The organism is Kitasatospora sp. cg17-2, from assembly GCF_054031055.1.
Window position 1 is genome coordinate 8,756,127 of record NZ_CM132923.1, and the last position, 56,188, is coordinate 8,812,314.

Consider the following 56,188-nt stretch of genomic DNA (forward strand, 5'->3'; position numbering starts at 1 on the left):
TAGGCGAGGCCGGCGAGGTCGCCGTCCGTCCTCGCCGGGGCGGCCCCGACGATCCGCAGGCCCTCGGAGCCGTCCTCGTCCGTGAGCAGCGCGACGGCCCCCGACTCGCGGAGCATCAGCCGCCGCCGCTCCTCCGGGTGGGCCGGGTCGAGCGGCAGGTAGCCCGCGCCGGCCTTCCAGATCGCCAGCAGGGCCGTCACCAGTTCGAAGGAGGGGGCCAGCCGCACGGCGACCAGCTGTCCCTGCACCGGTCCCAGTCGTGCGGCCAACTCGTCGGAGCGCCGGTCCAGTTCGGCATAGGACAGGGTGCGGCCCGCGCACTCCAGGGCGGGGGCGTCCGGGGCAGCGGCGACCCGTTCGGCGAACCGGGCGAGCACCGCGCGGGGCGCGGAACCGCGGATCGGGCCGGTGCCGAGGGCCAGCAGTTCGGCCCGCTCGTCCGGCCCGATCAGCCAGTCGCCGTGCAGCGGCACCGTCACGTCCGCGACGGCGGCGGTGAGCAGCGCGTGGCAGCGGGAGCCGAGCGCGGCCACCGTCTCGGTCTGGAGCACCTCCCGGTCGAAGCAGAAGGAGAGCGTCAGCCCGCCGTCCGGCGTGCGCCAACTGTCCAGCAGCAGATCGGTCTTGGCGCGCTCGAAGCCGGAGTCCATGGAGGCGGTGCGGACCCCGGCGGGCAGCGGGGTGCCGCCGTCCTCGCCGGCCAGGTCGTACTGGCTCTGGTGCACGAACACCGCCTGGTAGAGCGGCGCCGCCCCGGCCTCGGCGGGCAGGCCCAGGTGGGTGGCGAGCCGCTCCAGCGGCACGTCCTGGTGGCTCAGCGCGCCCAGGGTGGCGGTGCGGACGCGGTGCAGGACGGTGCGGAAGTCGGGCTCGCCGGTGAGGTCGGCGCGGAGCACGCCGGTGCGGGCGAAGTAGCCGACCAGCCCCTCGTGGGCGGCCTCGGTGCGGCCCGCGAGCGGGGTGCCGACCACGAAGTCGGTGCTGCCGGTCCAGCGGGCCAGCACGCACTGGTAGGCGGCGAGCAGCACCATGAACGGGGTGCAGCGCTCCCGGCGGGCGAGGGCGTCCAGGGCCGAGGTGAGCTCCGGGCCGAGGGCGGTGGTGGCGAAGCCGGCCGGGTGCCGGGGGTCCGCCGGGCGGGGGCGGTCCAGCGGCAGCCGCAGCCGGCCGGTGCCGGCCAGCTTCTCCGCCCAGTAGCGGAACGCGGCCTCGCCGCCGCCCCCCTCGGCGCGCTGCTGCTCGGCGCGGGCGACGTCGCCGTAGCGCAGGGCGAGCGGCGCCAGCCCGGCCGGTTCCGCGCCGAGGGCCTCCCGGTAGAGCGCGAGCAGTTCGCGCCAGAGGATCCGGAACGACCAGCCGTCCGAGACGATGTGGTGGACGACCAGCGCGAGCGCGTGCTCCTCGGGCCCGGCCGAAACCAGGACGACGCGCAGCGGCGGGCGCCCGCCGAGGTCGAACGGCGCGTTGACGGTGGGTCGGCACGCCTCGGTGAAGTCGGCCTCGCCGGCGCCCGGGGCCAGCGCGACGAGGTCGAGCGGGACGGGCGCGGCGGGCTCGACCAGTTGCACGGGCGCCTCGCCGTCCAGGGCGAAGCGGGTGCGCAGCGGCTCGTGCCGGGCGGTCAGCCGGTCGAGCGCGGTGCGCAGCGCGGTGACGTCGAGCGGGCCGCTCCACCGGCGGCACAGGTACATGTTGAAGCCGGCGTCGGCGGGGTGGAGCTGCTGGAGGAACCAGAGCCGGCGCTGCTCCTCGGTGAGCGGGTGGACGGCCTCGACGGGGCGGGCGGGGCCGGCGGTCCGGTCGGTGGTGGTCATCGGGCGGCGGCCTCGGTTCCGGTGCGGGATGCGGGTGCGGAGGGGGGTTCGGGCGAAACGGCGGGTGCGGCGCGCGCCGCGAGGGTGGCCAGGCCGACCAGGTCGTCGGGCTCGGCGTCGGGGACGTCGCGGTCGAAGTGCCGCAGCGCGGGGACGGCGAGGCAGACCAGCACCAGCAGGGCCATGGCGAGCCCGAACAGCAGGTACAGCAGGCCGATGCCGCGCCCGTCGCCGGTGCCGATCAGCCGGCCGACGCTGCCCGCCAGCGGGCCGTCCGCGTCCACCCAGGGCTGGACCAGGCGCGGTCCGAGCGGTGCGACCAGGGCGAAACCGACCGGCAGGGTGGACCAGGCGACCATGGTGTTGACGGCGATCACCCGGCCGTGGAAGCGCAGCGGCACCTTGGTCTGCACGATCGTCGCGTAGACGCCGTTGACCAGGGCCAGCCCGTACGCCATGCCGAAGGCGCCGAGCGCGACCGGCAGGATGCTCGGCCGCAGGCCGGTCACCAGGCAGGCGGCCGCCAGGCCGAGGGTGGCGAGCAGCACGCCGCGCAGCCGCAGCCGGCGCGGACCGCCCCACACCAGCAGGGTCAGACCGCCGAGGACGGCGCCCAGCCCGGCCGCGACCGAGACCCAGCCGGCGGCGGCCAGCGGGGCGAAGGACAGCACCAGCGGGGTGGTGAGTAGGAACAGCGGCGACAGGAAGATGTTGAGCACGGCGAAGAACAGCAGCATCGCCCGGAAGTTGCGGCTGCCGAGCGCCCGCCGGAAGCCGGCCCGGATCTCGGCGCCGACGCTCTCCCGGCGCCGCGCGGCCATCACGTCGGGGAAGCGCACGGCCATCGTCACGCCGGTGGCGACCACGTAGCTGGCCACGTCCATCGCGAGGATGCCGCCGAGCCCGAGCGCCGACAGCAGGCCGACCGCGAACAGCGGCACCAGGAACTGGGCGAGGCCGAAGGCCATCTGGACGACGCCGTTGGCGCGGCCGAGGAAACGTTTCGGGACGAGCTGCGGCACGGCCGAGTTCCACGCCAGCCGTTGGAAGGTCAGCGCCGTCGACAGCACCGCGATCAGCACGTACGCGTGCCAGACCGCCAGCGAGTCGGTGAGGTACAGCAGCAGCATCACCGCCTGGGTGAGGCCCGCCGCGACATCGCCGTACAGCATGATCCGGCGCCGGTCGCCCCGGTCCACCAGTGCCCCGGCCAGCGGCGCCGAGAGGATGCCGGGGACGAGCCCGCAGGCGGCCAGCAGGCCGAACTGCGCCAGCGAGCCGGTGGTCAGGTAGATCCAGACCGGCAGGGCGAACTCGGTGAGCGCCGAGCCGATCATCGAGATCTGCTGGCCGGCGGCGACGCCGAGGAAGCGGCGCATGGTGGGCCGCACCGCGGCGGTCGCGGCCGCCGGCGCGGGCTCGGCGGCGTCCCGGGAGAGCCCGGCCAGCCACCAGGTGGCGCCCTCGGTGCGCGCGTGCCGCCGCTCCTCGCCCTCGACCACCGAGCGGTGCACGGTGGTGAGGATCTCGGCGAGCTCGGCGGCCCGGTACTTGAGGTAGAAGTGCCCGGCCTCGTCGAGCACCACGACGCCGGTGGTGTCGCTGAGCCGGTGCCACTCCCGGTACCGCTCCTCGTAGAACTCGGTGGCCGGGTCCCGGTCGCCGCAGACCGCGTACACCGGGGCGGCGATCCGGCCGTCCTCGCTCTCGAACAGCCGGGTGAAGTACTGCTCGGCCTCCCGGGTGCCGGTCCGGCGGTTGGCGACCATCAGCCGCAGCTGCTCGGTGCCGACCTCGTCGGTGTCCAGGCCGGCCGCCGCCAGCGCGTTGATCATGCCCTGGTCGCTGCGCATCCGGTCGGCGGTGTGGGCCCACCACTCGCCGACAGCGGCGCCGCGTCCGCGCGGCCGGGCGAACGGGAAGATGCCGCCGAGGTGGACGGCCTCGACCTCGCGGCCGGCCGCCTCCACCCGCCGGGCGATCTCCACGGCCAGCCGGACGCCGACGCCGCAGTGGCCGTACAGCACGATCCGGCCCTCGACGGTGTCCAGGATCTCCTGGGCGCAGCCGGCCGCGACCTCGTCGATGTCCATGGCCTCCTCGCCCAGTTCGTGCCCGGGGACGGCGAGCGAGTGCAGCGCCCAGTCGGCGGGCAGGGCGTCGGCGAGCGGCTTGTAGATGAGCGCGCTGCCGCCGCCGTACGGGGTGCAGACCAGGCTGGCGGTGGTCCGGCGGCCGGCCGGGGTGAGCAGGTGCAGCAGGCTGCGCGGGCCCCGGTCGGCGTGCGGGTCGCTGACCAGCGCGGCCAGCCGGCGCACCGTGGGGTACTTGAAGAGGTCCATCACCCCGACCGGGGTGGGGAGTTCGGGGAAGGCGCGGCGCAGCTTGGCGACCACCTGGGTGGCCAGCAGCGAGTGCCCGCCGAGTTCGAAGAAGTCGTCCAGGGCACCGACCCGGGGCACGCCCAGCAGTTCGGCCCAGAGTGCGGCGAGGAACTCCTCGGCCTCGCCCTCGGGCTGGACGAACTCCCCGCTCGCGGCGGGCTCCTCGGGTTCGGGCAGGTTCCGCCGGTCGACCTTGCCGTGGGCCAGCAGGGGAAGCCGGTCGAGCACCACGAACCGGGCCGGGACCATGTAGTCGGGCAGCGACTCGCCCAGGGTGTCGCGCAGTTCGGCCGGGGTGGGCACGGGGGCGTCGCCGGTCCGCTCCAGGTAGGCGACCAGCATCTGCCGCAGGCCCTCGCCCCGGGCCAGTACGACGGCCTGGCCGATGCCGGGCAGGGCGGTCAGGGCCGCCTCGATCTCGCCGGGCTCCACCCGGTAGCCGCGGACCTTGATCTGGTCGTCGGCCCGCCCCAGGTAGTCGAGGGTGCCGTCGGTGCGCCAGCGGGCCAGGTCGCCGGTGCGGTAGAGCCGGTCGCCGGGGGCGCCGAAGGGGTCGTCGACGAAGCGTTCGGCGGTCAGCTCGGGCCGGCCCAGGTAGCCGCGGGCCAGCCGGTCGCCGCCGAGGTACAGCTCGCCGGTGACGCCCGGCGGCACCGGTTGCCCGGCCTCGTCGAGGACGTGGCAGCGGGCCCCGGCGAGCGGGGTGCCGATCGGGGTGCTGCCCGTTCCGGCGGCGTCGGCGGTGACCTCGTGCACGGTCACGCCGACGGTGGCCTCGGTCGGGCCGTAGTGGTTGAACACCGCGCACCGGCCGAGCGCGGCCAGGCCGGCGGCCCACGGCCACGCCGAGGCCTCGCCGCCGAGCACCAGCGAGCGGCGCGGCAGCAGCCGTTCCATCGGGGCGTCGGCGCTCAGCGCGGCCAGGTGCGAGGGGGTCATCTTGAGGTGGTCGAGCTCCAGCGCCTCGATCCGCTCGGCGAGTTCGGCCCCGGCGATCCGGCGCGGCAGCAGGTGGACCCGGCCGCCGGTGCTCAGGGCGAGGTAGAGCATCGTCATGCTGAAGTCGAAGGCCAGCGACTGCAGCAGCCCGTAGCTCGCGCCCGGCTCGATCCGCAGCCGTTCCCGCACCCCGGCCAGGTAGTTGAGGATCTGCCGGTGCTGGACGGCGACGCCCTTGGGGGTGCCGGTGGAGCCGGAGGTGTAGATGACGTAGGCGAGGTGGTCCGGTCCGGAGAGTTCCGGCAGCGGCTCGGAGTCCCGCGCCGGCGGGTCGGTGTCCAGCAGCAGCGCGGCGACGTCGTGGCCGGGGAACCGGTCGGGGAAGCGGTCGCGCAGCGCCGATTCGGTGAGCAGGACCCGGGCCCCGGAGTCGGCGACCAGGTGGGCGAGCCGGGCGGGCGGCTGCTCCGGGTCCAGCGGCAGATAGGCGCCGCCGGCCTTCAGCACGCCGAGCAGGGCGACCGCCAGCTCGGGCGACTGCTCCAGGCAGACCGCGACCCGGTCGTCCGGGCCGACACCGAGCGCGCGCAGTCGGCGGGCCAGCCCGGTGGCGCGCTCGTCCAGCTCGCGGTAGGTGACGGTGCGGCCCTCGGACTCCAGGGCCGGCCGGTCGGGGTGGGCGCGGGCGGTGTCGGCGAGCAGCGCGGTCAGGGTGGCGGGGGCGCCGTCCGGGTCGGGCAGCGCGGGCCCGACCGCCCAGCGCTCCAGGACGTCCCGGCGCTCGGCGGGGGTGGTCAGGGGCAGCCGGGAGAGCGGCCGGTCCGGGTCGGCGACGGCCGCCGCGAGGAGGAGCTCGAAGCGCTCGACCAGTCGGCGCACGGTCGCGGCGTCGAACAGGTCGGTGCGGTAGGTGAGCAGCCCGTAGAGGCCGCCGTCGGACTTCTCCCGCAGGTAGAACGCGAGGTCGGTGCGGGTGGTGGCGGCCTCGTGCCCGAAGCTCTCGGCGGTCGGCGCGCCGGGCGAGTCCGGGGAGCCGGGGCCCGCCGGGGCGGACGCGGCGCCGCGCTCGCCGTAGTTCTGGTAGGCGAAGCTGACCTGGAACACGGCGGAGCGGCTGACGTCGCGCTCGATGTCCAGATCCGCCACCATCTGCTCGAACGGCACCTCCTGGTGGGTGTACGCGTCGAGGGTGGTGCCGCGCACCCGGCCGAGCAGCTCGGCGAAGGTCGGATCACCCTCCAGCCGGGCCCGGATGGGCAGCATGTTCACGAACAGGCCGACCACGCCTTCGAGTTCGCGGTGCAGTCGGCCGGCCACCGCGGAACCTATCGCGAAGTCCCGCCGCCCGGCGTGCCGGCCGAGCAGGGTCTGCAGCGCCGCCATCAGCACCATGTACCCCGAGGCGCCCGAGGACCGGGCCAACTCGGCCACTCCCCGGCCGAGTTCGCTGCTCCAGTGGAACTCGGTGGCGGCCCCCTCGAAGGTCAGCACCGGCGGTCGGGGGCGGTCGGTCGGCAGCTCCAGGGCCGGGACGTCGCGCAGCTCCTCGCGCCAGTGGGCCCGGGAGCCCGCCAGCGCCTCGCCGGCCAGCCGCTCCCGCTGCCAGCCCGCGTAGTCGCCGAACTGCACCGGCAGTTCGGGCAGCCGGTCCGGGGTGCCGTGCGCGTGCCGGGCGTACAGCGCGTCGAGTTCGCGGTGCAGGATGTCGAGCGACCAGCCGTCGCTGACGATGTGGTGCATGACCAGGGCGAGCACGTGCTCGTCCGGCGCGGTGCGCACCAGCAGGGCGCGCAGCAGCGGGCCCTCGGCCAGGTCGAACGGTCGCGCCACCCGCTCGCCGAGCTCGCGGGCGGCCCGCCCGGCCGGGTCCGGGTCGCCGGTCGCGTCCACGAACTCGGCGGTGAGCGGCGCGGGTTCGGCGATCCGGACCTCGGCGGTGCCCTCGGGGGTGGCGGGGAAGCTCATCCGCAGCGCCTCGTGCCGGGCGAGCAGCCCGGTGAGCGCGGCGTCCAGTGCGGTGCGGTCCAGCGGGCCGCGCAGTCGGCGGGCCGGGGCCAGCGCCCAGGCGGTGGAGCCGGGCGCGAACTGGTCCATGAACCAGAGGCGTTCCTGCCCGCTGGAGAGCGGGACCGCGCTGCCCGGGGGTCGGGCCGGGACGGTGGCGACGGCGATGGCGGGGGCCGCGCTGCCGGGAGTGCCGCCGGGATTACCACCGTCGGGTGCCGGGGCGGTGGCGTCCGGGGCCGTGGTGGTGCCGGCGGCCGCGCGCAGGCGCTGGGCGAGCAGGGCGCGTTTGGTCGCGGACAGCCCGGCGGCGGGGTCCTGGAGGTCGGTCATGGGTTGTTCCATTCGGCGCACGTCGGGCGGCGGCTGCGGTGACCCCGGGCGGGAGCGCCGCGGGGCGGGCCGCCGCAGGGGAGGGGGCGCGGGGCAGGGAGGACGGGGGGAGCGGGTGCGGGTGCGGGGAGGGAACGTCGGGCGGCGCGGGTCCCGTCGCGCCGCCCGACGGTCAGCGGAGTTCGCGGACGGCGGCGGCGATGCCGGCCGGGGTCGGGGTGGCGAAGAATACGTCGAAGTCGAGCTCGACACCCAACAGGTCGCGGATCCTGGCGGTGATCTGAATGATCGTCAGGGAGTGGCCGCCGAGGTCGAAGAGGTCGTCCTCGGGGCCGAGGCCGGGCAGTCGCAGCACCTCGGACCAGATCGCGAGCACGGCGGCGAGCACCTCGTCCTCCGCCTCCGGACCGGGGGCGGCGACGGCCGGGGCCTCGACCGGCACCGGCGGGACGGGCAGTGCGCGGCGGTCCAGCTTGCCGTTCGGCGTCAGCGGCAGCCGGTCGAGCAGCAGGAAGCGCTGCGGGACGGCCGCGCCGGGCAGCAACCGCTGCAGGAAGGAGCGGAGTTCGGCGGGCTCGGGAGCGGTCTGTCCGGCGGCCGGGACGAGGTAACCGGCGACGAACGGCTCGCCGTCGCCCCCGTCCTCCGCGTTGTCGGGCGCGACAACCTCCTCCCGGTGCACCGCGGCGGCGGCCTCCGCGACCGCCGGATGGGTCAGCAGCGCCGCCTCGACCTCCCCCAGCTCGATCCGGTGGCCGCGGATCTTGACCTGGTCGTCGATCCGGCCGAGGAACTCCAGTTCGCCGTCCGGGCTCCAGGCCACCAGGTCGCCGGTGCGGTAGAGCCGGTCGCCGGGGGCGCCGAAGGGGTCGTCGACGAAGCGCTCGGCGGTCAGCTCCGGCCGGCCCAGGTAGCCCTCGGCGAGCCCGTCGCCGCCCAGGTGGAGTTCGCCGGGCACGCCGATCGGCAGCGGCCGACGGCGGCGGTCGAGCACCAGGGCGCGGGTGTTGGCGATCGGCCGGCCGATCCGGACCGCCTCCGGGTCGTCCGGCAGTTCGGCGCAGGTGGACCAGACGGTGGTCTCGGTCGGCCCGTAGACGTTGAACAGGCGGTCGGTGCCGGCCCGCAGCTGCCGGGCCAGCGGCAGCGGCAGGGCCTCCCCGCCGACCAGGCCGGTCAGCCCGGACGGCAGCGGCCCGGCGCCGAGCAGGACCCGCCAGCCGGAGGGCGTCGCCTGGACGTGGGTGACGCCCTCGCGCTCGACCAGCGCGCGCAGCCCCGGGCCGTCGACGGCCAGGCCGTCCGGGGCCAGCACCAGACGGCCGCCGGTGGTCAGCGGCAGCAGCAGCTCCAGGGCCGAGATGTCGAAGGAGAGCGAGGTGAGGCCGAGCCAGACGTCCTCGGGACCGGAGCCGAGCCGAGCGGCGAAGGACGTGAGCAGGTTGACCAGGGCCCGGTGGCCGATCTCGACGCCCTTGGGGCGGCCGGTGGAGCCGGAGGTGTACAGCACGTACGCCAGCCGGCCGGGGTCGGCATCGGTGCCGACGTCCGCCGTGGCGGCCGCCCCGCCCGGCCGGAGCACCGCCGGTGCGGCGGCCGCGACCTCGGGGGCCGGTTCGCGGTCGGCCAGCAGCAGGGCCGCCCCGGAGTCGGCGAGCACGAAGGCGAGGCGCTCGGCCGGGTAGCCGGGGTCGAGCGGCAGGTAACCGGCGCCGACCGCGTGCACGGCGAGCAGCGCCGCCGGCAGGTCGGCGGTGCGGGCGAGGTGCAGGCCGACCAGGTCGTCCCGGCCGATGCCGGCCGAGGTGAGCTCCCCGGCCAGCCGGTCGGCCCGGCGCAGCAGCTCCCGGTAGGTCAGCCGTTCCTCGCCGGTCACCACGGCGAGCGCGTCGGGGGCGGCCGAGGCGTGCTCCCGGACCAGGTCGAGCACGGTCCGGTCGGCGGGGTAGGCGCGGGCGGTGTCGTTCCAGGCGGTGGTGACGAGCTGCCGCTCGGCCGCGTCGAGCAGGGGCAGGTCGCCGAGCGGGGTCGCGGGGTCGGCCACGGCGGCGGCGAGCAGGGTGGCGAGGTGCCCGGCGACCCGCCGGGCGGCGGCGGAGGCGAGTACGGCCGGGTCGTACTGGAGCGAGAGCTCGATCCCGTCGGCGCCGTCGACGGCCTGGAGGTGCAGGGTGTTGCGGGCCGCGTGCGGGAAGACGGTCCAGTCGACCGAGGCGGTGCTGCCGGGGAACACGGGGTCGGCGGTGGTGCGGCGGCGGTAGCCGAAGGAGACCGGCGCCAGTCCGGCCCGGGGGGTGAGGCCGGGGACGGCGCTGCCGAACGGGACGGCGCGGTGCGCGGAGACGGACCGGGCCTCGGCGCGCACGGCGGCGGCGTAGCGCGCGAACGGCGTGTCCCCGTCCTGGCCGGCCGGGGCGTACACGGGCAGCTCGTTGACGTACAGGCCGATCGTGTCGCGCTGCCGGGGTCCGCGGGTGGAGAACGGGACGGCGACGGGGACGGCCTCGCCGCCGTAGCGGTGCAGCAGGCCGTGCAGGGCGGCGAGCAGGAACTCGAAGCGGGTGACCCCGGCGGTCCGGGCGGCGTCCGCGAGGGCGGCCCGGGCCGGGCCGTCGAGCCGCCAGGAGACGGACTCGCCGGGGCCGGCGTCGGTCACGGCGCGGGCGCCGCCGGGGAGCACCGGGGCGGTGGCGGCCCCCCACCGGGGGCCGTGGAAGGCGGCCGCCCGGGTCAGGAGGTCGGGGTCGAGCGGCGCGGAGTCGGCGTCCGTGTTCGCGTCGGTGTCGGCGCCGGGGACGGAGTCGACACCCCCGGGCCGCTCCTCGTCCGTCACCGACGACGCGACCGACGACGCGACCGACGACGCGAGCGCGGCGGCGTACCCGGCGGCGAGGTCCGCGACCAGCACGTCCTTGGAGTGGCCGTCGAACACGGCGTGGTGCGCCACCACCAGCAGTTCGGCGCCGCCGTCCGCCCGCCGGTCCAGGGTGAACCGGACGAGCGGTCCCCGGGCCAGGTCGAACGGCAGGGCGAGTTCCTCGGCGAGCCGCTTGGCGTCGGCGTCGGCGCAGGCGTCGGCACACTCGCGGAGCGGCTCGCCGACCGGTTCCGGGACGGTGAGCGCGGGCGCCCGCCCGGCCGGGACGGGGTGGAGCACGCCGTCCCGTTCCACCAGCGCGGAGGAGAGCGCGGGGTGCCGGGCGACGGTCGTGGCGACGGCGCGGGCCAGCGCGTCGGTGTCGATCCGGTCGAAGCCGATCCGCAGCGCGAGGTGGAAGACCTCGGGGACGTGGGTGAGCCTGCTGGTCAGCCAGATTCCGTGCTGGGCGGGGGAGGCGGGCCGTGCGGCGTCCGTCGCTCTCGCGAGGTCCCCGGCGGCGGAGGAAGGGCCGGGCCGGTTGGGGGAGTCGGACATGCTGTGCTCGATTCGGGAGTCGGAGACGGAGCTGCGGGGCACCCGTCCGAGCGGTGGCCGTGGCGGCGCGCGGGCGCGGTACGGCGCGGTCGGACGGCGCGGCTGCCGAAGGGTGGCCGGCCCGCCCCGCGGACCGGTCGGCAGGCGCCGAGGAACGGCCGCACCCGACTCCCAGGTTTCCCCCCTGATGCGTCAGGCGACGCGATCCCCTACCCCCGTACGAAGATCATTGGCCTGGACCTGCCGCGAGGTTTCCACAGACCACATGCCTCGTCAAGGGTTGTCCACGACCTGGCCGGAGGCTGCCGACGGTTCGTCAACCACCTTCCGGGGCCGGGGGCCTGGCGTGACCGGCGGGGCTGCTGGGACGGCGGGCCCGGAGGTCGCGGCGGGAGGGGGTGACCGTGGACCGTCATTGATGGCAAGTTGTCTGTACAGCTATGGGTTCACTGTCCGTCATCGACGCGCCATCGAACCCCCCGTTCCCGTCCACCTGGGGCCCGTACACATAACGGGTCTGGACCACAGCTCCAGGCACCCCCCGCTTTGTACAAGGAGTCACCCCCGATGAGTCCGCAGCCCGAACTGTCGCGCCGCACCCTGCTCGGCGGCGCGGCCGCCGCCGCCGTGCTGTCCGCCCTCCCCCTCAGCGTGCGCGAGGCCCTCGCCGCGCCGGCCCGCCCCGGCCGACTGGCGGACATCCAGCACGTTGTGGTGTTCATGCAGGAGAACCGCGCCTTCGACCACTACTTCGGCACCCAGGCCGGCGTCCGGGGCTTCGGCGACCGGACGGCGGTGCGGGGCGTCAACGGCCGCTCGGTCTTCCACCAGCCCGACCCGAGCCGCAAGGAGGGTCACCTCCTGCCGTTCCCGATGAACGCCGCCCACACCAACGCGTACCAGCAGGGCGCCCCCGCGTTCGGCTTCGTCGACTCGATGAAGGCCTGGAACGACGGTCTCGCCGACGGCTCGGTCACCCGCCGCTCCGGCGGCTGGCTCGGCCAGGGCTACTACGAGAGCGCCGACATGCCCTTCTACCACGCGCTCGCCTCGGTGTTCACCACCTGCGACGCCTACTACGCGTCGGTGCAGTGCAACACCAACACCAACCGCGAGCACCTGATGACGGGCACCAGCGGCGGTACCGTCCGGGACACCCCGGTCACCGACAACACCGAGATCCCCGGTGGCTACGAGTGGACCACCTATGCCGAGCGCCTGGAGAAGGCCGGCGTCAGCTGGCGGACCTACCAGGCGCTGGACAACTTCGACGACAACGCGCTCGCCTGGTTCGCCCCCTTCGTCAAGGCCAAGCCCGGCGAGCCGCTGTACGAGCGCGGCATGCGCGCGGTCGGCGACCCGGCCAAGAAGAGCGACCCGTTCGCGATGGGCGACGCCCTGGTCGAGGCCTTCGCCGCCGACGTCCAGGCCGACACCCTCCCGCAGGTGTCCTGGATCGTCGCCCCCGCCGCGCTCTCCGAGCACGCCAACTACGCGCCGCCGAACGGCGAGCACCTCACCGCCCGGCTGCTGGCCGCCCTCGCGGCCAAGCCCGAGGTGTGGGAGAAGACCGTCTTCATCCTCAACTACGACGAGCACGGCGGCTTCTTCGACCACCAGCTGCCGCCCGTCCCGCCGCTGGCCACCGGCCGCGGCAAGTCCACCGTGCCCGTGGACGGCGAGGTCGTCGTCCGCGTGACCAAGGGCGGCTCGACCTACCACCGCGTGGTGAGCCAGGACGGCAAGTACCGGGTCCGCGCCGCCGACGGCTCGCTCGCCTGGTCCGACACCCTGCCCGCCGGCGAGCGCGTGGAGTCCGGACCGTACCCGATGGGCCTCGGCGTCCGGGTGCCGATGATCGTCGTCTCCCCGTGGACCCGCGGCGGCGTCGTCGACTCCAGCGTCTACGACCACACCTCGGTGCTGCGCTTCCTGGAGCAGCGGTTCGGCATCCAGGAGCCCAACATCAGCCCCTGGCGTCGCTCGGTCTGCGGCGACCTCACCAATGTCTTCGACTTCTCCGGCCGCGACCCGCGCTGGCCCGCGCTGCCCGACACCAGCGGCAACCGGCAGAAGGTCGTCGACACCGGCAAGCTGCCCGCGCCCACCGTGCCCAACCCGCAGTCCTTCCCGCAGCAGGAGCGCGGCACCCGCGCCGCCCGCCCGGCGCCCTACGACCTCACCGTCAAGCCGCGCCTCAAGGGCGACCAGCTGACCATTGACTTCATCAACCAGGGCAAGCAGGGCGCGGTCTTCGCGGTCTACCCGGCCCCCGGCGCCCTGCCGCGCCACTACACGGTCGGCGCCAAGTCCCGGATCTCCGACGTCTGGACGGTCGGCCAGGACGGCTACGACCTGCGGGTGCACGGCCCCAACGGCGCACTCTGGCACCTGCGCGGCACCGTCGACGCCGCGTACGAGATCTCGCTCTCCGAGGAGCGCAACGGCAAGGTGCTGGAGGTGGACGTGATCAACCGCTCGCGCACCGCCCAGACCTTCCTGGTGGGCGACCTCGCCTACGGCGACGGACTGCGCGAGGTCCGGGTCGCCGCGGGCGACGACAAGACGGTCAACCTCAACGTCGGCCCCGAGGGCTGGTACGACGTCGCCGTGGGCGTGCGCGGCGAACTCGGCTTCCGCCGCCGGATCGCCGGCCGCTTCCCCTGGGACGGCGAGCACCTGCTCACCGACCCGGCGATGGGCCAGGCCGACCCGCTGACCGTGGACGTCGCGCTCAAGGCCGCCTCCACCACCATCGACGAGGCGATCCTGCTGCCCGGCCGCCCGGCCCGGGTCACCGCCCGCTTCACCGCCACCGACGCGCTGACCGTGATCGAGGCGCAGCCGGTCGTCCCGGCCGGCTGGACGGTCGCCGCCGTCACCGCGCCGCCCGCCGCGCTGGCCGCCGGGGCGAGCGCCACCGCCGAGTGGGACGTCACCCCGCCCGCCCAGCTGCCGGACGGCGCCACCCACCGCGTCCTGGTCACCGCCCGCGCGCTGGCCGGCAACCGCTTCGCCGTCGCCGACGGCGAACTCGCTGCCCGCACCGCGCCGGTGATGGCCGGACACCTGCTCGGCGAGGACTTCGAGTCGCTGGCGGGCGCGCTGCAGCCGGTCGCCGGGGTGGTCGGCTGGACGCCGCAGGCCCCGCAGGGCTGGTCCGTGGTCAACGCGCCGGCCATGCCGCAGGGCACCGTCCGGCTCCAGGGCTGGACGTTCCACACCAAGCGCGAGTGGTCCAACCCGGCCGGCCAGGACCGGGGCAACTTCACCCGGGGCCTGGGCATCCTGGCCGTGGCCGACCCGGACGACTGGGACGACACCGGCGCGCCGTCCAAGAAGGGCGTGTTCGACTCGACCCTGGTCTCGCCCGCGGTGCCCGTCCCGGCCGGGGCCACCACGCTGTACCTGGGCTTCGACTCGCACTACCGCCAGGAGGCCCCGCAGAAGGCCTCGGTCACCGCGGTCTTCGACAACGGCACCGAGACCCGGCTGGTCTACTACAGCTCGGACGCCACCGGCAACGACAACGCCGGCAAGGACGTCCAGAACGCCTTCATCGGCAAGCAGTTCGCCGTTCCGGCGGGTGCGCGCAGCGTGACGCTGAAGTTCCGGATGTTCGACGCCGGGAACAACTGGTTCTGGGCCGTCGACCACGTCCGCCTGGATGTGAAGCCGATCACCGGCTGACGCCGACGCGGCCCGTGCGCCCGACGTGACCCGCGCGGCCCGTGCCCGAGGTAGCCCGCGCGGCCCCTGCCCGACGTGACCCGCGCGGCCCGTGAGCCCGAGGTAACCCGCCCGGCCCGTCCGACCCCCGAACTCCGGGGGCCGGATGGGCCGTTCGGTCTTCCGGGAAGTGCGCCGACGGACTGTCAACAGGCGCGAACGCGACGCGCGCCCCGGCGCACCGGACCGGAAAGCGCCTGTTCGCGCGCCCTGGTGCGCCGGTAGGAATGGGCCCGGCACGGAACGTCCGTGCCGCGAGAGGAGCCGCACCGTGTCCCGTCTCCGCGCCACCGCACTGGCCCTCGGCTGTACCGCCGCCGCCCTGACCCTGGCCGCCACCACCGCGACCGTCGCCCAGGCCGCCCCGGGCGACATCGTGAGCATCTGCGCCAACCAGTACACCCCCGCCGGCTGGGTCGACATCGCCTGGGCCAACGACTACAGCTGCGGCGGCGGCACCTTCACCCCGAACCGGAAGACGATGGAGCAGGTCGCCGGTCTGCCGATCGGCACCACCCTGAACGTCTGCGCCTCGGCGTGGCCGCCGGCCGGCTGGACGCAGGTCTCCGAGTTCTACAGCCAGAGCTGCCGCTACTCGGCGGTGCCGAGCCTGAACCACAACTCCTGGAAGATCACCCGCGTCTCCTGACGTCACGTCAATTCCCTTCGGGCCCACCCGGATCACCGCCCAGGCGGGCTGCGGGTGGGCCCGGCGCGCTCCCGGGCGGACCGGCCGGAAACACGCTGTCCGTACTCGTCGTGCCGCCGGTACCAATGGGTGTCCGGCGCGGATCGCCCGCGCCGCGGAGAGGAGCCACCGTGTCCCGCTTCCGTGCCGCCGTCCTGACCGTCGGCTGCGCCGCCGCCGCGCTCGCCCTGACCGCCACCACCGCGCAGGCCGCTCCCGGCGACACCCAGAACGTCTGCGGCAGCCAGCTCACCCCGAGCGGCTGGGTCGACGTCCAGTGGTGGAACGAGTACGCCTGCGGATCCACCTTCAATCCCAACGCCAAGCGGATCCAGCAGGCCGCCGGTCTGCCGATCGGCACCACGCTCACCGTCTGCGCCTCGACGCTCCCGCCGGCCGGCTGGGTGCAGCTCTCCGAGTTCTACAACAGCAGCTGCCGCTACTCGGTCTCGCCGAGCTTCAACAACAACTCCTGGCAGATCAAGCGCGTGTCCTGAGGTCCGTCCGGCGCATATGCCGTGAACACGTGCGTCGACGCACTGTCAACAGGTGCGAACCCGTCGCGGACCGCGGACTCCCGGACCGGAAAGTCACTGTCCGTGCCTGTGGTCCCACCGATAGGAATGAATCCTCGGTGCGGAGTGCCCGCGCCGTCGAGAGGAGCCGCATCGTGTCCCGCTTCCGTGCCTTCGCCGTGGCCGCCGGCTGTGCCGCCGCCGCGCTCACCATGACCACCACCAGTGCGCACGCCGCCCCCGGCGACACCCTGAACGTCTGCAGCAGCCAGCTCACCCCGACCGGCTGGGTCGACGTCCAGTGGTGGAACGACCTGAGCTGCGGCTCGACCTTCAACCCCAACAAGAAGCAGATCAAGCAGCTCACCGGTCTGCCGATCGGCACCACGCTCACGGTCTGCGCCTCGACCTACCAGCCGACGGGCTGGGTGCAGCTCTCCTCGTTCTACAACAGCAGCTGTCGCTACTCCGCCGTGCCGAGCCTCAACAACAACGCCTGGCAGATCAAGCGCGTTTCCTGACCCGCCCTGTCGGCTCCCTGCGGGCAGCGCGCCGACGGCCCACCGGTCCCGTGCCGGTGGGCCGTCGGTGTGCCCGGGGCCGTGCGGTCCGGTCCCTCCCGGCCCGCCCCCGAGTGGACCCGTCCGCCGGGATCTCTCGACAGTCGAGAGATAGGATCCGCCCGTCCGCCAGCCCACCGGGAGGTCACCACCATGCACCAGCCCCTGCTGCGACTCACCGGCGCCGCCACCGCCGTCTACGGCCTCGCCGTCGCCCGCCGACCCGTCCTGCTGGCCCGGCCCTCCGGCCTCACCGCGCCGGACGGCTCGGTGCCCGCGCCGGTCGCCGCCTGCCTGCGCCCGCTGGCCCTGCGCGACGCCGCCTGTGGCCTCGCCATGGCCCTCGCCCCGAACGACAGCGCGCTGCGCACCGCGACCGCCCTCCGGATCGCCTCCGACCTGGGCGACGCCGCGCTGCTCGCCACCGCCCTCCCGGCCCGCCGCCACCGGGTGATGGCCGTCGCCGTCTCGGTCGGCTGGGGCGCGCTCTCGGTCGCCGGACTCCTGGCCCGACCGCGAAACCTCTCCACCCGTCAAGTCTCTTAATGGTCGAGAGATATGATCCGGGCTGTCCACGACCCCGCCCAGGCCCGGAGCGCGCCCCGCCATGCCCGCTGACCGTCCCCACGCCACCCCACCACCCGCCCCGGTACCTCCTGTCCCGGCACCCCCGGCCGGGACCCCGACCGGCCCGTCCGCCCGGCGCCGCCGCGCCCGGCTGCTCGTCCCGCTCGCGCTGCTGATCGTCTGGCTCGGCCTCGGCGGCGCCTTCGGCTCCTACGCGGGCCGGCTCGGCGAGGTCGCGACCAACGACCGGGCCGCCTTCCTGCCCCGGAGCGCCGAGTCCACCGAGGCCGCCCGGCTCGGCGCCGACTTCCGGACCGACAACGCGGTGCCCGTGATCATCGTCTGGGAGAGCCTCGGCGGCCCCCTCGACGGGACCGGGCGCGCCGCCGCCGAACAGGCCCTGCGGTCCGCCGCCGCCCTGCCCGGCGCCACCGGACGGGTCTCGCCCGCCCTGCCCGCCGCCGACGGGCAGGCCCTCCAGGGCGTCGTCCAACTGCGCGCCGACCTCGGCCGGCAGACCGGCGACACCGTGAGCGCCGTCCGCGGACTCGCCGAACAGGTCCCCGGCACCACCGTCGGCCTGGCCGGACCCGCCGCGATCGCGGCCGACCTCGGCGGCGCGTTCGCCGGCATCGACGGACTGCTGCTCGGCGTCGCCCTCGGCGTCGTCCTGCTCATCCTGCTCGCCGTCTACCGCGCCGTCCTGCTGCCGCTGCTGGTGATCCTCGGCGCCGTCTTCGCCCTCGGCATCGCCTGCGCCCTGGTCTACCTGCTCGCCGACCACGGCCTGGTCACCGTGGACGGCCAGGTCCAGGGACTGCTGTCGATCCTCGTCATCGGCGCCGCCACCGACTACGGCCTGCTGCTCTCCGCCCGCTTCCGCGAGGAGCTCCACCTGCACGGCGACCGGTTCGCCGCGATGCGCACCGCCTGGCGGCACTCCGTCGAACCGATCGCCGCCTCCGGTGCCACCGTCGCCCTCGGCCTGCTCGTCCTGCTGCTCTCCGACCTCACCAACAACCGCGCCCTGGGCCCGGTCGGCGCGATCGGGATCGGCTGCGCCGTGCTCTCCGCGCTCACCTTCCTGCCCGCCGCACTGGTGCTGGCCGGCCGGGCCGCCTACTGGCCGGCCCGGCCCGCCGCCGACGGACGGGCCCCCGTGAACGCGGTCTGGGCCCGGGTGGCCGAGCTCGTCGCCCGTCGTCCGCGCGCCCTGTGGGCGGGGAGCCTGGTGGTCCTGGCGGCGCTCGCCGGCCTCGCCCCGACCCTGGACGCCGGCGGCGTCCCGCAGAGCGAGCTCTTCGTCAAGGCCCAGCCCTCGGCGGCCGGCCAGCGGCTGCTCTCCGCGCACTTCCCCGGCGGCAGCGGCAACCCCGCCGTGATCATCGCCGCCGCCGACCGTGCCGCACCCGTCACGGCGGCCGCCGCCGCTGTGCCCGGGGTCGCCGCCGTCCGCGCCACCACCGCCGGGGCGCCGGGCGCCGGGCCGGGCGGCGTGACCGGTGCCGCGCCGGCTGCCGGGTCGGGTTCCGTGCCGGGTGCCGGGCCGGCTGCCGCGCCGCTGGTGGTGGACGGCCGGGTCCGGCTGGAGGCCACGCTCACCGACCCGGCCGACAGCGACGCGGCCATCGCCACCGTCCACCGGCTGCGGGACGCGGTGCATGCCGTGCCCGACGCGCGGGCCCTGGTCGGCGGCTACACCGCCCAGCAGGAGGACACCCGGACCACCGCCGCCCACGACCGGCGCCTGATCACCCCGGTCGTGCTGCTCTGCGTGCTGGCCGTGCTGGTCCTGCTGCTGCGCTCCCTGGTGGCGCCGCTCCTGCTGGCCGCCACCGTCGCGCTCTCCTACCTCGCCACGCTCGGGGTCAGCGCGGTGGTGTTCCCGCACGTGTTCGGGTTCTCCGCAGTGGACCCCTCGGTGCCGCTGTACGGGTACGTGTTCCTGGTGGCCCTCGGGGTGGACTACAACATCTTCCTGATGACCAGGGTCCGGGAGGAGTCGCTGCGCCTCGGCACCCGCGAGGGGGTGCTGCGCGGGCTCACCGCCACCGGCGGAGTGATCACTTCGGCGGGTGTGGTGCTGGCCGCGACCTTCGCCGCGCTCGGGGTGATCCCGCTGGCCTTCCTCGCCCAGATCGCCTTCATCGTGGCGTTCGGGGTGCTGCTGGACACCCTCCTGGTCCGTTCGCTGCTGGTGCCCGCGCTGGTCCGCGACCTCGGGGACCGGGTCTGGTGGCCCGCCGGGGTCGGCCGAGGTGCCCTGCGGGCGGGGCCGGGGACGGGCTCCGGGGTCGATCCGCAGGGTGGATCCGTGGGGTCCGTGGGGTGATCCGCGGGGCGGTGGCCCGGCGCCGTTAGGCTGAACGGGTTGGATCGATGCCGTACGCGACCGGAGAACACGCCTTGTCCGAGCAGGGGGAGCAGCAGGAGCAGCAGGAGCACGACCAGGGGCAGGTTCCGCCCGGCGGGCCGGCGCTCGGCCGGCTGCTCCAGGACCTCGCCTCCGAGATGAACCTGCTCGGCCACGGCTTCGCCGGCGCCAGCGGTCTGCACACCACTGACGTGCAGGCGCTGCTCGCGATCATGCGCGCGGCCCCGGAGTCCCACGGGTCCGGCGGCGGCGGGATCACCCCCGGACGGCTGGGCGAGGAGCTGGGCCTCTCCTCGGGCGCCGTCACCGCGGTGCTGGACCGGCTGGAGCGGGCCGGGCACATCCGCCGCGGCCGGGACGCCGCCGACCGGCGCCTGGTCCTGGTGCACTATCTGCCGGGCGCCGGCCGGATGGCGGCGGAGTGGTTCGCGCCGGTGGCCCGGCGGACCGAGGCGGTGCGCGCCGAGTTCACCCTGGCCGAACTGGCCGCGGTGGCGCGCTTCCTCGGCCGGATCACCGGCGAACTGGCCGACCTGCGCCGGGCCCGCTGAGGGCCGGGCGGCCGCCGGCCCCCGGGACGGCTGCCGCTCGCCGGGGCGGCCGCTCAGGCCGTACCGCCCCCGGGAGGTCCCCCGTCGCCTGAACGTCCCCCGTCGCCGGCACGCCTCCTGTCACCGGCGCGCCTTCCGTCGCCGGTACGTCCCCCGGAGCCGCGCGCGGCCTCCTCGGTGATCCGCCGGGCCATCCCGCCGAACACGGCGGCGTGGAAGGGCGCCACCGACCACCAGTAGGCGTGCCCGGCCAGCCCGCGCGGGTGGAACAGCGCCCGCTGCCGGTACCGGGAGCCGCCCGCGCCGTCCGGGGTGACGGTCAGCTCCAGCCAGGCCGGACCGGGCAGCCGCATCTCGGCGCGCAACCGCAGCAGCCGTCCGGGATCGAGCTCCTCCACCCGCCAGAAGTCGAGCGAGTCGCCGACCCGCAGCCGCGCCGGGTCCCGCCGCCCGCGCCGCAGGCCGACCCCGCCGAGCAGCCGGTCCACCCACCCGCGCACCGCCCAGCCGAGCGGGAAGGAGTACCAGCCGTTGTCGCCGCCGATCGCCTCCACCACCCGCCACAGCGCGGCCGGGTCGACGTCCACCCGGAGCTCCCGGACGTCCTGGTAGAGGCTGCCGCCGGCCCAGTCCGGGTCGGTGGGCAGCGGGTCGCTGGGGGTGCCGGGCAGCGAGGCGGAGGACCACCGGGTGGCGACGTCCGCGTCCCTGATCCGCCGCAGCGCCAGCCGGACGGCCTCGTCGAAGCCGACGGCGCCGCCCGGCGGCTCGGGCAGGAGGCGGTCGAGGTCGTGCTCGGTGCGGACCACCTCGTACCGCAGCGACTCCACCAGCGGCCGGGCGATCGACCCGGGCACGGGGGTGACCAGGGCGACCCACAGGCTGGAGAGCCGGGGTGTGAGCACCGGCACGGCGAGGATCAGCCGGCGCGGAAGTCCGGCCACCGCCGCGTACCGCTCCATCATCCGGCGGTAGGTCAGCACCTCGGGACCGCCGATGTCGAAGGCGCGGTCGAGTTCGGGCGGCAGCGTGGCGGCCCCGACCAGCAGCCGCAGCACGTCGCGGACGGCGATCGGCTGGATCCGGGTGTCCACCCAGCGCGGGGTCACCATCACCGGGAGCCGTTCGGTGAGGTGGCGCAGCATCTCGAAGGAGGCGGAGCCGGACCCGATGATCACCGCGGCCCGCAGTTCCGCGGTCGGCACGCCGCTCGCCCGCAGCACCCGGCCGACCTCGACCCGCGAGCGCAGGTGCGGGGAGAGCCGCCCGGCCGGGACCCCGGCGGGGGCCAGGCCGCCCAGGTAGACGATCCGGCGCACCCCGGCCGACTCCGCCGCCCGCCCGAACGCCTCGGCGGCGGCCCGGTCGGTGGCCTCGAAGTCCGCACCGGTGCCGAGCGAGTGCACCAGGTAGTAGGCGACGTCGATGCCGGTGAAGGCGTCGGTGAGGCTCTCGGGGCGGGTGACGTCCCCGGTGACCACCTCGACCCGGCTCCGCCAGGGGTGGTCCCGCAGCCGGTCCGGGGCGCGGACCAGGCACCGTACGGTGTGGCCGGCGTCGAGCAGCACCGGCACCAGCCGTCCGCCGATGTAGCCGGTGGCCCCGGTGACCAGACAGCGCAGCAGTCCGCCGGGGGGACGGTCGCCGGGCCGGTTGTCGTGCTCGCCGGGCTTGCCGTTCGCGTCGTTCTCGTCGTGTCGGTCGTCGCGGTCGTCGCGGTCGTTCTGGTCGTTCCGGCCGAGTCGGTCGGGTCGGTCGTCGGAGCTGGAGGGTTCGGTCACGGGGGCTCCCGGGGGCGGCGGTGGGCGGTCGCCGGTGGGCGGTCCGGCCGGAAGGCGTACCCGCCCGGCCGGTGTCCTGCGCACCCCCGATCGGCCGGTCCGGCCCGTACGGGGCACCGGGACGGGGGGCAGGATCCGGGCCGGACGCCGGAGCGGTGCGGTGCCGGGCCCGGCGGACGCGCGACGGGGCCCGGTAAACGCGGCGTTCGGGGCCAGAGGCCGATGGTCCCCGCGATTCAGCCCCTTGGCCCCTGGCGGATCGGCCGGTCGGGGGAGATGCTCCTGGTACAGCCGACCGGACGACAGAGGTCCGGCCGGACGGTGCTCGCGGACGAGGTGAACCGGCGTGCGGCATGCCACCGTCGAATCAGTGATGACCAGTCCCGTGGTCCGGGTGATGCCCGAGACCGGTTTCCGGGAGATCGTCGCGCTGCTGGCCGAGTACGACATCACCGGCGTGCCGGTGGTGGACGACGACGGTCGGCCGCTCGGCATCGTCTCGGAGGCCGACCTGCTGCTCACCCTGGCGGCCCAGGAGGACCAGGGCAGTCTGATGCCGCCGCCCGGCGCCGCCAGGCCCGGTCCGGACGGCGCCGTCACCGCCGCCGATCTGATGAGCGGGCCGGTCATCTGCATCACCCCGTCGACCAGCGTGGTCGCGGCGGCCCGGTTGATGGGCCGGCACGGTGTGAAGCGGCTGCCGGTGCTGGACGTGGACGGCCGGGTCTTCGGCATGGTCAGCCGGGGAGACCTGCTCCGGGTCTTCCTCCGCGAGGACCGGGTGATCCGCCGGGAGATCGTCGAGGAGGTGCTCGGCCGGGTCGAGGGCGTGAGCCCGGCCCTGGTCGGCGTCGAGGTGGACCAGGGCCGGGTGGTGCTCAGCGGCACGGTGCCGGAGCCGCACCTCGTCCCGATCGTGCTGAACCTCTGCCGCTCGGTGGACGGCGTGGTGTCGGTGACCGACCGGCTGAGCGCCGACACCTTCGGCGGTCTGGGCCCGGAGGACGACTCCCCGGACTCCTCGGGCTCCCCGGACTCCTCGGGCTCCCCGGATTCCTCGGGCTCGCCCGAGGGCGCGGGTGGGGGCACCGAGGGCCCTGGAGGAGGCACCGGGGGACGCGGGGCCGACGGCCGGGCCGGGGGCGCGCGCAACGGCAGCGCGCGCGGGAGTGACGCGCCTGCGCCGGTCCGCTGACCCAGTACGCCCGCGCCCGATCCCCGTCGGCACTCCGTTCGACCGGAAATCGGCTGGATCCGGAGCGTCCGGTTCGAATATTGCGCTGCGTATCGGGCATATCACCCTGCGTGTGCGGCGGTAGCGGGCCGCCGCGCCGCCGGTGACCGGGGAGGCAGCCGTGGCCGTCGTGTTCGACGCGGACTTCACATCGACCAGCCAGTGGATCGCGGGGCGCAGCAGCGCCTATCCCCGGATGGGGCCGACCAACCGGGGGGACCACAAACTCGACTTCCTCGGCCGCGCGTACTGCCCCGGCGGGCTCTTCACCGCCGTCCGGCGCCACGGCGGCGACCTCTGGACGTGCAGTCTGCTGACCACCGAGGGCAGTCCCGAGGGCTTCCAGGTCCGCACCGGCGACGTGCTGAGCGCGCGCGTCACCCTGCCCCGCGAGCTCGGCGCCTGGCCCGCGATCTGGACCTGGCGGGACGGCGGCAACGAGATCGACGTCTTCGAGTACCACCCCGACAACCCGGACCTGCTGGAGATCTCCAACCACGTCCGGGGCGGCTACCGCTACTGGCACGGGGCCGAGGCCGGTATAGCCCCCGGCGTGACCTTCGACCTGCGGACGGTCTTCGGCGCCTACTCGGTCGACTGGTTCGTCGACGGCACCCTGATCCACGCCGACCGGCGCGGTGTGGGCGCGGACTGGCACGCCTACCTGATCGTCAACCTGTCCGTCGCGGACGGCGCCTACCACGACCGGCCGCCGATCTTCGGGACCGACCTGCTCAGCTGGACGTGCCACAGCCTGCGGATCGAGCGGGGCGGTCCGGACGGGCCGGCCGTCCCGGGCCGCGCGTGATCCCGGACCGGTCGCGCACGTCGGCTCGCCGCGTCCGACCGGACCGGCGACGGCGCGCGGAGGGTCTTCCGAGGGCGTCCCGGACCGGTCACCATGGAGGTCCGTCGACGATCCGGGGTGGGGATGAGCGAGGCTGGGGACGTTCCGTACCGGCAGCCGGAGGAGGTCGGACCCGGCCCGTGGCTCGTGCTGGTCTGCTTGGTCGGCGCGCTGCTGGCCTACGCCGTGCTGGCGAACTTCACCGATGAGTTGCGGGCGGCACTGTGGGGAGAGCCCGGGACGGTGACCGGAGTCGACTGCCGGACGCACGACATCGGGGCCGGTCTGGGATCCTCGACATCCTGCTCCGGTGCCTTCACCGCTGACGACGGCGGTCCGTCCTTCGACGTGCTCGTCGAGGGGCGCGTCGGCTCGCAAACGGCCCGGGCGTGGATGGCGGACGACACCTCCGGAACGGCGTACGTCTCACCGACGGTGTGGGCGGGGGTGCTCCCGGTGGGGCTCTCCCTCGTCCTGGCCGGGGTACCGGCGGCGGGGACGGTGATGTACGTGCGCCATGCCCGCCAACAGCGCGCCGGGGGCCGCCCGCGAGGACGAGGTCCGGAGCGGCGTTGACGCCGTGTCCGACGGCTCGGGGCGGTGTGGCGGGGCCGCTGTGCCCCGTCGCGTGATCGGCTCGGGGCCGGGTTCTACGGCGGGAACATCGCTGTCACCAGGCCGCGCGGTCCGGAGCGCTGGAACCAGACCGTGCGGCGGCGCGGGCCGATGTACGCGGGGTGGGTCACGTAGAGGTCGTCGCGCGGCGCGCTCTCGTTGCCGGGCAGGAGGGCGGCGTCCACCGCGTCGGCGGCGATGGCGCGGAGCAGGGCCTGGGCCGTGGCCGCCGCCGCGTCGGGGGAGATGGCCAGTGCGGTGAGTTCGTACCAGAGCGCCGTGGAGACGTAGCCGATGGTGGAGTGGCCCAGTGCCGGGTGCGGGCGGTGGTCCGTGTAGCGGAGCAGCACCCCGGCCGCGACGAGGCGCTCGCGGTCGTCGGCCGGCGGTTGGTGGTTCATGGGGCGAACGCTACCCGGCCGGGTGCGGACCGGTCCGGCGCCAGGGGCTCTACCGGTCCGGGGGGCCGTCGGCGGCGTATGCTCGCCGGTCCTCCCGCGCTCCTCCACCCCGTGTGCGCCCCACGGGCCGGCGGGGCGGCATCTCCTCACGCCACTCCGACGGGAGGGGGCGCACGATGGTGGTGAGGCGCCGAGCGCCCCGGGGTGGGCCGTCGGTCGTGGCGGCGACGCGTCGACCGGGGTGGTGAGGAGGTCGTGATGAGGCACTGGAACGGCCATGACTACGGCCATGGTGTCGGGCCCTGGGGCCTGGGCCTGTTCGCGCTGGGACTGCTGCTGGCCGTGGTGGCGCTGGTGGTCGTCGTGGTGCTGCTGACCCGGCGGTCGCGGGTCGCCGGTCCGCCGCCGCCCAAGGGCGTGTGGGGCGGCGGTCCGGGAGGCCCCGGTGGTCCTGGTGGTCCGGCGGGCGGAGCGCTGCCGGCCTGGCCGGCGGCCGAGCAGGTCCTGGCGGAGCGGTTCGCGCGCGGGGAGATCGACGCGGGGGAGTACCGGCACCGGCTGGAGGTCCTGCGGGGTGCGGACGGCCCGCCGGGATCCGGTCCGCCGCCCCAGCCTCCGGTTCCACCGGCGCCGCCCGGTCCGCCCCCGCCGCCCGCCGGAACCGCCTGACGCCCGCCGGAACCCCCTGACGCGACGGTGCCCCGCCGCGCGGTCGCGCGACGGGGCACCGTCGGTGGTCGGGGTGCTCGGGGGCCGTTGACGGCCCGACCGGTGGTTCCCCGGCCGGTGACTACTCGACGACGAGCTCGACCGGGATGTTGCCGCGGGTGGCGCGGGAGTACGGGCACACCTCGTGGGCCTTCTTCACCAGCAGCTGGCCGGTCTCGCCGGCGAGCGCCTCGGGCAGCTCGACCCGCAGCACCACCGCGAGGCCGAAGCCCTCGGCGTCCTTGCCGATGGACACCTCGGCGGTCACCGAGATCTCGCCGGTGTCCACCTTGGCCTGCCGGCCGACCAGGCCCAGCGCGCTGGCGAAACAGGCGGCGTAGCCGGCGGCGAACAGCTGCTCCGGGTTGGTGCCCTGACCGCTGCCGCCGAGGCCGGGCGGCATCGCCAGCGCGAGGTCCAGCTGACCGTCGGAGCTGACGGTGCGGCCCTCCCGGCCGTTGGCGGTGGCGACTGCGGTGTAGAGCGCGTCCATGGTCCGTTCCCTTCCGTCCTGCGTACGAAGTGGTGGTCCGGCGGCCCGCTCGGACCGCCTCCCGAGAGCAAGTAGAGCACACGATTCAGTTGGACGCAACTTAATTGTGCACATGTCGTCGCTACCATGGACCCATGACCGTGCTGCCCGACCTTCCCGACGATGCCGACCTGCTCCTCCTGGACCGACAGATCTGCTTCTCGCTGAACGCGGCTTCCCGCGCCTTCGGCGGTGTCTACCGGGTGTTGCTCAAGGACCTTGGCCTGACGTATCCGCAGTACCTGGTGATGCTCGTGCTCTGGGAACACGGCGAACTGCCGGTGAAACGGATCGGCGAACACCTGCGACTGGACTCGGGGACGCTCTCCCCGTTGCTCAAGCGACTGGAGGCGGCCGGCCTGGTGCACCGGAAGCGCAGTCCGGAGGACGAGCGCTCGGTCACCGTCAGCCTGACCGGTGAGGGCTCCGCGATGCGCGAGCGCGCCGGACAGGTGCCGCGCCGACTGCTGGTCGCGACCGGGCTGCCGGTCGAACAGCTCGCCACCCTGCGGGTGCTGCTGGACCAGGTCACCGAGGCCCTCGACACCGCCGTCCCCGGCCTCGCCGCCGAGGGCTGACGCCCGCCGCGTCCCCTGCCCCTCCGTGCCCCGGCCGGGCACCGCGCAGTGCGGTGCCCGGCCGGGGACGTGTCCGGTGCGTCCGGTCCGGTTCTGTCTGCCGCGAGCGGGCCGACCGGGTCAGCCGGCGGTGCGCTCGTTCAGGCAGAGGATGTTTCCCTCGCTGTCCCTGAACCAGGCCGCGCGCATGCCCTCGTCCTCGACGACGCCGTCGACCGTCTTCAGGCCGGGCAGGTCGTACTCCTCGAACACGACGCCCTTGCCGCGCAGTCCGGCCATCTCCGCGTCCAGATCGGAGACCTTGAAACTGGCCAGGGTGTGGGCGGCCTGGCCGCCGCTGGGTGTCTCGTAGATGCCGAACTCGCTGCCTCCGCACTCGAAGGTCAGATCGCCGTGCGGGCCGGCGTCCGTGAACTTGAGGCCGAGGGTGTCGGTGTAGAAAGCCTTCGCCCGGGCCACGTCGGCGGCGGGAATGATCGCCACCAAGGGTGCGTCTCCAAGCATGCTGATCGCCTCCTCCTCCCCCCAGCGTAGGTACGTGGACCGGGCCCCGGCCAGGCCGGAGCCGGGACGGGGGCGAGGTACCCCGCAGCGTGCCGGCGCCGTCACCGGGTGTGCGGGCTCCGGGTGCGGGGGATCGGGGTGTGGGCTCCGGGTGTGCGGGGGATCAGGGTGCGGGGATGCGCTCCAGCACGCCGCCCGCGAAGACCTCGTACAGCGGCAGCGTCTCCAGGTGCACATAGCCGATGTGGCAGTCGCAGACCGGCAGTGGGCAGGCCCGCGGACCGAGCCGGGCCCGGTAGGAGCCGTCGTAGAGGTTGCCCAGCTCCTCGGGCACGAAGTGACAGCGGCGGACGGTGCCGTCGCCGTCCACCGAGACCACGGACTCGCCGGTGCGGCAGGCCCGGCCGGCGCTGGGGTGGGCGTGCCGGCTGTAGCCGAAGTGCGGATCGAGGGAGGTCCAGTCGGCCGCCTCGGCGTCGGTGTAGCTCCGGCCCTCGGCGGCGTTGATCCACAGGTAGACCGCCGGGGACAGCTCGGCGCGCAGCCGCCGGGCCGCCGCGAGGTGCTCCGGCTGCCCCACCACGCCGACGCTGTACCGCACGCCGAGCGCGTCCAGCTCGCGGCACTTGGCGAGGAAGCGCGCGTGCTCGACCTGGCCGGGATGGTAGGTGACCCAGAGCGCGAGGGTGTCGAGGTCCGCCTCGGCCAGCCAGCCGGTGCGGCAGCTGAGGTTGCTCTGGATCGCGACCCGCCGCACGTGCGGCAGTCGGCTCAACTCGACCATGGCCCGCCGGTACCAGGACCGCACCAGTCCCTCGCCCCAGGGGGTGAACAGCACCGAGAGGGTGTCCCCGGATCCGCCGCGTCCGGCCACCCAGCCGGTGAACCGCTCCAACGCGGCCCGGTCGGAACGGAGTTGCTCCGGCGTGTCGCGCCGCTTGGCGAACGGGCAGTACGGGCAGTCGTAGTCGCAGGAGGCCAGCGGGCCCCGGTAGAGCAGGCGGAGGTCGAGCGGCCCGGACACCGGGGTCGCGGTGGGCAGCGGAGCAGGGGTGAGTGCGGGGGCAGGGGTGGGCCCGGGCGCGGGCATGCCGAGGAAGGTCATTTCGCCTCGTACTCCGCCATCAGCGCGCGGACCTCCGGGGAGAACAGCATCGGGCCGACCGCGTCCGAGTGCGCCAGGCCCTCGGGCGAGAGCCTGAGCCGCTCGGCGGGCGCGGCGGACTCCGCACGCCCGGTGGCCGCGCCGGCCGCACGGTGCGCGTCCTCCACCAGCCAGCCGCGTGCGGCGAAGGCCGCGAACTCGGCCGGGAAGTCCTCGGCCGGGGTGCTGCCGAAGCGGTCCCGGTAGTCGGCGAGCGCCAGCCCCTCGGCCTGGAGCAGCGACTGCACAAGGTGCCGGCGCCGGGCCTCCGCCGGCGTCATCGCCCGGCCGACCACCGCGTGGTCGAACGTCGGGGTCGCCACGTAGTCGTCGATGATGCGGCGCACCTCCGTCGCGTCCACCGCGTAGTCGAAGGAGTAGTGCAGACGGGAGGTGTAGGAGCGGGCGCCGCAGCCGAGGCCCACCATGCCGTCCGTCTGGCAGGCGTACTCGCTCACCCCGGCCTGCGGCGCGGCCGCCCGGCGGAACATCCGCATCGACACCTGCTCGTAGCCGTGGGCGAGCAGATGGTCCCGGCCGGCCCGGTAGAGCGAGAGCCGCCGGGTGTCCCACTGGGCGGGGCTCTCCGCCTCCCCGCGCCGGGCCAGCCCGGTCAACGGCCGGACGTACAGCGGGTAGAGGTACAGCTCCTCCGGCCGCCAGTCGAGTGCGGCGTCCAGCGACCGGAGCCAACTCGCCTCGGTCTGGCCGTCGATGCCGTAGATGAGGTCGATGTTGAGGACCGGGAACCCGGCGTCGCGGATCCGGCCCAGCGCGGCCTCGACCTCGGCGCGCTTCTGCGGCCGGACGGCCGAACGGGCCTCCGCGTCGACGAAGGACTGCACCCCCAGGCTCAGCCGGGTGGTGCCGCGCTCGGCCAGTACGGCGAGGCGGTCGGCGGTGGCCGTGGCGGGCGAGGCCTCGACCGAGAGCGGGATCGCCCGCAGGTCGGCGCCCATCCGGTGCTCCGCGATGTCGCAGAGCCGCTCCAGCTCGGGGGCGCTCAGGTACGTCGGGGTGCCGCCGCCGAACGCGGCCAGCGCGAACCCGGCCCCCTCGTCCAGTGCCGCGCGGACGGCGCCCGCCTGCCGGTCGAGCGCGTCCAGATAGGCGGTGGTCAGTCCGTCCGGGCCGCCGATCCGGGTGAACAGGTTGCAGAAGCCGCACCGCACCTCGCAGAACGGGATGTGCAGGTAGAGCGAGAGCGCGTGCTGCGACTCGCCCGCCCACAGCTCGCGCAGCGGCGGACGGTCCGGCAGCTCGCGGTACGCCGTCTTGTGCGGGTAGGCGTAGACGTACGACTGGTACGGGGAGGAGCCCGCGGACCCTTCGGGGAGGACGGCCGGCGCGGCGGGGGCGGTGGTCATGCGGTCTCCTCGGCGGTCGGGGCGGGTACGGCGGACGAGGGGGACGGGGCTGGCGAGGTGGACGGGGTGGGCGAGGCGGGCACCGGGGTCGGGGTCGTCGCGGGCAGCGTGAAGTGGGCGTACGGCACCGTCCAGACCACCTCGTGGCCGATCCGGTGGCCGGTGTAGCCGTCCTCCCCGTAGGCCGTGCCGTGGTCCGAGCAGACGATCGCGAAGCACGGTCGCCGCGCGCTCATCGCCGCGAACAGCCGGCCGATGTGGGCGTCCACGTACTCCAGCGCGGCGGCGTGGCTCTCCCTGCTGTCGCCGTGCTCGCGGGTCGCGCCGGGCAGGTGGAACCAGTTCGGCTGGTGCAGCGCCGGGACGTTGACGAACAGGAACAGCGGCTGCCCGTCGGGCTGCTCGGCCGCCACCCGCTCGGCCCGGTCGACCTGTGCCTCGAAGGACGTCGGCGAGGGGACGCCCATCTCCGGCGCCCAGTGGCTCTCCTGGAACAGGCCCGGCAGCACCGAGCCCAGCGGGCCCTGCTTGTTGAAGAAGCCGACGCCGCCGATGCAGACCGTCCGGTAGCCGGCGGCGGCGAGCGCGCCCGGCAGGTCGGGCGCGTCGAACACCCAGGTGCGCGGCGCGGTGCTCTCCGATCCGGCGAACCGGGCGGCGAACAGCCGCGGGTGCGGCCCGCCGGGCGAGGCCGGGGTCGGCAGGAAGCCGGCCAGGATCGCCTGGTGGGCGGCGTAGGTGAAGCTGCCGGGGGAGTGCCGCCGCTCCCAGCGCCCGCCGGGAAGGTGGGCGGCCAGGTGCGGGATCCGCCCGGCGGCGGCCAGCTCCTCGGCGACGTCGAAGCGCAGGGTGTCCAGGGTGACCAGCAGCAGGTCGTGGCTGCCCACCACGGCGTTCATGTCGGGCTCGGCGGGAGCGGGAGCAGGGGCGGGGGCGGGAGCCGAAGCAGGGGTGGGGGAGGTGCCCGGGTCGATGGTCGGGTCGGCGGTCGGGTCGGCGGTCGGGTCGGTGGCGGCGGTGCGGTGGCTCATCAGGGCTTTTCCGTACGTGGGTGGTTCGGGTGCGTCGGGTGCGTCGGACGGGTCGAGCGCGTCGCCGGGTCCGGGGCCGGGTCCGGCGCCCCGAGCGGGACGGCGCCGAGTGCGGCGAGCTGGGCGGCGTAGGTGTCCAGGCCCTCCGCCGGTCCGCCCGGCAGGCCGGTGAGCCGGGGCAGCAGGTCCCCGAAGGCGTTGACCTCGCCGACCACCGTGCGTCGCCAGGCGGCGGTGGGCAGGACGTCCACGCCGACCGTCAGCGAGCCCGGGAAGCAGGCGGCCGCCCGCTCCGCCGTCTCCAGGAGGTCCGGCCAGGCCGGTCCGGCGGCCTCCCGGGCCAGCTCCAGGCTGCCCCGGGCACCGCCGAGATGGAGGTTGGTCATCGGCCGGTCGCTGGTGCGGACCACCGCATGGGTCGCCCGCCCGGCGACGACCACGACCCGCAGGTCCGCCGAGCGGCCCGACTGGGAGGCCTTCGGCACCCACTGCTCGACGTGCAGGCCGTCCGGGGCGAGCCGGTCGACCAGCTCCGCCACCTGTCGCTCCTCCTGGTAGCGGCGGACCCGCAGCGAATTGTGCATCCGGCCGTCGACGAGCTCCACCGAGGTGGTGGCCCGCAGCTGCCCGCGCGGCCCGAACTCCAGCGCCACCACGCCCGAGGCGGAGGAGCCGTGGGACGGTTTGACGAAGACCCGGCGCAGCCCGGCGGCGTCCAACCGCGCCCTGAGGTCCTCCCAGCCGGCGACGGCACCGCCCTCCAGGGCGCGCGGCACCGGGACCCCGGCCGCCGACAGCAGGGCGTGCGTGCGCCGCTTGTCGAACATCACGGCGATCTCCTCCGGATCACCGAGCAGCCCGACCCCTGGGGTAGCGGCCAGTCTGCGCAGCGCGGACGTCACCCCGGCGTACCAGGCCGCGCCGCCCTCGACCCGGGTCGCCGCGTAGTCCGCGCCGAGCACCGGGCCGCGCAGCAGCGCGTCCACCGCTTCGTCCTCGCCCGGGGACTCGATCCGCAGCACGGCGCCCGGGGGCAGCCGGTGGGTGCCGCGCAGCAGATCGATCCAGGGCAGGACGGCGGGTTCGGGCAGCCCGGCGGCCCGGGCGGCGGCCGCGAACAGCGTCACCCGGCGGTGGCCGGGATTGCCGAGCACGGTCAGCCGCCCGTCCGGCGGGAGCCGGAGGCCCGCCCGGGCCGGAGCGGGGCCGGTGGTCCACGGGGTCGTTAGCATCGGCCCGCGCCTACTCGGAGACCTCGACGTAGCGCCACTCGTCCTCGTCCTCCTCCTCGGCGTCGGAGAGGTCGACGTCGACGCCCGGCAGGGCCTCCCGGACCCGCTCCTGCACGGCCTCGCTGAGGTAGTGGTGGTGCAGGTCGAGGCTCTTGAGGTGGGTGAGCGGCTGGCCGTCCAGCAGTGCGGCCGCGCCCTCGTCGCTCAGCACGCCCATCGACAGGCTCAGCGTGCCCAGCTGCGCCACGACGGGGGCGTGCGCGACGGCGGCGGCGATCTCGTCCTGGAACTCGCTGTTCTGCAGGCCGAGGTGGCGCAGCGCCGGCAGCCGGGTGCCGGTCAGCAGCGGCGCGACGTCGTCGATCGTCGCGTCGCCCCCGTACTCGTCGACGCCGAACCACAGCTCCAGGCTCTCCAGGGCGGGCAGCTCGCTCGCGGCGACCGCCCGGACCACCTCGGCCGGCAGCCCGCCGCTCTCGAACCGCAGGTGGGTCAGCCGCTCGTGCCGGAAGGGTTCGAGCCGCAGCCCGTTGCCGCCGCGCACCACGAGGTCGGTCAGCCCGGGGAACGCCGTCAGGACCGGGGTGACGTCGGACATCTCCAGCCAGGAGATCTCGCAGTCCTCGGACGAGACGTCGGCGATGACCAGACCCTCCAGGGCGGGGAACCGGTCGGCGTCGGCGAGGATCCTGGCGAGCGCCTCGGAGACCGGGGTGTAGTCCTGGATCCACCAGGGGCCGAGGAGCAGCCCGCGGACGGTGGCCGGGTCGACCGTCTCCAGGAAGGCGGACCAGAGGGCCTCGAATCCGCCCTCCGAGCCGTACGCCACGGCGAGCCGCCAGGCGACGGTGCCCGGCTCGGGGAGCTCGATCCGCTCACCCCGGTTGCCCCGGCGGGGCTTGTCGACCGAGAAGTCGACGACTGGCAGGTGGAGGAAACGGTCGACGGTGCTGGTGAAGATCACGGGTGCCCCCCTGGGCGGCGATATCGGCGACTTCGGCGAGTGCGGGAACGGTCGGTCGGGCAGGGACGGCGGGGCGGCTGTCGGCGGACCCGCCCCGGGGCGGGCGGACTACTCGGCCACCGCCACGTACTGCCACCGGTCGTCGGGCTTGCCGGCCTCGGAGAGGTCGAGCTCGACCCCCGCGAGGGCCTCGCGCAGCCGGTTCTGCATGCCCTGGGTGAGGTAGTGGTGGTGCAGGTCGAGGCGCTTGAGGTGGGTGAGCGGCTGGCCGTCCAGCAGCGCCGTCGCGCCCTCGTCGGTGAACGCGCCCATCGACAGGTTCAGCGACTCCAGCCGGGCCACCACGGGGGCGTGCGCGAGGGCGGCGGCGATCTCGTCCTGGAACACGCTGTTCTGCAGGCCGAGGTGGCGCAGCGCGGGGAACCGGCCGCCGTCCAGGAACGGCTCCAGGTCGGCCGTGCTGGTCGTGCCGCCGTACGCGTCCACACCGAGCCAGAACTCCAGCCGCTCCAGCGCGGGCAGCTCGCTCGCCGCCACCGCCCGCGGCACCTCCGCGGTGAGGCCGCCCGACTCGAAGCGCAGCGCCCGCAGGTGCTCGTGCCGCAGCGGCTGGAGCGCCATGCCCTCGCCCTCCGCGTACTCGCCGGAGGCTCCGCGCACCACCAGCTCGCTGAGCAGCGGGAAGGTCGTCAGCACCGGCGTCACGTCGACCATCTGGATCCAGGAGATCTCGTTCTCCTCGTACGTGATGTCGCCGAGGAACAGCGCGCGCAGCGCGGGCAGCCGGTCGGCCGCCTCCAGGATGGCGGCCATCGGTCCGGCGAAGGTCTGCGGGCCGTCGTGCGACCACTCGCCGACCACCACGGCCGCGACCGAGGCGGTGTCCACCCGGTCGAGGAACTGCCCCCACCGGGTGGGCCAGTCCTGCTCGGAGTCGATCTCGACGCCGATCTTCCAGGCGACCGCTCCTGCTTCCGGCAGTTCGTCGCCCGCGTCGACGGCCGCGACGAAGTCGAAGACCCGCAGGCCGTGGAAGTCCTCGATGTGATTGTTGACCGTCATGCGCTGCTCCTGGGGCGTCGGTGCGGGCCGAACAACTGTCTACCAGCCCGGACCGACAATCCCCCGGCCGGGTCGCCTCCGGGGCGGCCGCGAGGGGTCCCCGGACCGCTTCCGGCGCGTCCCCGGACCGCCTCCCGGACCGCCTCCGGCTCGTCCCCGGCTCGTCCGGAGAGGCTGCGGACCGGGGGCGGCCGCCGGGTGGTGCGCGGCCGATTGACACGGCATCTCTCCAGAAGCCTCACAGGGAGCCGTGGCACCTCCGCGCCCGCGCTGCCTAGGCTCGCCATGTGCACGACGACGTGCGCGACCGGCGGCGAAGAACGGTGACCGGTGCGAGCGACTGCCGTCCGGCAGCCCGGGGAAGATCCTATGAACTACTGCGCGCCCTGCCGCCGTCATCTGAACGGTGCCCTGGCCTGCCCCGGCTGCGGGGCGCCCGCGACCGGCCAGGACCGACCGGCACCGCCCGGCCCCGAGGTCCTGGCGTCCGCGCGACCACTTCCGGAACGCGGAGGAGTGGCACCGGCCGCGTCCGGTGGCGGCCCGCCCGCCGGTCGGCCGGGCTCCCGGCGGACGGCGCGGCGGACGCGGCGGCGGCCCGGGCGGATCGTGCTGTCCGTGCTCGGCGCGGCGGTGGTGGCGCTCGGCGCGGCGACGCTGGTGGCGAACGGCTCCGAGGGCGTACCGGCCGAGGCGGTGGCACCGGTCCCGGTCACCACCGGGGCACCGGGGAGCGGTTCGGCCCCCGGGTCGACGGTGTCCACGGCTCCGGCGGTGACGGCCCCGGTCCCGGCCCCGTCGACCACCCGGCCTCCCGCGAGCAGGACGGCCTCCGGGTCGCCCTCGGTGTCCGGCTCCGCCTCCGGGTCGCCCTCGGCGGGCAAGGGCGGCGGGGCCACGGCGCCGGCCGCCGGAGGCGCGCCGGAGCAGGGAGCGCCCGGCTCGGCGCCGCCCGTCCCGGCGGCGCCGGGCACCGCCGCGCCCACGGCACCGCCCCCGGCGTCGGGCCCGCCCACGTCGGCGGGCGGCTCGCCCTCGGGCACGGGTACCGCCACCGCGACCAGCACCGGTACAGCTACCGCCACCCCGTCAGGCACGCCCTCCCCGCGGCCGACGCCCACCTGCACACCGTTCCTGTTCTGGTGCACCTGAGGGCGCCGACGCCCGGGCCGCGCGGGCCGGGCACCGCCGACGCGGCCGGACGGTGGCAGCGGCTCAGGAGGCGTACAGCTCCTGGATCTCGTTGATCCTGCCCTCGCCGTCCAGCGAGATCTCGTAGTTCAGTCCGGGACTGCACACGCCCGCGTCGGGGGTGCGGTCCAGGCACGCCCCGATGTGGTTCCACAGCTCGCCGACCACCACGGTTTTGAACTGTCCGGACGCGGGCTGGAGCTGGGCCTTGACCTCCGGGGCGAACATCAGGGTCTTCCGGGGGCCGGTCGGCTCCCACTTCCCGACGTTGGCGGTGCAGGTGTAGCCGGTTTCCTGGTAGGTCACGGTGTCCTGGCGCGGCTGCTTGACCGGGTGGATCACCCGGCGGAGGCCGACGGGCTTCGGCGGGGCGCAGGCGCTCGGCGGTGCGGCGGCGGAAGGCTGGGCGGCCGAGGACCCGGTCGCCGTCGGCCGGGCGTCCGAGGACTCGGCGGCGGGCGGCCGGGCCGCGGAGGAACCGGCGGTCGCGGCCCCGGTCCCGGATTCGTTGTCGGGGCCGCAGGCGGCGAGGGCCAGGACGGCGGTGGCCGCGGCGAGGGCGGTGAGGACGGTACGACGGGACGACACGGTGACAGATCCCCCTGTTGGTACATGTGCGGGTCGGCCCCGCAGGCCGACGGTCGCACAGACTAGCGACCGCCGCGTTTCACCTGTCCCGGCAGTCCCGGCAATCACCGCGGTCACTCGGGTGCCGGGGCCGTTGTCGGACCCCTGCCCTATGGTCCGTGGTGTGGGAATCCGATGCGCCGTCGATGCGGTGAGGGAGAGCTGATGTTCCGTCAGGGTGACGTACTGCTGGTGCCGGTGGAGGAGGGGGCCGTCCCGGCCCGGGTGGCCTCGCTGGCCGCGCAGCCCAGGGACGCGCGGGGCCGGCTGGTGCTGGCCCTGGGCGAGGTGACCGGGCACGCGCACGCCGTGGTCGGGCCCGGGGAGCTGCGGCGCGAGGCGGGTCCGTTCGGGGTGGCGTGGCTGCACCTGCCGGAGGGCGGGCGCGTGGTGCACGAGGAGCACGCGGCGATACCGCTGCCCAAGGGCTGGTTCCGGGTGGTGCGTCAGCGCGAGTACGCGCCGGGCGCGGTGCGGATCGTCGCCGACTGACGGCGGCCGCGCGCGGAGCGGCGCACGAGGTGGGGAAGCACGACGAGGCGGGGCGGGCGCACGGCGTCCGCGCCGCGGCCGGGCGGGGTGCCCGGCCGGGAACGGAGAGGGTGATGGGCATGGGGACGGGACAGGCGACGCCGGACGTGGCGGTGGCCGGCGCGGCGGCACCGGACGGGGCCGCGGCCCTGGTGACGGCCGAGGTGACGGCCCGTTGGCGGACGACCGCCGCTTCCACCGGCCCGGCCGACCGGGCCGGTGCCGAGCGGGCGGTGCGGGCCGCGTACCGGGCCGCCGGCCTGGCCGAACCGGCCGACATCAGGTGGTTCGGCTCGCCGCTGGCGGCGGCGGAGGCAGCCCTGGAGCTGCGCGCGGCCGGGGCCTCGACCGTCCGGGAGGCGGTCAGGACCCGGCCGTGGGAGGAGGTCCGCCGCCAGGCGGTCGAGCGGACCGGCGCGGTCGGCTGGCCGCCGCTCTGGGCGCTGACCGGCGGCGAGCTCGGCCCGGTGACCAACGCGCTCGCCGACCGGATCCGCGGCGCCCTGCTCGACCGGCTCGCTCCCGACCCGGCCGTCGGGGACGTCCCGCCCGGGGACGCCGGGGTGGCCCGCGAGCGCCGCACCACGGCCAGGCTCGCGCTGCTCGACGCCGTCCGGGGCCAGCACGACGCGCCCTGGTTCGCCGCCTTCGAGGCCGCCGGGGTGCTGGGCGCGGCGCCGGACGGCGCGCCGGGTGCGGTGGCCGCCGGCGGCGAGGGGATCGCCGCGCTGGCCGAGGTGGCGCGCACCACCGGCTGGTGGTGGCCCTACGCGGACACGGTGCTGATCAGCGAGCGCCCGACCGCCCTGCACCGCGACGAGGCCGGCCGGCTGGACCGCGCCGACGGACCGGCCCTCGAATACTCCGACGGCTTCGCCCTCCACGCCTGGCGGGGCATGCCCGTCCCCGCCGAGTTCCTGGCCGGGCTCGGCACCGTCACGGTCGAGCGGATCCGCACCGAGGAGAACGCCGAGCTGCGCCGCGTCCTGCTGGAGCACTACGGCTACGAGCGCTACCTCGCCGACTCCGGCGCCGAGCCGCTGCACCGGGACGAGACCGGTGTGCTCTGGCGGATCCAACTGCCGGACGACGAGCCGGTGGTGATGGTCGAGGTGGTGAACTCGACCGCCGAGCCGGACGGCACCTTCCGCACCTACTGGCTGCGGGTGCCGCCGGACACCCGCACCGCCCGCGCCGGCGTGGCCTGGACGTTCGGCACCACCGAGGCGGAGTACCACCCGCAGCGCGAGACCTGAGCGCGAGGCGCGGCCGGCGGGGACACGGCACCGCCCGCGCCGGGGACTGGCGCGGGCGGTGAGGTTCCGTGCTGGAACCGGGGGACAGAGGGGTCGGGGTCAGTGGACGTCGATGCCGTCGAAGGAACCGATGACGGCGTCACCGCCGACATTGGTGATCTCGCCGCCGGCGAGCTGGTTGCCGGTGCCGATCACGGTGATGGTGGTGGTGTTGACGGTCACCGTGTCGTCGGCGAAGGCCTGGGTGGGGACGGAAATGGCGCCGACGGCGGCGATGAGGACGGCGAACGTGCGGACGGTGCGGTACATGGCGTAAACCCCTTCGTAGACAAACGGTGCTTCGAACCCTAGGGAGCGGTCCGGTGCGAAAGGGGGGAATGTCACCCGAACGGGGTGACGTGCGTGTCGCCGGGGCGGCTGCGTCGTGGGGCGCGGCGGCCTCCACCGGAGCGCGCCCGGATAGGCTGCGCGCGCGTCCCGATCATGGACCGCCGAGCTGATCACGGGGAGAGGCCGCCGCATGAACACACCACCGGACCCGCGCGGACAGCACACGCAGCACGGGCCGAACGGGCCGCACCGGGTGTCGCCCGCCGGCGGGCCGCCGGTCCGGATCGGCGCGCTCGTGCCGCTGACCCGCCCCGGCTGGGTCGCGGCGGGCCGGCACCTGCTCGCCGGACTCGACCTGGCCGCGCGCGAGCTCAACGAGGCCGGGGGGATCGCGGGCCGGCCCGTCGAGCTCGTGGTCCGCGACACCGCCGCCGATCCCGCGCGGGCCGGGGCGGCCGTGGAGGAACTGGCCGGTCTGGGGGTGGCCGCCCTGGCGGGGGAGTACCACAGCGTGGTCGCGCGCGCCGCGGCCGCCCGGGCCGAGGCCCTCGGTCTGCCCTTCCTGTGCTCCTCGGCGGTGCTCGACGCGCTCACCGACGGGCCCGCCGAGCAGGTCGCCCGCATCGCCCCGGCCCAGTCGCACGGGTGGTCCGTCTACGCCGACTTCCTCCTCGCCGCGGGCCACCGCCGGATCGCCGTGGCGGCCGACCCGAGCCTCTACTGGGCCTCCGGGACCGGCATCCTCCGGGACCGGATCACGGCGGGCGGCGGCACCCTCGTCGAACTCGACCTGCGCACCCTCACTCCCGAGGGCGTCTGCGAGGAGCTGGCCGCCGACGGCGCGACCGCCCTCCTGCTCCTGGCCGGCCACCCCGACCCGGCGGTCCCGATCGTTCGGGCCGTCCGCCGGGACCGGCGCCTCGCCGGGATCCTGCTCGGTGCTCCGGCCGGGCAGCCCGAACTCGCCGACTGGGCGACGCTGCTGGGCGAGGACGGTGCCGGGGTCCCGTTCCTGCGCTACCTGCCCGAACACCTCGGCCCGCTCGGCACCCGCGTCGGGGCGGCGCTGCGCGAGCGGCTGGGCGAGGAGCCCTCCTTCGTCGCCTTCGAGGGCTACGACACCGTCACCGTCCTCGCCGAGGTGCTGCGTTCGCACGGCGCCGACCGGGCCCGGACCGCCGGGGCCTGGCCGTCGGTCGCGGTCGAGGGCACCCGGGGACCGGTCCGGTTCTCCCGGGTGCCCGGTATCGGTGTGTGGCAGTGGGCCTGGGCCCCGGTCCAGGTGGCCGACCGCGACCCGGCGGACCTCGGCCGCTTCCGGGTCCTGCACACCGGCTGAGCGCCCCGGCTCAGCACAACGGCTGAGCGCACCAACTCAGCGCACCGGTCGGGCACGCCGGGCGGCGGCGCTCAGTCCGCGGCGGGCCGGTAGACCGTCAGCGCCCGCCCGGACTTGGACAGCCGGAGCGGACCCGCCGCGGGCAGCGACTCGCCGTCGACCGCGATCCGGTCGGCGTCGCCCAGCCCCTCCAGGTCGAGTGCCCGGAGCCGGGCCGCGTGGTACACCCGGGAGCGGGCGAGCGTGCCGGAGAGGAACGCGGCGGCGAGCCTGGTCCGGGCGAACGGCCGGCCGCCGTCGACCACCCGGACGTCCAGCAGGCCGTCGGCGAGCCCGGTCCGGTGGGTCGGGGCGAAGCCCGGCGGGTCGTAGGCGCCGTTCCCGGCGAACAGCAGCCACAGTTGCCGGTCCCGCCCGCCGGCCCGGACGGTGACCGGCTCACCGTTCACCAGCACCTTCGCGGTGGCCACCGCGAGGGCCGGCCACTTGCCCATCCGCCCCTCCAACGACTCCCGCAGCTTGACCAGTTCGGGGTAGACGCCGAGGCTGAAGGTGTTGAGGAAGTACCGCTGCTCGGTACCGTCGGTGGCCAGCCCGAGGTCCACTCCGCAGGCGCTGCCCGCGGTCACGGCCGTCGCCGTCGCCTCGAAGTCCTCGATGCCGAGGTCCACCGCGAAGTGGTTGAGCGTGCCACCGGGGAACACCGCCAGCGGCAGGTTCCGCTCCACGGCCAGCCCGGCCGCCAGATTGACGCTGCCGTCGCCGCCGCAGACCCCGAGTGCCCCGCCCTCGGCCGAGGCCCGGTCGGCGGCCTCGGAGAGGAGGGCGGGCAGGTCGTCCTCGGGCCCGCAGAGGCGGATCTCGGCCCGGGGCAGCAGGTCGCGCAGCACGGTGACCGTCTCCTCGGGGCCGTAGGTGCTCAACGCGCCGCTGCCGGAGCCCGAGTTGACCACCACCGAGAGGCCCTGCCCCTCGGGCAGGGCCGGAGCGGAGCGGCGCGCGGGCCCGGCGGCCGGCCGCAGGTCGGACGAGCGGGGCCACCAGCGCAGCGTCAGCGCGGCGACGGCCGAGCCCAGCGCGAACCCGGCCAGGACATCGCTCGGGTGGTGCGCACCGGTGTACACCCGGGAGGCGCCCACGATCAGCGCGACCGGCGCCACGACGGCCGCCGCCACCGGGGACTCGATGGCCACCGCCGTCGCGAAGGCCGCCGCCGAGGCCGAGTGCCCCGAGGGGAAGGAGGTGGTGATCGGCTGGCGCAGCAGGCGACGGGCGATCGGAACCGCGTCGAGCAGGGGTCGCGGGCGTCGGGTGAGCTGCTTGGCGGCCACGTTGGCCGTGAACGAGGCGAGCGCCAGGGCGCTGACCCCGCGCAGTGCCGCCCGCCGTCCGCTCCGCCCGCCGACGGCCCCGAGCACGGCGGCCGTGCCGAACCACAGTTTCCCGTGGTCGGCGGCACGGCTGGCCCGCCGCAGCAGTTCGCCGACCCCCCGTGATCCGGCCCCGAAGGGGTGCTCGGACACGGCGATCCGATGGAACAGTGCCTGGTCGATGTCGTCCAGTCGCCTCATCCGACCGAGCCTAGACGCCCTCGGCGCCGCGCGCGCGGTGAACGGTCGGCACCTCGCCGGTTCCCGGTTGCCACCAGCACCCGGTCCCGGCTTGAGTACGGGTACTCAGGCGCCGCCCGGCGCGCCCGAGCAGACTGGCGGACAGCACTCCGCTCCATCGTCACGAGGACGCACCCCACACCATGCTGAGCCGCACCGCCGCCCTCCTGCTGCCCGCCTTCGGCCGCCTCCGCATCACCGCCGACCCGGCCGCCGCCGGTGCCTCCTCCGCCACCGATCCGGCTCCCGACACCGCCGACACGGTCCCCACCGTCGCCCCGGGCAGCATCGTCGCGGCCAACCACACCTCGCTCTCCGATCCCGTCGTGGTGCTCGCCGCCCTGCACCGGCTCGGCGCCCGGCCGGTCGTGCTGGCCACCGCCGGCCTGTGGCGGATACCCCTGCTCGGGACACTGCTGCGCCACGAGGGCCACATCGCCGTCCACCGGGGTACCGCGCGGGCGGCGGAGTCGCTCGACGCGGCGGCCGAGGCCCTGGCGGCCGGGCGGGTCGTGCTGATCTACGGCGAGGGCGGGCTGCCCCGTCGCCGGGACTCCGGTGAACTTCCGCCCGGCCCCTTCCGCAGCGGCCTGGCCCGTCTCGCGCACGCCACCGGCGCCCCCGTCGTCCCGCTCGGCCAAGCCGGTTCGCGGCGCCTCACCTCGGGCGGGACGGGCAAGCAGCTCGCCGGTCTCGCCACCGCCCCGCTCCGCCGCCCCGGCCTCCACGTCCACCTCGGTGCCCCGCTCCACCTCCCCGCCGACACCGCCGAGGCGACCGTCCGCGCCCACCACGCCGTCACCGCCGCCTGGGCGGCCGCCAGCCGGCACGCCGCGGCCCGCCGCACCGGCGCCGGGCGCGATCCGGAGGGCGCCCGTCCGTAAACATGTCGACAGCGGTCGTCCGGTTGGCCATGCTGTCCCACGATGACCAGAATCGACGACACTCCTCCCGCCTGGGACGAGCGCACACAGCTGACCACGTTCCTCGACTACGCCCGCGACACCACCCGCGCCAAGTGCGAGGGCGTCTCCCCGGAGGACGCGCGCAGGGCACTCCTGCCGGGTTCACCGCTGATGACCCTGAGCGGGCTGGTGAACCACCTCCGCTGGGTCGAGTACTACTGGTTCCAGGTGGTCTTCCTCGGCGAGGAGGACGAGGGCCCCTGGACGGACGAGGACCCGGACCGCGAGATGCGGATCGCGGTCGACTTCCCGCTGCCGCAACTGCTCGACGAGTACGCCGAACAGAGCGCCCGCTACCGCGAACTGGTCGCCACGAGCGACCTCGCCGACCGGGCGAAGCGGCCGGTCCGCGACGGCCTGCACGTGGACCTGCGCTGGATCCTGCTCCACCTCACCGAGGAGACCGCCCGCCACAACGGGCACCTGGACATCCTGCGCGAACTGCTCGACGGCACCATCGGCTACTGACCGCGGAGAGCCTGCCCCCGGCGGAGTCCGGGGGCAGGACCTGCGCGGCGGCGGACCGGTGACCGGTGAGGGAGGATGAACGGCATGGAGCGAACGTTCGAGGAGCTGGTGGCCGAGGCGGCCGAGGAACCGGTGGACGGCTGGGACTTCTCCTGGCTGGACGGCCGGGCGAGCGAGGAGCGCCCGTCCTGGGGCTACCAGCGGCTGCTCGGCGCGCGGCTGGCGCACGCCTCGGCGGCGCTGGACGTGCAGACCGGGGGCGGCGAGGTGCTGGCGGGCGTGGCCGGGAGCTTCCCGCGGACGATGGTGGCCACCGAGGCGTGGCCGCCGAACGTGGCCAAGGCGGCGGCCCTGCTGCACCCGCTCGGCGCGGCCGTGGTGGCCGACCCGGACGAGCCTCCGCTGCCCTTCGCCGACGGTTCCTTCGACCTGGTGACCAGCCGTCATCCGGTGACCGTGTGGTGGTCCGAGATCGCCCGGGTGCTGCGCCCCGGCGGCGGCTACCTGGCCCAGCACGTGGGGCCGGCCTCGGTGTTCGAGCTGGTCGAGTACTTCCTCGGGCCGCAGCCCGAGGCGCGCCGGGCCCGGCGGCCGGAGGACGACGCGGACGCCGCCCGGGCCGCCGGCCTCGACGTGGTGGACCTGCGCTCGGAGCGGCTGCGGATCGAGTTCCGGGACATCGGCGCGGTGGTGTGGTTCCTGCGCAAGGTGATCTGGATGGTGCCGGGGTTCACCGTCGACGCCCACCGGGAGCGGCTGCGCGAACTGGACGCCCTGATCCGGGCGGAGGGGCCGTTCGTCGCCCACTCCGCCCGGTTCCTGATCGAGGCCCGCAAGCCCTGAGGCCGGCAAGCCCTGAGGCCCGCGAGCCCTGAGGCGCGCAGGCCCTGAGGCGCGCAGGCCCCGAGGCCCGCGCGCCTTCAGGGCCGCGACCACCGAGGTCGGCCCGCGAGCCGGCTGGCGCCGCGCTCAGCGCCCGCCGGCCGGCCGACGGTCCGGCCTCACCTCAGGTGCCGGCCGAAGAACTGCGCCGCAGCGTCCCCCGCGAACCGGGGGACGCCGGTGTGCCCGCCGAGATTGGCGTTCAGCGTCTTCTCCGCGGAGCCGAACGCGTCGAAGAGGTCCAGGGACGCCTGCCGGTCGTTCCCCTCGTCGTCCCACTGCAGCAGGACGTGCAGCGGAACGGTGACCCGGCGGGCCTCCTCGAAGGTGGCGGCGGGCACGAAACTGCCCGCGAACAGGACGGCGGCCGCGATCCGCGGCTCGACGAGCGCCAGCCGGGTGCCGATGGCGATCACTCCCCCCGAGTACCCGACCGGGCCGCCGATCCCGGGCAGTGCGAGGAGGGCGTCCAGGGCCGCCCGCCACTCCGGGACGGCCTGGTCGACGAGGGGGAGGACGAGCCGGTCCACGATCTCGGGGCCGACCGGTTCGCCGGCCGCCATGGCCCGGCGCAGGTCGGCCCGGGCCTGCTCGGTGACGGCGGAACGGGGCCGGTCGCCGCTGCCGGGGAGTTCGAGGGTGGCCGAGGCGAAGCCGTCCGCCGCGGACTGCCGGGCCCGGTCCAGCAGCCGGGGGCGCATCCGCTGGAGCCCGCCGGGGTGGCCGAGCAGGATCAGCGGCACCGGTGCGGAGGGGGAGGCGGACGCGGGCGTCCAGAGGATGCCGGGGATCCCGTCGAGGATGAATTCGCGTTCGAGGACGCCGTCGTCGAGGCGCTGCTCGGAGGTGAAGCGCATGGTCGTGCCTTTCGGGAGTGCTCTTGAACGGCGCTCCCGGACGACCTATCGCCCGACCATGACTCCGGAGGGGAGCACCCATGTCGATACTGCGTTCACGGGTACCACCTCCTCGTTCTCTCGCACGGCCACCGGGAATCTAGCAGTGGCCTCCCCGGCCCGCCAACCGGTTTTCCCGGCGCGACGCGGTGACGGGTCGCTCGGAGGGGAGGCGCGGGGCGCCGACATGGCGTCGCGGTGAACGCGCGGCACCGTTCGGGCGCACGCGAATCCTCCCGGGGCACCTTCCCCGGGCGAGTTCCGGGAATCCCTTGCCTGGACATGTCCGCGACATGTTCCATGGGGCCATGGGGCGTAGCGAGCTCGTTCTGATGACCGACCACGGCTCGACCGAGGGCAGCCGGGAAACGCTGGCCACCGCGGTGCGGCGGCTGACCGGGCAGGCACCGTTCCTGCTCGACGCGCGGCACTTCATGAGCGGCGGCGCGGCCGGCCCCGCCGGTGGCGGACGGGTGCGGGGCACCGGCGACGGGGTCGCCCTCGAAGTCCCCGCCGAAGGCCTCGCGCTGACCGCCCGGACGGTGCTCCTGTACGAGATACCGCCGCACCGCCGCCACGAACTCACCGACTGCCAGCGGCTGCTGCGCGAGAACGGGGTCCGCTCGCTCGGCACCGCCGCCGACGGCTGGCGGGCGGCCACCGACAAGCGGCTGACCGTCGAGTGCTTCGCCCGGGACGGCGTCCGCCAGATGCCCACGGTCACGCTCGACCGGCCCACCCGGGCCGGGGCCGCCGAGGTGTTCGAACGGCTCGGCGGCGACGTCTGGGCCCGCCCGGCCCTCGGCATGAGCGGGGAGGACGTCTTCCACGTCACCACCCACGCCCAGCTCGCCGAGGCGGCCGAGCGCTACGCCGAGGCCGGTACCCCCTGGCTGCTCGCCGCCGACGCCCGCAACTTCACCCCGGACGGCCGACGGCACCAGTACCGGGTGACCGTGCTCGCCGGCCGGGCGCTCCGCGCCGTCGAACACGTGCAGGACGACCCGGACCAGCCGTGCAACCTCGCCCGGGGCGCCGTCTCCACCCCGCTGCCGGTCGAGGCGCTGCCCGCCGGGCTGGCGGAGCTGGCGATCGCGGCCACCCGCTCGGTGGGGCTGCCGTTCGCGGCGGTCGACCTCGCGGGGGAGAGCGGCGGGGCGGTCTTCGAGGTCAACGTCCACCCGGCGTTCGGCTCGCCCGGCGCACTGGAGGCGGTCGCCGTGCCGTACGTGGCCGCCCACCTCGGGCCGGCGGCCTGACCGGATCCCGTCCTCTACAAGCAAATTGACGTACTTTCAGTTCGGCGCGCGCCGGAGCGCACCCGGGGCGCGGGGTGCTCGTACGAGCCTTCCGCGAGGCCCGCGCATCGACCGTCTCGCGTGCCGCGCCGAGTCGTGACCGCACCCCTGGTCGAAGCACCCCTCCAGCGGGTACTAGACTCCGAGAGGTTGTGAAGGCACCTCGTTCGGTGAGGCGTCGCCATGGACACAGGCCACTGACCCCACGACGTCGAGAGACGCCCAGGGTCAGGACAGGTCTCCCCGGCCTAAGGGGTGACCCCAAGTGGCTGCACCCCTCGGGACCATCCCGGGTGCTACGCCGTGGCGTGCCAAAGCTCTGACGAGATCAAGGGGTGCCCACCCGACGCTGCGGCGCCCGTGCGCGCCCGCTCGGCGGTGTGGAGCCTCCTGGTGGCCCGGTTACGGCGACCCCGCGCGGGCGCCCCGACGGCGAGGAGGTGAGAGCGATGGAGTGCAGTAGTAGTCCGGGTCGAAGTAGGCCCCTCCCCAGGACGTCCCTCACTTCTCCCGGCACCCGGTTCCCCTCCTCCCGTACCGCTCCCGACCCCCGCCGTCGCACCGCCCGCCGCTGACCCGGCGCGCCGCGCGGCCAGGGCGCCGTGCGCGGTGGAGGACGACCGGGCGCCCCCCGCCTGCCCCGCACCCCCGACCTGCTGTGTCCGGTGCGGCGGCCCCCGAACCGCGGAGGTACCCCGTCATGTCCGACTGGCGTGTGCGCGCAGTGCGTGCGAGCAAGCTCCCCTTCTCCCGTCCCACCAACCCGGCCGGCGGCACCACGCCCGCCCAGCCCGCCCCCGAGCACTCGATGGACCCGCGCCCCGACCAGCCGGTCGAGCACGTGAGCCTGGAGCGCTCCGTCGTCGACGCCGGCGTCTACTTCGACGGCCACCGGCTCGCCTCCGCCACCGACCTCGCCGGCGTCTACCGCGAACTGCCCGGCAAGCCCGGCACGATGGCCTGGATCGGTCTCTACCGGCCCGCCGAGGCCCAGCTGCTGGAGGCCGCGGAGCGGTTCAACCTGCACGAACTGGCCGTCGAGGACGCCATCGTGGCCCACCAGCGCCCCAAGCTGGAGCGCTACGGCGACACCCTCTTCGTGGTGCTGCGCGCCGCCCGCTACCTGGACGACGTGGAGGAGGTCGACTTCGGCGAGATCCACCTCTTCGTCGGCCCCGACTTCGTCCTCACCGTCCGCCACTCCCAGGCCCCCGACCTCTCCGCGGTCCGCCGCCGTCTGGAGGCCGACCCCGAACTCCTGGCCCTCGGTCCCGAGGCCGTGCTCTACGCCGTCCTGGACGCCGTGGTGGACGGCTACGCCCCGGTCATCGCCGGTCTCCAGCACGACATCGACGAGATCGAGACCGAGGTCTTCGGCGGTGACCCGCAGGTCTCCCGGCGCATCTACGAACTCTCCCGCGAGGTCATCGAGTTCCAGCGCGCCACCCGGCCCCTGCTGGAGATCATGCAGAGCCTGGAGGCGGGCTTCGAGAAGTACGGCACCGACGAGGAGCTCCGCCGCTACCTGCGCGACGTCGCCGACCACGCCACCTACGCGGCCGAACGCGTCGACGGCTTCCGCCAGATGCTCCAGAACATCCTCACCGTCAACGCCACCCTGGTCTCCCAGCGCCAGAACGAGGAGATGAAGCAACTCGCCGAGGCCGGCCACGTCCAGAACGACGAGATCAAGAAGATCTCCTCCTGGGCCGCCATCCTCTTCGCCCCGACCCTGATCGGGACCGTCTACGGCATGAACTTCACCGACATGCCCGAACTCAAGTGGGCCTACGGCTACCCCTTCGCGATCGCCCTCATGGCCCTCGTCTGCACCAGCCTCTACCTGATCTTCAAGCGCCGCAACTGGCTGTAGCGGCAGGGCGGTCGGGACCGTCGGCGGGGGCGGGGCCGGGTACCCGGCCCCGCCCCCGCCGTGTCCGGTCCCGGGGTCCTCGTCGGGGTCCTCGTCGGGGTTGTCGTCGGGGTCGGAGCGCGACCGGAGGATGAGGGGAGAGGGGCCGGGGACCGTCCGGAGGGGGAGGGCGGATCCGTCCGGCGGGGCATGGGCGGGTGGTCGGTGTGCGTGTTAGTTTCCGGCACATGGGATCACGTGGGGCACGTGGGGTGGCGGCGCAGCAGGCGATCGAGGGACTGCGGGAGCTGGCCGGAGCGGGGTTGGGGGCGGAGGGGGTGTTCCGCAGAGCGGACGAACTGCTGCGGGGAGTCCTGGAGTACGACGCGGTCTGCTGGCACTCGGCGGATCCGGCGACCGGGCTGGTGAACTCGGTGCTGAGCGACGACCTCAGCCTGGACGGCTTCGAGAACGCGGTGCGCCTGGAGGTGTGGGCGGACGATGTGGCGACGTTCTCGGGGATCCGGCGCAGCGGGGTGCGGGCGGAGACGCTGAGCCGGGCGACCCGGGGGCGGCTGATGGAGAGCGTGCGGTTCCGGGAGCAGATCCGGCCGGCGGGGTTCGGCGACGAACTGCGGGCCGTGTTCGACGCGCACGGCGGGATGTGGGGGTGCGCGGTCTTCATGCGGGTGCCCGGCCGGGGGCCGTTCCTGGCCCGGCACCGGGAGCTCGCGGACCTCGCCGCGCGGCACCTCGGCAACGCGCTGAGGGCCTGTCATGTGCCGACGGCCGACGCGGCGTCGGGCCGGACGGCGGACGCCGGGCCGGCGGTGGTGGTGCTCGGCCGGGGGAACCGGCCGATCGCCATCTCCGGCCCGGCGGAGGAACTGCTCGGTCGGCTCTCCGATCCGAGCCGGACTTCGCTGCGGGTCCCGACGGCGGTCGCGATGGCCGCCGAGCAGGCCCGCCGGGTGGCCCACGGCCTGCCCGTGCCGCAGTCGAAGATCAGGGTGCAGGACGGCGACGGCCGCTGGTACGTGCTGCACGGTTCGGCGTTGAAGGGCGGCGCCGAGGACCTGGTGACGGTGGTGGCGGCGCCGGCGACGCCCGCCGACGCGATGCCGCTGTACCTCTCGGCGTACGGGCTGACGGCGCGGGAGCAGGAGGTGGCGCTGCTGCTGGTGCGGGGGTGCGACACCCGGGACGTGTCGCGGTTGCTGGCGATGAAGCCGTACACGGTGCAGGACCATCTGAAGTCGGTGTTCGCCAAGGCCGGTGTGGCCAGCCGGCGGGAGCTGGTCGCGCGGATCATGCTGGGCGGTGGGGTGTCGTAGCGGCGGGGCCCGGGGTGTACGTTCTGACGGGTCGGTGGCGGGCGGGGGTGGCCGGAGGCCGGCCCTGCCCGGTCGTGGGAACCGTCGATCGTTAGCTGACAACGGGGGGTCCCGCACGGGGGCCCGCCGGGCCGTCCGGAGGGGGCCAGGGATGAGCGTGGAGGATACCGCCGGTTCGGCGGGCAGTGGTCAGGGCGACGGGAAGGCCCCGGAGGTGGCGGCCACGGCCACGGCCACCGGGGAGCGTGCCGCCGCCGGAGGCGCGCAGGCGGACACCGGTGGAGGCGCGGAGGGCGATGCCGGAGGAGGGGCCGACGGCGGTCCGGACGGCGGCGCGGACGGGGACGGCGGGGGCAAGCGCGGGAAGGTGAAGAAGAAACGGCCGTTCTGGCAGGAGCTGCCGATCCTGATCGGCATCGCCCTGCTGCTCTCACTGGGCATCAAGACCTTCTTCGTCCAGGCCTTCTCCATCCCCTCGGGTTCGATGCAGCACACGCTGGAGAAGGACGACCGGGTCCTGGTCGACAAGTTCACCCCGTGGTTCGGCGCCGAGCCGGAGCGCGGTGAGGTGGTGGTCTTCAAGGACCCGGGCGGCTGGCTGGACTCGGTGCCCCGGGTGAAGGGCAACGCGTTCGTCGAGGGGATCCGGACGGCGCTCGGCACGGTCGGCCTGCTGCCCTCCGACAACGAGAAGGACCTCATCAAGCGGGTGATCGCGGTCGGCGGGGACACCGTCGAGTGCCGGGAGGGCGGCCCGGTCAAGGTCAACGGCGCGGCGCTGGACGAGCCGTACCTGTACCCGGGGGCGACGCCGTGCGGTGACGCGCCGGTGGGCACGGTGACGGTGCCCAAGGACCACCTGTGGGTGATGGGGGACCACCGCAACGACTCGCGCGACTCGCGCTTCCACGTCAACGAGCCCGGTGGCGGCTTCGTCCCGGTGAAGAACGTGATCGGCCGGGCCTTCGTGGTCGCCTGGCCGCTGTCGCGCTGGGACACCCTGCCGGTGCCGGACACCTTCGACCAGAAGGGCCTCGCGGCGGGGGCGCCGGACCGCGTCGGCGGGCGTGGCGGGGAGGGGCCGGCCGAGCCCTCGGCGCCGGAGGCCGCCCTGGTGGCCGCGGCCGTCCCGTTCGTGCTGCGGCAGCGCCGCCGGGCGGAACGGGCAGAGCAGTCCGAGCAGGCCGAGCAGGCGGAGCGGACCGGGCGGGCGGGGGACGCCGACCGCTGAGGCGGTGCCGGGTCCGGTGCCCGTCGAACGACTCCGCCGCCGTCTCCGCCCCGGTCCTCCCGGGGCCGGGGCCGGCGGCGGACCGCTTCCTGGGGGAGTGGCGTTCGTGGCGACGGCGGAGGGGCCGGTCAGGCCGGGCCGTGCCAGCCCGGGGGACGGCCGTAGCGGGCGAGGAAGAGGTCGACGCCGGACCCGATGGTGCGGGCGAGCTCGTCGTCGGCCACCGGAGTGGTGGGGGCGAAGGTGTGCACCAGCTGCGGGATGCCGACGGTGCAGGCCACCAGTTGCTGGACGGCGAGCTTCGGGTCCGGGACGTGCAGCTCGCCCTTGGCGGTGAGGTCGGTGAGCACCTCGACCAGCGGGCCGTTGTTCATGTCGTAGGTGACCAGGTACCAGAGCTGGCCGAGCTGCGGGAAGCGGTCGATCTCGCCGATCACCAGGCGGCGCAGCAGCATGATCTCGGGGCGCAGCAGGATGCGGGCGAGCTCGGTGGTGTGCCGGACGAGGGCCGTGCGCACGTCCGGGGCGTCGGCGAGGGCGCGGGCGGGCGGCGTCAGGTCGGCGTAGGTCTTGGGCAGCACACCGCTGACGACGGCCAGGAAAAGGCGTTCCTTGCTGCCGAAGTGCTTGTAGATGGTGGCCTTGGAGACGCCGGACCGGTTGGTGATGACGTCCATCGAGGCGGCCGAGTAGCCCTCGGCGAGGAACTCCGCGAGGGCGGCGTCGATGATCGCCTGGCGCTTGCGGGCCGCGGCGTCGCCCGGCGCCGGGATGATCGGCATCCCGTACTCGTCGGTGGCGTCCTGGCGCTCGGCTCCCATGCGTCCGTCCTTCGTCCTTCGTCGGGGTGGGAAGGGGCTTCCCTGGCGGGGTGGGCTACTGCGACGGGATGGTACCGACCGTTTGGGGTGGTAGTGACCGGTCCGGGTGATTGGACCGTTCAGTATAGGAACTGAACCGTTTGGTCCGCAAAGCCCGCGAGGGCCGGACCTGCGGCGACGCCCGCCGGGAAGGCCAGATTGAACAGGCCGATCGCACCGCCCTGCCGCTCCGGCGCGAGCCCGCCGACCGCCGAACCCGTGAGCACCCCCTGCCCGCCGGCCGTGACCAGGGAGCTGAGCGCCGAGCCGAGCAGCACGACCGGGGGCCACGGCGCGAAGGCCGCCGCGGCGGCGGCCGCCGTCGAGCCCGTCGCGAGCAGCACCCGGACCCGGGCCGTCCCCAGGGCGGGGGCGAGCCGTACCAGCTGCCAGGAGAGCAGCGCGCCGGCGAGCGCCACGGACGCGACCGCGGCACCGGTGGGCAGCGGGCCCCAGCCGGTGAGGGCGGTCACCCGGCGCGGGGCGCCGTAGACCAGGGCGAAGTTGACGGTGGCGAGTGCGAGCATGAGCAGGGCCGGGCGGCGGAAGCCGGGCCGCCGCAGCAGGCCCAGCGGCAGGGCGTCGCGGAACCGCGGCCGAGGGCTTCCGGCCGGCCCCGTTTCTCCCGCCTGCCCCGCCTGCCCCGACTCTCCTGCCCGCCCCGCCTGTCCGGCCGGGCGCAGTACGGCGGGGAGCACCGCGAGGGCGAGCAGCGGCATGACCAGCGCGGCCCGCCAGCCGAGCAGCTGCGCGGCGCCCGCGCCGACGAACAGGCCGAGCGTGCCGCCGGCCGCGTTGCCGATCGCGACCAGGCCGGTGGAGCGGCCGGTGCGGTCGCGGCCGGCGATCCGGAAGGCCGCGACGGTCAGCCCCGCCGCTCCGGCGGCCTCCACCGCCCGCCCCGCCGCCAGCGGCAGCAGGGCGGAGGGCGAGGCCAGCACGATCGCGGCGCCGAGGGCGACCAGCGCCGCGCCGGCCCGGACCAGGGCGGCGGGGCCGCGCCGCCCGGCGGTGCCGGACAGCAGCGGGGTACCGGCGAGCAGGCCGAGTCCGTACGCGGTCATCAGCCAGGCCGCCGAGGCGGTCGGGAGGCCCAGGGCGTGGGCGGCGGTGGGCAGGGCCAGACTCGGCCCGGAGATCCCGCTCGCGGCGGCGGCGATCAGCAGTGCCGCGGCCGTCGACCCCGGCGCCCGCCGGCCCGGCGCGGTGGCGGCACCTCGGTCGTGGGCGGCGTGCGGGCGCGGGGCGGTGGGGTTGCGGGCGGCAGGGCCGAGGGCGGCCGTGGGCCGGGCGGCGAGCCGGGCCGGGAAGGCGCTCATACCGGCATCCGGCCCATCAGACCGCGCGAGAAGTCCAGCTGGGCGCGGTGGAGCTCGGCCACCGTGTTCATCACGAACGGCCCGCTGCGGGCGACCGGTTCGCCGATCGGCTCGCCGGCCAGGACGAGCACCTCGGCCGGCCCGTCCACGGCCCGGACGGTGAAGCCCTCGCCGTCGTGGTCGAGGACGGCGAGGTGGCCGTCGGGCAGCGGGACGCCCGCGGTCTCGGCCCGGCCGGTCAGGGTGTGGAACGCGGCGGTGTGGTGGGCCGGAGCGGTGAACGTCGCCGAGCCGCCGGCCGCGAGCCGGGCGTGCACCACCAGGAGCGGGGTGTGGGTCCGGAAGGGCGCGGTCGCGCCGTGGGTGGTCCCGGCGAGCACGATCAGCTCGGCGCCCTCGGCGGTGCGGACCACGGGCAGGTCGGCGGCCTCGGCGTTCTGACTGCGCGGCGGCACCCCCTTGAGCCGCGCGGGCAGGTTCACCCAGATCTGCAGCATGTGCTGGCGGCCGCCGGCGGCGAGGAACTCGGGGGTGGGCAGGGCCTCGTGCACGATGCCCGAGCCGGCGGTCAGCCACTGGACGCCGCCGCCGCGGACCACGGCCCGGTGGCCCCGGGAGTCGGCGTTCGCGATGTCGCCGTCGATGACGTACTGGATGGTCTCGAAGCCCCGGTGCGGGTGCGGGGGAGCCCCCTTGGCCTCGCCGGGGGCGAGGTCGACCGGGCCGACCTGGTCGACCATCAGGAAGGGGTCGAGGAAGGGCAGCTCGGCGGTGGGGAAGGGGCGGCGGACGGGGAAGCCCGCGCCCTCGAAGGTGTGGAACGGGGAGACGACGCGGGCGACGGAGCGGCCGGTGGTCGTCGGGGCGGTGTGCACGGGTGTCGTGGTCATGGGTCGACTGAACTACACCATTCAGTTCAGTGTCAAGACTGAACAGTTCAGTTGACAGGATGAACTGGTCCGTCTAGTTTTCTCGGTGTCGACCCCGGCAGTCACCACGGCACCGGCAGTCACATCCGTGTCATACGGACAGTCAGATCACCGGCAGTCACATCCCCATCGAGGAGTACGTCATGACCGCGTCCAAGATCTTCGCCATCTCCGGTTCGCTGCGCGCCGACTCGCACAACACCCGGCTGCTGAAGGCCGCCCAGAAGTTCAACCCGGGCGGCCAGGAGATCGAGATCTACGAGGGCCTGCGCGAGATCCCGCCGTACGACCTGGACCTCGACACCCCCGAGCTGCGCCCGGCCGTCGTCGAGGACCTGCGCCGCCGGGTCGCCGAGGCCGACGGCCTGCTGATCGCCACCCCCGAGTTCAACTACTCAATCCCCGGCGTGCTCAAGAACGCCATCGACTGGCTGAGCACCGACTGGACCCGCACCGAGGGCCTGCCGCTGCACCGCAAGCCGGCCGCCATCCTCGGCGCCGCCCCGACCAACTTCGGCACCGTCCGCGCCCAGCTGGCGCTCCGCCAGGTCTTCGTCTGGACCGAGACCGACGTCGTGGTGAAGCCCGAGGTCATCGTCTTCCGGGCGCACGAGCGCTTCGACGAGGAGGGCAACCTCACCGACGAGATCACCATCGGCCTGCTCCAGGGCCTGCTGACCGCGCTCCAGGAGAAGATCGACGCCAAGGCGGAGCGCGCGGCCCGCGGCTGACGCCCCGGCAGCGGCACCGCACGTACTACGGGGGAAGCAGAGAGATGTCCGACCACAGCGCACCAGCACCGAACACGACCACCACCGCGACTACTGCCACCACCACGCCGACGCCCACCGCCCCGGTCACCGTCACCGCCGCCCACCTGGGCACCGCCACCGTCCTGCTGCGGATCGGCGACCTGACCGTCCTCACCGACCCGGCCCTCGACCCCGGCCCGGCCGACTACCCGGCGGCCCGCCCGCTGCGCCGCACCGCCGGCCCGGCGCTCACCGCCGACCAGCTGCCGCCGATCGACCTGGTCCTGCTCTCCCACGACCAGCACGCCGACAACCTCGACCCGACCGGCCGGACGGTGCTGGCCCGCGCCACCACCGTGCTCACCACACCCGAGGCCGCCGAACGGCTCGGGGGAGCGGCCGAGGGGTTGGCGACCTGGGAGAGCCGTCGCATCACCGCCGGCGCCACGACCGTCACGGTGACGGCCACGCCCGCCCGGCACGGGCCGCCGGGCACCGAGGAGGCCACCGGTCCGGTCACCGGATTCGTCGTCGAGTACGAGGGCGGCACCCTCTACCTCTCCGGGGACACCGTCCGCCACGACGCGCTGGCGGGCATCGCCGAACGCTTCACCGTGGACACCGCCTTCCTGCACCTGGGCGACGCCCACTTCCCGTCCACCGGCGACCGGGCGTTCTCGATGAGCGCCCGCGAGGGGGCCGAACTCGCCCGGCTCCTGGGAGCCCGCACCGTGGTCCCGGTCCACTACGAGTCCTGGGAGCACCTCGGCGAGGACCCGGCCGCCATCACCGGGGCCTTCTCGGCCCCCGACCTGACCGGCCGGCTGCGCCTGCTGACCCCCGGCGTCGCCGAGTCGCTCTGAGCGGCCCCGCCGCGCACACCGGGCACGGTCCGGGAGCCGCCGCGCCGATCCGGTACCGCCCCGGCCGCCGGGGCCGGTCGGGCCACCGGGTTCGCTCGGGCCACCGGCTCCGGTCGGGTCACCGACCCTGATCGGCCACCGACCCTGACCGGGCAGCCCGGCTCCGATCGCGCCGCCCCGGCCCCGACCAGGGCCGGGCGGCGCCCGGACGCCGGGAGCCCCGGGACCCGTCCGTCCCTCCGTGACAGGGGTACGGAGGGACGGACGGACGTCGGCACCCCGGCGACCGGGGATCCGGGGCCACCCGGGTGGGATTGGCCCTGGCCCGGTGACGGCGGACGCGGTCAGGATGGGGGGATGAGCGACTTCCACGACGGGCTGCGGCCCGAGAGCCGGATCGTCCACCCGCCCGTGACCGAGGTGACCGGAAGCCGGCCGCTGGGCGTGCCGATCCATCAGGGCCACGTCTTCGCGTTCCCCGACGGCGACGCGCTGGCGGAGGCCTTCGCCGGGCCCGACCGGGCCTTCCTCTACAACCGGCTGGGCAATCCGACGGTCCGTTCGCTGGAGCACGCGGTGGCCGGGCTGGAAGGCGGCAGCGGTGCGCTGGCCGCCTCCTCCGGGATGGGCGCGATCAACACCGTGCTGCTCGCGCTGCTCCGCTCCGGGGACCATGTGATCGCCCAGGAGAGCCTGTACGGCGGCACCTTCGCGGCCCTGGCCGATCTGGCCGCGCGCTGGGGCGTGACGGTCACCCACGTCCGGGGTGACGACCCGGAGGAGGTCCGCGCCGCTCTGCGGCCCAACACCCGGCTGCTGTACCTGGAGACGGTCTCCAACCCGACCGCGCGGGTCACCGACCTGCCGGCCCTGATCGGCGTCGCCCGGGAGGCCGGGGTGCTGAGCGTGGTGGACAACACCTTCACCACCCCGCTGCTCTGCCGCCCGATCGAGCACGGGGCGGACGTCGTGGTCCACTCGGCCACCAAGTACCTGGGCGGCCACTCCGACGTGCTGGCCGGGGTCGCCGTCTTCGCCGACGCCGACCTGCACCACCGGGTCTGGGAGCACGGGGTCGAACTCGGCGCCTCCCTGGACCCGTTCGCCGCCTGGCTGACCCTGCGCGGGATGCAGACCCTGGGCCTGCGGATGCGCCGGCACTGCGAGTCCGCGCTCGACCTGGCCGGACGGCTCGCCGCCCACCCGGCGGTCACCACCGTGCACCACCCGGGCCTGCCGGGCCACCCGGACCACGAGCTGGCCCGCCGGCTGCTGCCGGAGGGAGTGGGCGGGGTGTTCGCCGTCGACCTGGCCGGCGGGCGCGAGGCCGCGGGGGCCTTCGTCGGCGCGCTCCGCCTGGCCTCGCTCGCGCCCTCGCTCGGCGGGGTGCACACCCTCGTCATGCACCCGGCCAGCACCTCGCACCGCCAGCTCTCGGACGAGGAACTGGCCGCCGCCGGGATCGGCCCCGGCACCGTTCGGCTGGCCGTCGGCATCGAGCACCCCGAGGACCTCTGGGCCGATCTGGAACAGGCCCTGGGCAAGGTCTGAGGCCCGGGCAGGCTATGAGGCCCGGGCAAGGTCTGGGGGCCGGGCGAGCGCTGAGCCCCGGGCAGGCGAACCCGGCAGCCGCGCCCGGGACGGCAGTCCCGGCACCGCTACCCCCGGGACTGCTGCGCCCGGGGCGGCGGCCGGAGCCTCGGCCGGGCCGCCAGGACGGCGACGTCGTCCTCCGCCGGGTGCCCGGAGGCCGGGCCGAGGGCGTGCAGGGCGGCGTCGAGC

47 protein-coding genes and 1 riboswitch (2 of these 48 only partly in view) are annotated in these 56,188 nt (G+C 75.3%); of the genes, 26 read left to right on the plus strand and 21 right to left on the minus strand.

Annotated features, from left to right (window positions below; all coding sequences use genetic code 11):
- The 3 genes from ACW14Y_RS36790 to ACW14Y_RS36800 form a co-directional block, all read right to left on the minus strand.
- Positions 1 to 1,814: the 5' portion of an amino acid adenylation domain-containing protein gene (locus tag ACW14Y_RS36790; RefSeq protein ID WP_456984926.1), read on the minus strand. It extends 1,369 nt beyond the left edge of the window; only the first 1,814 of its 3,183 coding nucleotides appear in the window; it begins with the start codon at positions 1,812 to 1,814; the stop codon falls past the left edge of the window.
- Complete coding sequence (locus ACW14Y_RS36795) at positions 1,811 to 7,474, minus strand: amino acid adenylation domain-containing protein (RefSeq protein WP_456984928.1); 5,664 nt, start codon at positions 7,472 to 7,474, stop codon at positions 1,811 to 1,813. The genes ACW14Y_RS36790 and ACW14Y_RS36795 overlap by 4 nt, the downstream gene beginning before the upstream one ends.
- A gap of 172 nt (positions 7,475 to 7,646) precedes the next feature.
- Entirely contained in the window at positions 7,647 to 10,889 is a 3,243-nt protein-coding gene (locus ACW14Y_RS36800; RefSeq protein WP_456984929.1) for a non-ribosomal peptide synthetase, read from the minus strand.
- Positions 10,890 to 11,456: 567 nt separating this feature from the next.
- Between ACW14Y_RS36800 and ACW14Y_RS36805 the strand changes: the two genes are divergently transcribed.
- The 7 genes from ACW14Y_RS36805 (at position 11,457) to ACW14Y_RS36835 (ending at position 19,873) form a co-directional block, all read left to right on the plus strand.
- A complete protein-coding gene (locus tag ACW14Y_RS36805; RefSeq protein ID WP_380304417.1) occupies positions 11,457 to 14,579 on the plus strand; it encodes a phosphocholine-specific phospholipase C in 3,123 nt (1,040 codons plus the stop codon).
- A gap of 310 nt (positions 14,580 to 14,889) precedes the next feature.
- Entirely contained in the window at positions 14,890 to 15,267 is a 378-nt protein-coding gene (locus tag ACW14Y_RS36810; RefSeq protein WP_266314789.1) for a hypothetical protein, read from the plus strand.
- Positions 15,268 to 15,437: 170 nt separating this feature from the next.
- Positions 15,438 to 15,803, plus strand: coding sequence for a hypothetical protein (locus tag ACW14Y_RS36815; protein WP_380304414.1), 366 nt, complete (start codon positions 15,438 to 15,440; stop codon positions 15,801 to 15,803).
- Positions 15,804 to 15,976: 173 nt separating this feature from the next.
- Complete coding sequence (locus ACW14Y_RS36820; protein WP_456984930.1) at positions 15,977 to 16,342, plus strand: hypothetical protein; 366 nt, start codon at positions 15,977 to 15,979, stop codon at positions 16,340 to 16,342.
- A 192-nt stretch (positions 16,343 to 16,534) separates the two neighbouring features.
- Positions 16,535 to 16,927 carry a hypothetical protein gene (locus tag ACW14Y_RS36825; protein ID WP_456984931.1) on the plus strand — a complete coding sequence of 131 codons (393 nt, stop codon included), beginning with the start codon at positions 16,535 to 16,537 and terminating at the stop codon, positions 16,925 to 16,927.
- 61 nt (positions 16,928 to 16,988) lie between these two features.
- Entirely contained in the window at positions 16,989 to 19,280 is a 2,292-nt protein-coding gene (locus ACW14Y_RS36830) for an MMPL family transporter (RefSeq protein WP_456984932.1), read from the plus strand.
- A 74-nt stretch (positions 19,281 to 19,354) separates the two neighbouring features.
- Positions 19,355 to 19,873, plus strand: a complete 519-nt coding sequence (locus tag ACW14Y_RS36835) for a MarR family winged helix-turn-helix transcriptional regulator (RefSeq protein WP_456984933.1) — start codon at positions 19,355 to 19,357, stop codon at positions 19,871 to 19,873.
- Between the two features lie 53 nt (positions 19,874 to 19,926).
- On the opposite strand, the gene ACW14Y_RS36840 is transcribed toward ACW14Y_RS36835, so the two are convergent.
- Positions 19,927 to 21,495, minus strand: a complete 1,569-nt coding sequence (locus tag ACW14Y_RS36840; protein WP_456988352.1) for an SDR family oxidoreductase — start codon at positions 21,493 to 21,495, stop codon at positions 19,927 to 19,929.
- 532 nt (positions 21,496 to 22,027) lie between these two features.
- Here ACW14Y_RS36840 and ACW14Y_RS36845 point away from each other — a divergent pair.
- The 3 genes from ACW14Y_RS36845 to ACW14Y_RS36855 all read left to right on the plus strand — a co-directional run bounded on the left by ACW14Y_RS36845 (position 22,028) and on the right by ACW14Y_RS36855 (position 24,311).
- A complete protein-coding gene (locus ACW14Y_RS36845) occupies positions 22,028 to 22,849 on the plus strand; it encodes a CBS domain-containing protein (protein WP_402722550.1) in 822 nt (273 codons plus the stop codon).
- Positions 22,850 to 23,009: 160 nt separating this feature from the next.
- The gene (locus tag ACW14Y_RS36850) at positions 23,010 to 23,696 is read left to right on the plus strand and encodes a LamG domain-containing protein (protein ID WP_340632938.1); all 687 of its coding nucleotides are present in this window, start codon (positions 23,010 to 23,012) and stop codon (positions 23,694 to 23,696) included.
- Positions 23,697 to 23,819: 123 nt separating this feature from the next.
- Positions 23,820 to 24,311: a hypothetical protein gene (locus ACW14Y_RS36855; protein ID WP_402722549.1), complete on the plus strand. Its 492-nt coding sequence runs from the start codon at positions 23,820 to 23,822 to the stop codon at positions 24,309 to 24,311.
- A gap of 74 nt (positions 24,312 to 24,385) precedes the next feature.
- Here the strand turns inward: ACW14Y_RS36855 and ACW14Y_RS36860 are convergent, their stop codons facing one another.
- The gene (locus tag ACW14Y_RS36860) at positions 24,386 to 24,751 is read right to left on the minus strand and encodes a hypothetical protein (protein WP_456984934.1); all 366 of its coding nucleotides are present in this window, start codon (positions 24,749 to 24,751) and stop codon (positions 24,386 to 24,388) included.
- 258 nt (positions 24,752 to 25,009) lie between these two features.
- On the opposite strand from ACW14Y_RS36860, the gene ACW14Y_RS36865 reads away from it, so the two are divergent.
- The gene (locus ACW14Y_RS36865) at positions 25,010 to 25,420 is read left to right on the plus strand and encodes a hypothetical protein (protein ID WP_456984935.1); all 411 of its coding nucleotides are present in this window, start codon (positions 25,010 to 25,012) and stop codon (positions 25,418 to 25,420) included.
- Positions 25,421 to 25,541: 121 nt separating this feature from the next.
- Here ACW14Y_RS36865 and ACW14Y_RS36870 read toward each other — a convergent pair whose 3' ends face one another.
- The gene (locus ACW14Y_RS36870) at positions 25,542 to 25,952 is read right to left on the minus strand and encodes an organic hydroperoxide resistance protein (protein ID WP_030393124.1); all 411 of its coding nucleotides are present in this window, start codon (positions 25,950 to 25,952) and stop codon (positions 25,542 to 25,544) included.
- A 134-nt stretch (positions 25,953 to 26,086) separates the two neighbouring features.
- Between ACW14Y_RS36870 and ACW14Y_RS36875 the strand changes: the two genes are divergently transcribed.
- The gene (locus tag ACW14Y_RS36875; RefSeq protein WP_043475867.1) at positions 26,087 to 26,569 is read left to right on the plus strand and encodes a MarR family winged helix-turn-helix transcriptional regulator; all 483 of its coding nucleotides are present in this window, start codon (positions 26,087 to 26,089) and stop codon (positions 26,567 to 26,569) included.
- Between the two features lie 120 nt (positions 26,570 to 26,689).
- Here the strand turns inward: ACW14Y_RS36875 and ACW14Y_RS36880 are convergent, their stop codons facing one another.
- From ACW14Y_RS36880 to ACW14Y_RS36910, 7 genes are all read right to left on the minus strand, one after another.
- Positions 26,690 to 27,073: a VOC family protein gene (locus tag ACW14Y_RS36880; RefSeq protein ID WP_380307222.1), complete on the minus strand. Its 384-nt coding sequence runs from the start codon at positions 27,071 to 27,073 to the stop codon at positions 26,690 to 26,692.
- A 163-nt stretch (positions 27,074 to 27,236) separates the two neighbouring features.
- Positions 27,237 to 28,178: an STM4011 family radical SAM protein gene (locus ACW14Y_RS36885; protein WP_456984936.1), complete on the minus strand. Its 942-nt coding sequence runs from the start codon at positions 28,176 to 28,178 to the stop codon at positions 27,237 to 27,239.
- Positions 28,175 to 29,584 carry an STM4012 family radical SAM protein gene (locus tag ACW14Y_RS36890; protein WP_456984937.1) on the minus strand — a complete coding sequence of 470 codons (1,410 nt, stop codon included), beginning with the start codon at positions 29,582 to 29,584 and terminating at the stop codon, positions 28,175 to 28,177. Before ACW14Y_RS36890 ends, ACW14Y_RS36885 begins: the two co-directional genes overlap by 4 nt.
- The gene (locus ACW14Y_RS36895) at positions 29,581 to 30,483 is read right to left on the minus strand and encodes an STM4013/SEN3800 family hydrolase (protein ID WP_456988355.1); all 903 of its coding nucleotides are present in this window, start codon (positions 30,481 to 30,483) and stop codon (positions 29,581 to 29,583) included. The genes ACW14Y_RS36890 and ACW14Y_RS36895 overlap by 4 nt, the downstream gene beginning before the upstream one ends.
- A gap of 131 nt (positions 30,484 to 30,614) precedes the next feature.
- A complete protein-coding gene (locus ACW14Y_RS36900) occupies positions 30,615 to 31,847 on the minus strand; it encodes an STM4014 family protein (RefSeq protein ID WP_380394838.1) in 1,233 nt (410 codons plus the stop codon).
- A gap of 10 nt (positions 31,848 to 31,857) precedes the next feature.
- The gene (locus ACW14Y_RS36905; protein WP_380443157.1) at positions 31,858 to 32,811 is read right to left on the minus strand and encodes an STM4015 family protein; all 954 of its coding nucleotides are present in this window, start codon (positions 32,809 to 32,811) and stop codon (positions 31,858 to 31,860) included.
- A gap of 108 nt (positions 32,812 to 32,919) precedes the next feature.
- Positions 32,920 to 33,873 carry an STM4015 family protein gene (locus tag ACW14Y_RS36910; protein WP_456984938.1) on the minus strand — a complete coding sequence of 318 codons (954 nt, stop codon included), beginning with the start codon at positions 33,871 to 33,873 and terminating at the stop codon, positions 32,920 to 32,922.
- Between the two features lie 369 nt (positions 33,874 to 34,242).
- Between ACW14Y_RS36910 and ACW14Y_RS36915 the strand changes: the two genes are divergently transcribed.
- Positions 34,243 to 35,025 (plus strand): SCO2400 family protein, encoded by a 783-nt coding sequence (locus ACW14Y_RS36915; protein ID WP_456984939.1) that lies wholly within the window; start codon positions 34,243 to 34,245, stop codon positions 35,023 to 35,025.
- Between the two features lie 63 nt (positions 35,026 to 35,088).
- On the opposite strand, the gene ACW14Y_RS36920 is transcribed toward ACW14Y_RS36915, so the two are convergent.
- Positions 35,089 to 35,652, minus strand: coding sequence for a hypothetical protein (locus ACW14Y_RS36920; RefSeq protein WP_456984940.1), 564 nt, complete (start codon positions 35,650 to 35,652; stop codon positions 35,089 to 35,091).
- A gap of 204 nt (positions 35,653 to 35,856) precedes the next feature.
- On the opposite strand from ACW14Y_RS36920, the gene ACW14Y_RS36925 reads away from it, so the two are divergent.
- Both ACW14Y_RS36925 and ACW14Y_RS36930 read left to right on the plus strand, forming a co-directional pair.
- Positions 35,857 to 36,183 (plus strand): hypothetical protein, encoded by a 327-nt coding sequence (locus ACW14Y_RS36925; RefSeq protein WP_380395044.1) that lies wholly within the window; start codon positions 35,857 to 35,859, stop codon positions 36,181 to 36,183.
- A gap of 119 nt (positions 36,184 to 36,302) precedes the next feature.
- A complete protein-coding gene (locus ACW14Y_RS36930; RefSeq protein ID WP_456984941.1) occupies positions 36,303 to 37,478 on the plus strand; it encodes a DUF6745 domain-containing protein in 1,176 nt (391 codons plus the stop codon).
- Between the two features lie 99 nt (positions 37,479 to 37,577).
- Here the strand turns inward: ACW14Y_RS36930 and ACW14Y_RS36935 are convergent, their stop codons facing one another.
- Positions 37,578 to 37,787 carry a hypothetical protein gene (locus tag ACW14Y_RS36935; RefSeq protein ID WP_030393111.1) on the minus strand — a complete coding sequence of 70 codons (210 nt, stop codon included), beginning with the start codon at positions 37,785 to 37,787 and terminating at the stop codon, positions 37,578 to 37,580.
- A gap of 211 nt (positions 37,788 to 37,998) precedes the next feature.
- Here ACW14Y_RS36935 and ACW14Y_RS36940 point away from each other — a divergent pair, with 211 nt between their 5' ends.
- Complete coding sequence (locus ACW14Y_RS36940; protein WP_456984942.1) at positions 37,999 to 39,147, plus strand: ABC transporter substrate-binding protein; 1,149 nt, start codon at positions 37,999 to 38,001, stop codon at positions 39,145 to 39,147.
- 71 nt (positions 39,148 to 39,218) lie between these two features.
- Here the strand turns inward: ACW14Y_RS36940 and ACW14Y_RS36945 are convergent, their stop codons facing one another.
- On the minus strand, positions 39,219 to 40,718 hold the full coding sequence (locus ACW14Y_RS36945; RefSeq protein ID WP_380307244.1) for a bifunctional phosphatase PAP2/diacylglycerol kinase family protein: 1,500 nt from the start codon (positions 40,716 to 40,718) through the stop codon (positions 39,219 to 39,221).
- A gap of 182 nt (positions 40,719 to 40,900) precedes the next feature.
- Here ACW14Y_RS36945 and ACW14Y_RS36950 point away from each other — a divergent pair, with 182 nt between their 5' ends.
- From ACW14Y_RS36950 to ACW14Y_RS36960, 3 genes are all read left to right on the plus strand, one after another.
- Positions 40,901 to 41,641 carry a lysophospholipid acyltransferase family protein gene (locus ACW14Y_RS36950; protein WP_380307246.1) on the plus strand — a complete coding sequence of 247 codons (741 nt, stop codon included), beginning with the start codon at positions 40,901 to 40,903 and terminating at the stop codon, positions 41,639 to 41,641.
- 42 nt (positions 41,642 to 41,683) lie between these two features.
- Entirely contained in the window at positions 41,684 to 42,190 is a 507-nt protein-coding gene (locus tag ACW14Y_RS36955; RefSeq protein WP_380307248.1) for a DinB family protein, read from the plus strand.
- A gap of 84 nt (positions 42,191 to 42,274) precedes the next feature.
- Positions 42,275 to 43,033, plus strand: a complete 759-nt coding sequence (locus tag ACW14Y_RS36960) for a class I SAM-dependent methyltransferase (RefSeq protein ID WP_456984943.1) — start codon at positions 42,275 to 42,277, stop codon at positions 43,031 to 43,033.
- A 158-nt stretch (positions 43,034 to 43,191) separates the two neighbouring features.
- On the opposite strand, the gene ACW14Y_RS36965 is transcribed toward ACW14Y_RS36960, so the two are convergent.
- Complete coding sequence (locus ACW14Y_RS36965) at positions 43,192 to 43,929, minus strand: alpha/beta hydrolase (protein WP_456984944.1); 738 nt, start codon at positions 43,927 to 43,929, stop codon at positions 43,192 to 43,194.
- A gap of 347 nt (positions 43,930 to 44,276) precedes the next feature.
- Between ACW14Y_RS36965 and ACW14Y_RS36970 the strand changes: the two genes are divergently transcribed.
- The 4 genes from ACW14Y_RS36970 (at position 44,277) to lepB (ending at position 49,683) form a co-directional block, all read left to right on the plus strand.
- Positions 44,277 to 45,227, plus strand: a complete 951-nt coding sequence (locus tag ACW14Y_RS36970) for an ATP-grasp domain-containing protein (protein ID WP_402722535.1) — start codon at positions 44,277 to 44,279, stop codon at positions 45,225 to 45,227.
- A 194-nt stretch (positions 45,228 to 45,421) separates the two neighbouring features.
- Positions 45,422 to 45,608: riboswitch (M-box (ykoK) riboswitch) on the plus strand.
- A 358-nt stretch (positions 45,609 to 45,966) separates the two neighbouring features.
- Complete coding sequence (locus ACW14Y_RS36975; protein WP_380394249.1) at positions 45,967 to 47,139, plus strand: magnesium and cobalt transport protein CorA; 1,173 nt, start codon at positions 45,967 to 45,969, stop codon at positions 47,137 to 47,139.
- Between the two features lie 227 nt (positions 47,140 to 47,366).
- Positions 47,367 to 48,452 (plus strand): helix-turn-helix transcriptional regulator, encoded by a 1,086-nt coding sequence (locus tag ACW14Y_RS36980; RefSeq protein WP_380443468.1) that lies wholly within the window; start codon positions 47,367 to 47,369, stop codon positions 48,450 to 48,452.
- A gap of 151 nt (positions 48,453 to 48,603) precedes the next feature.
- Positions 48,604 to 49,683 (plus strand): signal peptidase I, encoded by a 1,080-nt coding sequence (lepB, locus tag ACW14Y_RS36985; RefSeq protein ID WP_456984945.1) that lies wholly within the window; start codon positions 48,604 to 48,606, stop codon positions 49,681 to 49,683.
- Between the two features lie 128 nt (positions 49,684 to 49,811).
- Here lepB and ACW14Y_RS36990 read toward each other — a convergent pair whose 3' ends face one another.
- The 3 genes from ACW14Y_RS36990 to ACW14Y_RS37000 form a co-directional block, all read right to left on the minus strand.
- A complete protein-coding gene (locus ACW14Y_RS36990; RefSeq protein ID WP_380395094.1) occupies positions 49,812 to 50,504 on the minus strand; it encodes a TetR/AcrR family transcriptional regulator in 693 nt (230 codons plus the stop codon).
- Between the two features lie 119 nt (positions 50,505 to 50,623).
- On the minus strand, positions 50,624 to 51,862 hold the full coding sequence (locus ACW14Y_RS36995) for an MFS transporter (protein WP_456984946.1): 1,239 nt from the start codon (positions 51,860 to 51,862) through the stop codon (positions 50,624 to 50,626).
- Positions 51,859 to 52,752: a pirin family protein gene (locus tag ACW14Y_RS37000; protein WP_380312251.1), complete on the minus strand. Its 894-nt coding sequence runs from the start codon at positions 52,750 to 52,752 to the stop codon at positions 51,859 to 51,861. Before ACW14Y_RS37000 ends, ACW14Y_RS36995 begins: the two co-directional genes overlap by 4 nt.
- Positions 52,753 to 52,934: 182 nt before the next feature.
- Between ACW14Y_RS37000 and ACW14Y_RS37005 the strand changes: the two genes are divergently transcribed.
- The 3 genes from ACW14Y_RS37005 to ACW14Y_RS37015 all read left to right on the plus strand — a co-directional run bounded on the left by ACW14Y_RS37005 (position 52,935) and on the right by ACW14Y_RS37015 (position 55,957).
- On the plus strand, positions 52,935 to 53,522 hold the full coding sequence (locus ACW14Y_RS37005; protein WP_266272565.1) for an NADPH-dependent FMN reductase: 588 nt from the start codon (positions 52,935 to 52,937) through the stop codon (positions 53,520 to 53,522).
- 44 nt (positions 53,523 to 53,566) lie between these two features.
- The gene (locus ACW14Y_RS37010) at positions 53,567 to 54,406 is read left to right on the plus strand and encodes an MBL fold metallo-hydrolase (RefSeq protein WP_380395092.1); all 840 of its coding nucleotides are present in this window, start codon (positions 53,567 to 53,569) and stop codon (positions 54,404 to 54,406) included.
- A gap of 357 nt (positions 54,407 to 54,763) precedes the next feature.
- Positions 54,764 to 55,957, plus strand: a complete 1,194-nt coding sequence (locus ACW14Y_RS37015; protein WP_380304565.1) for a trans-sulfuration enzyme family protein — start codon at positions 54,764 to 54,766, stop codon at positions 55,955 to 55,957.
- Positions 55,958 to 56,064: 107 nt separating this feature from the next.
- On the opposite strand, the gene ACW14Y_RS37020 is transcribed toward ACW14Y_RS37015, so the two are convergent.
- Positions 56,065 to 56,188 carry the final stretch of a SpoIIE family protein phosphatase gene (locus tag ACW14Y_RS37020; RefSeq protein WP_456984947.1) on the minus strand. The gene runs 1,679 nt beyond the window's last position, so 124 of the gene's 1,803 nt are visible here — the last part of the coding sequence; its start codon lies beyond the right edge, outside the window; it ends in the stop codon at positions 56,065 to 56,067.

Coding starts and splice junctions, on each gene's coding strand:
- ACW14Y_RS36875 (WP_043475867.1), top strand. CDS start 26,087: ATGACCGTGCTGCCCGACCTTCCCGACGATGCCGACCTGCTCCTCCTG.
- ACW14Y_RS36910 (WP_456984938.1), bottom strand. CDS start 33,873: ATGACGGTCAACAATCACATCGAGGACTTCCACGGCCTGCGGGTCTTC.
- ACW14Y_RS36805 (WP_380304417.1), top strand. CDS start 11,457: ATGAGTCCGCAGCCCGAACTGTCGCGCCGCACCCTGCTCGGCGGCGCG.
- lepB (WP_456984945.1), top strand. CDS start 48,604: ATGAGCGTGGAGGATACCGCCGGTTCGGCGGGCAGTGGTCAGGGCGAC.
- ACW14Y_RS36995 (WP_456984946.1), bottom strand. CDS start 51,862: ATGAGCGCCTTCCCGGCCCGGCTCGCCGCCCGGCCCACGGCCGCCCTC.
- ACW14Y_RS36870 (WP_030393124.1), bottom strand. CDS start 25,952: ATGGACGCGCTCTACACCGCAGTCGCCACCGCCAACGGCCGGGAGGGC.
- ACW14Y_RS37000 (WP_380312251.1), bottom strand. CDS start 52,752: ATGACCACGACACCCGTGCACACCGCCCCGACGACCACCGGCCGCTCC.
- ACW14Y_RS36945 (WP_380307244.1), bottom strand. CDS start 40,718: ATGAGGCGACTGGACGACATCGACCAGGCACTGTTCCATCGGATCGCC.
- ACW14Y_RS36845 (WP_402722550.1), top strand. CDS start 22,028: ATGACCAGTCCCGTGGTCCGGGTGATGCCCGAGACCGGTTTCCGGGAG.
- ACW14Y_RS36950 (WP_380307246.1), top strand. CDS start 40,901: ATGCTGAGCCGCACCGCCGCCCTCCTGCTGCCCGCCTTCGGCCGCCTC.
- ACW14Y_RS36865 (WP_456984935.1), top strand. CDS start 25,010: ATGAGGCACTGGAACGGCCATGACTACGGCCATGGTGTCGGGCCCTGG.
- ACW14Y_RS36975 (WP_380394249.1), top strand. CDS start 45,967: ATGTCCGACTGGCGTGTGCGCGCAGTGCGTGCGAGCAAGCTCCCCTTC.
- ACW14Y_RS36915 (WP_456984939.1), top strand. CDS start 34,243: ATGAACTACTGCGCGCCCTGCCGCCGTCATCTGAACGGTGCCCTGGCC.
- ACW14Y_RS36925 (WP_380395044.1), top strand. CDS start 35,857: ATGTTCCGTCAGGGTGACGTACTGCTGGTGCCGGTGGAGGAGGGGGCC.
- ACW14Y_RS36980 (WP_380443468.1), top strand. CDS start 47,367: ATGGGATCACGTGGGGCACGTGGGGTGGCGGCGCAGCAGGCGATCGAG.
- ACW14Y_RS36800 (WP_456984929.1), bottom strand. CDS start 10,889: ATGTCCGACTCCCCCAACCGGCCCGGCCCTTCCTCCGCCGCCGGGGAC.
- ACW14Y_RS36825 (WP_456984931.1), top strand. CDS start 16,535: ATGCACCAGCCCCTGCTGCGACTCACCGGCGCCGCCACCGCCGTCTAC.
- ACW14Y_RS36830 (WP_456984932.1), top strand. CDS start 16,989: ATGCCCGCTGACCGTCCCCACGCCACCCCACCACCCGCCCCGGTACCT.
- ACW14Y_RS36935 (WP_030393111.1), bottom strand. CDS start 37,787: ATGTACCGCACCGTCCGCACGTTCGCCGTCCTCATCGCCGCCGTCGGC.
- ACW14Y_RS36900 (WP_380394838.1), bottom strand. CDS start 31,847: ATGCTAACGACCCCGTGGACCACCGGCCCCGCTCCGGCCCGGGCGGGC.
- ACW14Y_RS36895 (WP_456988355.1), bottom strand. CDS start 30,483: ATGAACGCCGTGGTGGGCAGCCACGACCTGCTGCTGGTCACCCTGGAC.
- ACW14Y_RS36965 (WP_456984944.1), bottom strand. CDS start 43,929: ATGCGCTTCACCTCCGAGCAGCGCCTCGACGACGGCGTCCTCGAACGC.
- ACW14Y_RS36940 (WP_456984942.1), top strand. CDS start 37,999: ATGAACACACCACCGGACCCGCGCGGACAGCACACGCAGCACGGGCCG.
- ACW14Y_RS36795 (WP_456984928.1), bottom strand. CDS start 7,474: ATGACCGACCTCCAGGACCCCGCCGCCGGGCTGTCCGCGACCAAACGC.
- ACW14Y_RS36930 (WP_456984941.1), top strand. CDS start 36,303: ATGGGGACGGGACAGGCGACGCCGGACGTGGCGGTGGCCGGCGCGGCG.
- ACW14Y_RS36960 (WP_456984943.1), top strand. CDS start 42,275: ATGGAGCGAACGTTCGAGGAGCTGGTGGCCGAGGCGGCCGAGGAACCG.
- ACW14Y_RS36990 (WP_380395094.1), bottom strand. CDS start 50,504: ATGGGAGCCGAGCGCCAGGACGCCACCGACGAGTACGGGATGCCGATC.
- ACW14Y_RS36970 (WP_402722535.1), top strand. CDS start 44,277: ATGGGGCGTAGCGAGCTCGTTCTGATGACCGACCACGGCTCGACCGAG.
- ACW14Y_RS36880 (WP_380307222.1), bottom strand. CDS start 27,073: ATGCTTGGAGACGCACCCTTGGTGGCGATCATTCCCGCCGCCGACGTG.
- ACW14Y_RS36885 (WP_456984936.1), bottom strand. CDS start 28,178: ATGACCTTCCTCGGCATGCCCGCGCCCGGGCCCACCCCTGCCCCCGCA.
- ACW14Y_RS36860 (WP_456984934.1), bottom strand. CDS start 24,751: ATGAACCACCAACCGCCGGCCGACGACCGCGAGCGCCTCGTCGCGGCC.
- ACW14Y_RS37010 (WP_380395092.1), top strand. CDS start 53,567: ATGTCCGACCACAGCGCACCAGCACCGAACACGACCACCACCGCGACT.
- ACW14Y_RS36955 (WP_380307248.1), top strand. CDS start 41,684: ATGACCAGAATCGACGACACTCCTCCCGCCTGGGACGAGCGCACACAG.
- ACW14Y_RS37005 (WP_266272565.1), top strand. CDS start 52,935: ATGACCGCGTCCAAGATCTTCGCCATCTCCGGTTCGCTGCGCGCCGAC.
- ACW14Y_RS37015 (WP_380304565.1), top strand. CDS start 54,764: ATGAGCGACTTCCACGACGGGCTGCGGCCCGAGAGCCGGATCGTCCAC.
- ACW14Y_RS36890 (WP_456984937.1), bottom strand. CDS start 29,584: ATGACCACCGCCCCCGCCGCGCCGGCCGTCCTCCCCGAAGGGTCCGCG.
- ACW14Y_RS36855 (WP_402722549.1), top strand. CDS start 23,820: ATGAGCGAGGCTGGGGACGTTCCGTACCGGCAGCCGGAGGAGGTCGGA.